Source organism: Kaistia algarum, assembly GCF_026343945.1.
Lineage (GTDB): Bacteria > Pseudomonadota > Alphaproteobacteria > Rhizobiales > Kaistiaceae > Kaistia > Kaistia algarum.
The window spans coordinates 111,767-169,062 of sequence record NZ_JAPKNJ010000004.1 but is presented as its reverse complement, the minus strand read 5'-3'; the positions used below and the strand labels follow the sequence as shown (position 1 = coordinate 169,062).

At 64.1% G+C, this 57,296-nt stretch carries 51 protein-coding genes and 1 pseudogene (2 of these 52 running past the window's edge); 26 read left to right on the top strand and 26 right to left on the bottom strand.

What is annotated here, in order from left to right; translation table 11 throughout:
- The 3 genes from OSH05_RS23090 to OSH05_RS23080 form a co-directional block, all read left to right on the top strand.
- On the top strand, positions 1–1,066 hold the 3' portion of the coding sequence (locus OSH05_RS23090; protein ID WP_165801735.1) for an aminotransferase class III-fold pyridoxal phosphate-dependent enzyme. 161 nt of this gene lie to the left of the window's left edge; only the last 1,066 of its 1,227 coding nucleotides appear in the window; the start codon falls outside the window, past its left edge; it ends in the stop codon at positions 1,064–1,066.
- Between the two features lie 304 nt (positions 1,067–1,370).
- Positions 1,371–3,884 (top strand): hypothetical protein, encoded by a 2,514-nt coding sequence (locus OSH05_RS23085; protein ID WP_133163170.1) that lies wholly within the window; start codon positions 1,371–1,373, stop codon positions 3,882–3,884.
- A complete protein-coding gene (locus OSH05_RS23080; protein WP_104221370.1) occupies positions 3,854–4,912 on the top strand; it encodes an NAD(P)/FAD-dependent oxidoreductase in 1,059 nt (352 codons plus the stop codon). The genes OSH05_RS23085 and OSH05_RS23080 overlap by 31 nt, the downstream gene beginning before the upstream one ends.
- Positions 4,913–4,929: 17 nt before the next feature.
- Here the strand turns inward: OSH05_RS23080 and OSH05_RS23075 are convergent, their stop codons facing one another.
- The 4 genes and pseudogenes from OSH05_RS23075 to OSH05_RS25240 all read right to left on the bottom strand — a co-directional run.
- Positions 4,930–6,501 carry a serine hydrolase gene (locus tag OSH05_RS23075; RefSeq protein WP_104221371.1) on the bottom strand — a complete coding sequence of 524 codons (1,572 nt, stop codon included), beginning with the start codon at positions 6,499–6,501 and terminating at the stop codon, positions 4,930–4,932.
- Positions 6,502–6,671: 170 nt separating this feature from the next.
- Positions 6,672–8,096, bottom strand: a complete 1,425-nt coding sequence (locus OSH05_RS23070) for an APC family permease (RefSeq protein ID WP_104221372.1) — start codon at positions 8,094–8,096, stop codon at positions 6,672–6,674.
- A 47-nt stretch (positions 8,097–8,143) separates the two neighbouring features.
- A complete protein-coding gene (locus tag OSH05_RS23065; RefSeq protein ID WP_266352999.1) occupies positions 8,144–9,910 on the bottom strand; it encodes an autotransporter family protein in 1,767 nt (588 codons plus the stop codon).
- A gap of 177 nt (positions 9,911–10,087) precedes the next feature.
- Positions 10,088–10,462 (bottom strand): annotated as a pseudogene (locus OSH05_RS25240) (hypothetical protein); the annotation flags it as partial.
- Positions 10,463–10,982: 520 nt separating this feature from the next.
- Here OSH05_RS25240 and OSH05_RS23060 point away from each other — a divergent pair.
- From OSH05_RS23060 to OSH05_RS23050, 3 genes are all read left to right on the top strand, one after another.
- Positions 10,983–12,605 carry a winged helix-turn-helix domain-containing protein gene (locus OSH05_RS23060; protein WP_104220036.1) on the top strand — a complete coding sequence of 541 codons (1,623 nt, stop codon included), beginning with the start codon at positions 10,983–10,985 and terminating at the stop codon, positions 12,603–12,605.
- Positions 12,606–13,246: 641 nt separating this feature from the next.
- Complete coding sequence (locus OSH05_RS23055) at positions 13,247–13,669, top strand: hypothetical protein (protein WP_104220037.1); 423 nt, start codon at positions 13,247–13,249, stop codon at positions 13,667–13,669.
- Between the two features lie 31 nt (positions 13,670–13,700).
- Positions 13,701–14,300, top strand: coding sequence for an OmpA family protein (locus tag OSH05_RS23050; protein WP_104220038.1), 600 nt, complete (start codon positions 13,701–13,703; stop codon positions 14,298–14,300).
- A 62-nt stretch (positions 14,301–14,362) separates the two neighbouring features.
- Here OSH05_RS23050 and OSH05_RS23045 read toward each other — a convergent pair whose 3' ends face one another.
- The 3 genes from OSH05_RS23045 to OSH05_RS23035 form a co-directional block, all read right to left on the bottom strand.
- The gene (locus tag OSH05_RS23045) at positions 14,363–16,879 is read right to left on the bottom strand and encodes a tetratricopeptide repeat protein (protein ID WP_266352998.1); all 2,517 of its coding nucleotides are present in this window, start codon (positions 16,877–16,879) and stop codon (positions 14,363–14,365) included.
- A gap of 75 nt (positions 16,880–16,954) precedes the next feature.
- Entirely contained in the window at positions 16,955–17,962 is a 1,008-nt protein-coding gene (locus tag OSH05_RS23040; RefSeq protein ID WP_104220039.1) for an HAD family hydrolase, read from the bottom strand.
- A 168-nt stretch (positions 17,963–18,130) separates the two neighbouring features.
- Positions 18,131–19,780: an arylsulfatase gene (locus OSH05_RS23035; RefSeq protein WP_104220040.1), complete on the bottom strand. Its 1,650-nt coding sequence runs from the start codon at positions 19,778–19,780 to the stop codon at positions 18,131–18,133.
- A gap of 457 nt (positions 19,781–20,237) precedes the next feature.
- On the opposite strand from OSH05_RS23035, the gene OSH05_RS23030 reads away from it, so the two are divergent.
- Complete coding sequence (locus OSH05_RS23030) at positions 20,238–21,530, top strand: alpha/beta hydrolase (protein ID WP_104220041.1); 1,293 nt, start codon at positions 20,238–20,240, stop codon at positions 21,528–21,530.
- A gap of 610 nt (positions 21,531–22,140) precedes the next feature.
- Here OSH05_RS23030 and OSH05_RS23025 read toward each other — a convergent pair.
- Positions 22,141–23,181 carry a LacI family DNA-binding transcriptional regulator gene (locus OSH05_RS23025; RefSeq protein ID WP_104220043.1) on the bottom strand — a complete coding sequence of 347 codons (1,041 nt, stop codon included), beginning with the start codon at positions 23,179–23,181 and terminating at the stop codon, positions 22,141–22,143.
- A gap of 268 nt (positions 23,182–23,449) precedes the next feature.
- On the opposite strand from OSH05_RS23025, the gene OSH05_RS23020 reads away from it, so the two are divergent.
- A complete protein-coding gene (locus OSH05_RS23020; RefSeq protein ID WP_165801636.1) occupies positions 23,450–24,475 on the top strand; it encodes an aldo/keto reductase in 1,026 nt (341 codons plus the stop codon).
- 75 nt (positions 24,476–24,550) lie between these two features.
- Here the strand turns inward: OSH05_RS23020 and OSH05_RS23015 are convergent, their stop codons facing one another.
- The 5 genes from OSH05_RS23015 to OSH05_RS22995 form a co-directional block, all read right to left on the bottom strand.
- Complete coding sequence (locus OSH05_RS23015) at positions 24,551–25,552, bottom strand: substrate-binding domain-containing protein (protein ID WP_165801637.1); 1,002 nt, start codon at positions 25,550–25,552, stop codon at positions 24,551–24,553.
- 34 nt (positions 25,553–25,586) lie between these two features.
- Positions 25,587–26,591 (bottom strand): ABC transporter permease, encoded by a 1,005-nt coding sequence (locus tag OSH05_RS23010; protein WP_104220046.1) that lies wholly within the window; start codon positions 26,589–26,591, stop codon positions 25,587–25,589.
- Positions 26,588–27,574, bottom strand: a complete 987-nt coding sequence (locus OSH05_RS23005; protein ID WP_104220047.1) for an ABC transporter permease — start codon at positions 27,572–27,574, stop codon at positions 26,588–26,590. Before OSH05_RS23005 ends, OSH05_RS23010 begins: the two co-directional genes overlap by 4 nt.
- On the bottom strand, positions 27,571–29,109 hold the full coding sequence (locus OSH05_RS23000; protein ID WP_104220048.1) for a sugar ABC transporter ATP-binding protein: 1,539 nt from the start codon (positions 29,107–29,109) through the stop codon (positions 27,571–27,573). The genes OSH05_RS23005 and OSH05_RS23000 overlap by 4 nt, the downstream gene beginning before the upstream one ends.
- Before the next feature lie 531 nt (positions 29,110–29,640).
- The gene (locus OSH05_RS22995) at positions 29,641–29,844 is read right to left on the bottom strand and encodes a stress-induced protein (RefSeq protein WP_104220049.1); all 204 of its coding nucleotides are present in this window, start codon (positions 29,842–29,844) and stop codon (positions 29,641–29,643) included.
- A 219-nt stretch (positions 29,845–30,063) separates the two neighbouring features.
- Here OSH05_RS22995 and ykgO point away from each other — a divergent pair, with 219 nt between their 5' ends.
- Both ykgO and OSH05_RS22985 read left to right on the top strand, forming a co-directional pair.
- Positions 30,064–30,189, top strand: coding sequence for a type B 50S ribosomal protein L36 (gene ykgO, locus OSH05_RS22990; protein ID WP_104220050.1), 126 nt, complete (start codon positions 30,064–30,066; stop codon positions 30,187–30,189).
- A gap of 58 nt (positions 30,190–30,247) precedes the next feature.
- Complete coding sequence (locus OSH05_RS22985; RefSeq protein ID WP_104220051.1) at positions 30,248–30,868, top strand: tetratricopeptide repeat protein; 621 nt, start codon at positions 30,248–30,250, stop codon at positions 30,866–30,868.
- A gap of 155 nt (positions 30,869–31,023) precedes the next feature.
- Here OSH05_RS22985 and pyk read toward each other — a convergent pair whose 3' ends face one another.
- Both pyk and OSH05_RS22975 read right to left on the bottom strand, forming a co-directional pair.
- On the bottom strand, positions 31,024–32,475 hold the full coding sequence (gene pyk / locus OSH05_RS22980; RefSeq protein WP_266352997.1) for a pyruvate kinase: 1,452 nt from the start codon (positions 32,473–32,475) through the stop codon (positions 31,024–31,026).
- Positions 32,472–33,170, bottom strand: coding sequence for a DUF1036 domain-containing protein (locus tag OSH05_RS22975; protein WP_323181487.1), 699 nt, complete (start codon positions 33,168–33,170; stop codon positions 32,472–32,474). Before OSH05_RS22975 ends, pyk begins: the two co-directional genes overlap by 4 nt.
- Before the next feature lie 64 nt (positions 33,171–33,234).
- Here OSH05_RS22975 and OSH05_RS22970 point away from each other — a divergent pair, with 64 nt between their 5' ends.
- The 3 genes from OSH05_RS22970 (at position 33,235) to OSH05_RS22960 (ending at position 34,782) form a co-directional block, all read left to right on the top strand.
- Positions 33,235–34,056 carry an N-formylglutamate amidohydrolase gene (locus tag OSH05_RS22970; RefSeq protein WP_104220053.1) on the top strand — a complete coding sequence of 274 codons (822 nt, stop codon included), beginning with the start codon at positions 33,235–33,237 and terminating at the stop codon, positions 34,054–34,056.
- Positions 34,057–34,131: 75 nt separating this feature from the next.
- On the top strand, positions 34,132–34,443 hold the full coding sequence (locus OSH05_RS22965) for a DUF1244 domain-containing protein (RefSeq protein WP_104220054.1): 312 nt from the start codon (positions 34,132–34,134) through the stop codon (positions 34,441–34,443).
- A gap of 87 nt (positions 34,444–34,530) precedes the next feature.
- Complete coding sequence (locus tag OSH05_RS22960) at positions 34,531–34,782, top strand: DUF2312 domain-containing protein (protein ID WP_104220055.1); 252 nt, start codon at positions 34,531–34,533, stop codon at positions 34,780–34,782.
- A 122-nt stretch (positions 34,783–34,904) separates the two neighbouring features.
- Here OSH05_RS22960 and OSH05_RS22955 read toward each other — a convergent pair whose 3' ends face one another.
- The 3 genes from OSH05_RS22955 to OSH05_RS22945 form a co-directional block, all read right to left on the bottom strand.
- Positions 34,905–36,479 (bottom strand): DUF882 domain-containing protein, encoded by a 1,575-nt coding sequence (locus OSH05_RS22955; protein WP_104220056.1) that lies wholly within the window; start codon positions 36,477–36,479, stop codon positions 34,905–34,907.
- Positions 36,480–36,738: 259 nt separating this feature from the next.
- On the bottom strand, positions 36,739–38,403 hold the full coding sequence (locus OSH05_RS22950; protein ID WP_165801638.1) for a L,D-transpeptidase family protein: 1,665 nt from the start codon (positions 38,401–38,403) through the stop codon (positions 36,739–36,741).
- Positions 38,404–38,524: 121 nt separating this feature from the next.
- Positions 38,525–40,030: a sigma-54-dependent transcriptional regulator gene (locus OSH05_RS22945; RefSeq protein WP_104220058.1), complete on the bottom strand. Its 1,506-nt coding sequence runs from the start codon at positions 40,028–40,030 to the stop codon at positions 38,525–38,527.
- Between the two features lie 222 nt (positions 40,031–40,252).
- On the opposite strand from OSH05_RS22945, the gene OSH05_RS22940 reads away from it, so the two are divergent.
- From OSH05_RS22940 to OSH05_RS22900, 9 genes are all read left to right on the top strand, one after another.
- Complete coding sequence (locus OSH05_RS22940; RefSeq protein ID WP_104220059.1) at positions 40,253–42,085, top strand: M3 family oligoendopeptidase; 1,833 nt, start codon at positions 40,253–40,255, stop codon at positions 42,083–42,085.
- Between the two features lie 74 nt (positions 42,086–42,159).
- A complete protein-coding gene (locus tag OSH05_RS22935; RefSeq protein ID WP_104220060.1) occupies positions 42,160–42,384 on the top strand; it encodes an AbrB/MazE/SpoVT family DNA-binding domain-containing protein in 225 nt (74 codons plus the stop codon).
- Positions 42,381–42,773, top strand: a complete 393-nt coding sequence (locus OSH05_RS22930) for a type II toxin-antitoxin system death-on-curing family toxin (RefSeq protein ID WP_104220061.1) — start codon at positions 42,381–42,383, stop codon at positions 42,771–42,773. The genes OSH05_RS22935 and OSH05_RS22930 overlap by 4 nt, the downstream gene beginning before the upstream one ends.
- Before the next feature lie 101 nt (positions 42,774–42,874).
- Positions 42,875–44,227, top strand: a complete 1,353-nt coding sequence (locus OSH05_RS22925; RefSeq protein WP_104220062.1) for an ABC1 kinase family protein — start codon at positions 42,875–42,877, stop codon at positions 44,225–44,227.
- A gap of 38 nt (positions 44,228–44,265) precedes the next feature.
- Entirely contained in the window at positions 44,266–44,589 is a 324-nt protein-coding gene (locus OSH05_RS22920; protein ID WP_104220063.1) for a YnfA family protein, read from the top strand.
- Positions 44,590–44,674: 85 nt separating this feature from the next.
- The gene (locus tag OSH05_RS22915; RefSeq protein WP_104220064.1) at positions 44,675–44,800 is read left to right on the top strand and encodes an aa3-type cytochrome c oxidase subunit IV; all 126 of its coding nucleotides are present in this window, start codon (positions 44,675–44,677) and stop codon (positions 44,798–44,800) included.
- A 91-nt stretch (positions 44,801–44,891) separates the two neighbouring features.
- A complete protein-coding gene (locus OSH05_RS22910) occupies positions 44,892–46,067 on the top strand; it encodes a Re/Si-specific NAD(P)(+) transhydrogenase subunit alpha (RefSeq protein ID WP_104220065.1) in 1,176 nt (391 codons plus the stop codon).
- Between the two features lie 2 nt (positions 46,068–46,069).
- The gene (locus OSH05_RS22905) at positions 46,070–46,561 is read left to right on the top strand and encodes a proton-translocating transhydrogenase family protein (RefSeq protein WP_104220066.1); all 492 of its coding nucleotides are present in this window, start codon (positions 46,070–46,072) and stop codon (positions 46,559–46,561) included.
- Between the two features lie 10 nt (positions 46,562–46,571).
- On the top strand, positions 46,572–47,978 hold the full coding sequence (locus tag OSH05_RS22900) for an NAD(P)(+) transhydrogenase (Re/Si-specific) subunit beta (RefSeq protein WP_104220067.1): 1,407 nt from the start codon (positions 46,572–46,574) through the stop codon (positions 47,976–47,978).
- An 84-nt stretch (positions 47,979–48,062) separates the two neighbouring features.
- On the opposite strand, the gene OSH05_RS22895 is transcribed toward OSH05_RS22900, so the two are convergent.
- The 4 genes from OSH05_RS22895 to rpsU all read right to left on the bottom strand — a co-directional run bounded on the left by OSH05_RS22895 (position 48,063) and on the right by rpsU (position 50,205).
- The gene (locus OSH05_RS22895; protein ID WP_104220068.1) at positions 48,063–48,497 is read right to left on the bottom strand and encodes a hypothetical protein; all 435 of its coding nucleotides are present in this window, start codon (positions 48,495–48,497) and stop codon (positions 48,063–48,065) included.
- A gap of 17 nt (positions 48,498–48,514) precedes the next feature.
- Complete coding sequence (locus tag OSH05_RS22890) at positions 48,515–48,817, bottom strand: hypothetical protein (protein WP_266352996.1); 303 nt, start codon at positions 48,815–48,817, stop codon at positions 48,515–48,517.
- Positions 48,818–48,969: 152 nt separating this feature from the next.
- Positions 48,970–49,824, bottom strand: coding sequence for a tetratricopeptide repeat protein (locus OSH05_RS22885; protein WP_104220070.1), 855 nt, complete (start codon positions 49,822–49,824; stop codon positions 48,970–48,972).
- Positions 49,825–49,974: 150 nt separating this feature from the next.
- Positions 49,975–50,205, bottom strand: coding sequence for a 30S ribosomal protein S21 (rpsU, locus tag OSH05_RS22880; protein ID WP_104220071.1), 231 nt, complete (start codon positions 50,203–50,205; stop codon positions 49,975–49,977).
- A 218-nt stretch (positions 50,206–50,423) separates the two neighbouring features.
- Between rpsU and OSH05_RS22875 the strand changes: the two genes are divergently transcribed.
- Positions 50,424–51,209, top strand: coding sequence for an SDR family NAD(P)-dependent oxidoreductase (locus tag OSH05_RS22875; protein WP_104220072.1), 786 nt, complete (start codon positions 50,424–50,426; stop codon positions 51,207–51,209).
- 46 nt (positions 51,210–51,255) lie between these two features.
- Here the strand turns inward: OSH05_RS22875 and OSH05_RS22870 are convergent, their stop codons facing one another.
- From OSH05_RS22870 to OSH05_RS22860, 3 genes are all read right to left on the bottom strand, one after another.
- A complete protein-coding gene (locus OSH05_RS22870; protein ID WP_104220073.1) occupies positions 51,256–51,978 on the bottom strand; it encodes a DUF1013 domain-containing protein in 723 nt (240 codons plus the stop codon).
- Positions 51,979–52,598: 620 nt separating this feature from the next.
- Positions 52,599–52,853 (bottom strand): DUF2171 domain-containing protein, encoded by a 255-nt coding sequence (locus OSH05_RS22865; protein WP_104220075.1) that lies wholly within the window; start codon positions 52,851–52,853, stop codon positions 52,599–52,601.
- A gap of 58 nt (positions 52,854–52,911) precedes the next feature.
- Complete coding sequence (locus tag OSH05_RS22860; protein WP_266352995.1) at positions 52,912–53,913, bottom strand: NAD(P)H-quinone oxidoreductase; 1,002 nt, start codon at positions 53,911–53,913, stop codon at positions 52,912–52,914.
- Between the two features lie 96 nt (positions 53,914–54,009).
- Here OSH05_RS22860 and OSH05_RS22855 point away from each other — a divergent pair, with 96 nt between their 5' ends.
- Positions 54,010–54,201 (top strand): DUF1192 domain-containing protein, encoded by a 192-nt coding sequence (locus tag OSH05_RS22855; RefSeq protein WP_104220076.1) that lies wholly within the window; start codon positions 54,010–54,012, stop codon positions 54,199–54,201.
- Positions 54,202–54,441: 240 nt separating this feature from the next.
- The gene (gene rcdA / locus OSH05_RS22850; RefSeq protein WP_104220179.1) at positions 54,442–54,966 is read left to right on the top strand and encodes a protease adaptor protein RcdA; all 525 of its coding nucleotides are present in this window, start codon (positions 54,442–54,444) and stop codon (positions 54,964–54,966) included.
- A 227-nt stretch (positions 54,967–55,193) separates the two neighbouring features.
- On the opposite strand, the gene rpmE is transcribed toward rcdA, so the two are convergent.
- Positions 55,194–55,418: a 50S ribosomal protein L31 gene (gene rpmE / locus OSH05_RS22845; protein WP_104220077.1), complete on the bottom strand. Its 225-nt coding sequence runs from the start codon at positions 55,416–55,418 to the stop codon at positions 55,194–55,196.
- Positions 55,419–55,655: 237 nt separating this feature from the next.
- Here rpmE and OSH05_RS22840 point away from each other — a divergent pair, with 237 nt between their 5' ends.
- Positions 55,656–57,296, top strand: the 5' portion of a protein-coding gene (locus OSH05_RS22840; RefSeq protein WP_104220180.1) for an ABC transporter transmembrane domain-containing protein. 147 nt of this gene lie beyond the right edge of the window; the window shows 1,641 of its 1,788 coding nt (coding positions 1–1,641); the start codon lies at positions 55,656–55,658; the stop codon falls past the right edge of the window.

Sequence of the window (57,296 nt, the reverse complement as noted above, 5' to 3'; positions counted from 1 at the left end):
TCGCGGCTATATCGATTATATCTGCGCCTGGGGGCCGATGATCCTCGGCTATGGCGACCCGGAGGTCGAAGCCGCGGCCGAAGCGCAGCGCCGTCTCGGCGACGGGATGAACGGTCCGAGCGCGCGGCTGGTCGAACTCGCCGAGCTCGTGGTCGACGTCGTGCCGCATGCCGATTGGGCGATGTTCTCCAAGAACGGAACCGACGCGACGACGGCCTGCCTCACCATCGCGCGGGCGGGGACCGGCCGGCGCAAGGTTATCCTGGCGCGCGGCGCCTATCATGGTGCGATCCCGTGGTGCTCGCCGTCCGTCGTCGGCGTGACCGAGGAAGACCGCGCCCATCTGATCTATTTCGATTACAACGACATAGCGAGCCTCGAAAACGCCGTCGATCAGGCCGGCGGCGATCTCGCCGCGATCCTCGTCTCGGCGTTCAAGCACGATCTCGGCAAGGAGCACGTGCTGCCGACGGTCGATTTCGCCCGCCGTGCGCGCGCCCTTGCCGACGCGACCGGCGCGGCGCTCATCGTCGATGATGTGCGGGCCGGCTTCCGGCTCGACCTCGGCGGCAGCTGGGAATGCGTCGGCGTGCGGCCGGATCTCGTGGCCTGGAGCAAGGCGATCGCCAATGGCTATGCGCTGGCGGCCGTGACCGGCAATGATCGCTTCCGCGAAGGCGCGACGAAGATCTTCACCACGGGCTCGTTCTGGACGGCGTCCGTCTCGATGGCGGCGGCGATCGCCACCATCTCCAAACTGCGCCGCATCGACGGCGTCGGCATCATGGCGCGGATGGGCCAGCGGCTCCGCGACGGGCTGGGCCGTCAGGCGGTGCGGCACGGTGTCGGCCTGCAGCAGAGCGGCCCGGTGCAGATGCCGCTCGTCCTGTTCGAGGGCGACGCCGACAGGCGTCTCGGCCATGTGTTCTGCCTCGCGCTGCTGGAGCGGGGGGTCTACATGCATCCGACCCACACCATGTTCCTCTCGGCCGCGCATACCGAGGCCGACATCGACGCGACCCTCGCCGCAACGGACGAAGCGCTCGGCGTTGTAGCGAAGATGTGAGGAAGTGGACTTGTATTGGAAAAGTGGCGAGCTCTTCTGAAGGAAAGAGCACCGTTTCATCGGCGAGCAGCAAGGCTCAGCAGCGGGGAGATGGCCTTTTGTGACTGAAAGCCGCTGATGGCCGACAGATGCCGCGTTTCAAACGCTTCCCCTTTATTCTGGAAGAGCAATTGCCTGTGCTGACGCCGAACGCTGGTCTTGATTGACGACTGGAGGATCAGCCAGTGCCGCCCGGCGGGGCAGACCCGTAGACTGAATCAGTCAGGAGTGAATATAGTCCTGCAGATGATGTGGGGGAGTTCACATGTCCTGGACCGTGACGCGCCGCGCGTTTCTGAGGAATACTGCGCTGGGAATGGGTGCGTTTGTCGCCTTTCCAAGCCAAGGCGCGTTCAGTGCGGAAGCTCCCTCCCTCGTCGACGGCGTGCGCTCGGTCTGTGCGAGGCTGGCTCCCCTGGGCTGGCGTCAACTCTTGCTCGACGTGACCGGCGGCGAACTCGATATCGAGGCTGGTTCGCTCGGAGCGGAACTCGGCAAGGGCTTGACCCGGATCGACCGAACCTATCCGGGCTTCGGCGATTTCGCGCTGGCGGGCTCGAAGGGCATCGAGGCGGGACGGCCTGAACGGAGCCTGCTCTATCATGCGCTGGCATCGCCGACCGTCGTGGCAGACCGCGGCGGCAACGAATTGCGCGGGTTCCCGACGCTCGCCGAAATCGAAGCTGTCGAGAACTACGTCTATGGCGTCGCGCCGCCGAGCCTCGACGATATCCGCAAACGGGCCGCTGGCCGGCCGCTGGGAATGGTCGTCTTCGCCCCGCAATATCAGAGCGCGCCGATGTCGGTTCATTCCAAGCACGCGGAGCTCTGCTTCTCGCGCACAGGCATCACGCGTCTGGGTACGCTGGAGCCGCTCTATGACGGGCGTGCGCGCAATTTCGTCCCGCTGGACGACGCACAGCCTTTCGAATTCCGTGTCATTCCGCGTCGTTTCGCAGCCTATCTCGCCATCCAGATGCAGGGAGCTTCGGAGGAATTCGGGCCCCAGGATCCGCTCCCGCAAGACAAGGATCTCCCCTTCTGGGTGCCGATCCACAAGCTGTTCAGCGGCCCCGAATGCCTTGCCGGCCTCGATCTTCGGGTCGATCTCAAGCGCGGCCTGCGCAATGACGGCCTCGCCCAGTTCCATCGCTTCCTTGATGTGAACGGGCTGAAGAACAATTGGCGCGGCGAGGATCTGGAGAATTTCCCGTTCCTCATCAAGGATGAGAGGATCGGTTCGCTTTCGGAGCGGCCGGAATTCGGCGAGGGCGTCCTGGAGCCCCTCCCGAACCCGTTGGCGACGCCGGCACAATATGACGGCCGGCTGCTGACATTTCCCGTCGATGGCCGCTACACGTCAAACCCCGACAATCTTCAGCTGGCCGCCATGCAGATCATGCCTGTCGGCACGCCCGATCCGCCGCCGGGCGAGCCGCGCTACATGCTGGATTCTTATCGGGACACCCAGCGGCCGGCGCCGGAATACATCAACATCCGCCATCGCGTCCTGTCGAATGGGCAGATCGACAATCTCAATTTGCGCCCCGATATGGACGCGGTCATCAAGGCCGGCGGGTATGAGGCGCTGCATTATTTCGACGGTGTCGGCGATGGCTGGGTCGAGGTGGACTGTCCGCAATTGAAGAGCGGCGTCGACTGGATCCTGCCGGCCTATTGCACCGTGGGCCTGCCCGACTTTTTCCCGAAGGTGACGCAGCGCGATCTGATGGTCTGGTGGCAGAGCGACGTTCCGGAACCGATCCGCGACGCGCTGTTCGCCATCCATCCGCTGGCCCTGTCGCAAACGCGCATCGCCGGCAACATAACGCTACCTGTCGGGTTCAGCCTCGAAGACACGACGATCACGGCGATTGTCACGCAGCCGATGGAAGCGGCCAGCGAAGTCCAGCGCCCGAACGGGCCATGGGAGGTCCAGAAGACCGGCCTGCCCGACGGTTCGCCCGGCCTCTTCGATCCCGGATGGGACACCAGCCAGGGGATCTACTACACGGACCCGAACCGACCGCTGCAGAAGTTCATGGCCGGCTATGGGCTCGGATCGCCCTTCATCGAGGATGCGAAGCTCTGCGCGGCGCTGGGTGCCTATTGGCCGGGCGTCGCTCCGGATTCGACCCGCACCTTTGCACCGGACAAGAAAATCGGCGGCGAATTCTACCCCTATCCAACGATCATTCCGCTGACCGATCAGGAGATCGGCAGCGCTTCGCTGGAGGATGGACGCTATCTGCCCTGGGACGGCGTTCGCGGGCCGAGACTGGTCGGATCGACCGAGAAGCCGGTCGTTGCCTATCCGAACGCCGATCGGGTCGACTATATCGACATGATTGGTACCATGACCGCGGCGCTCACCTCGCGCGTCGATACCCCGGAATATCAGGCGCGGATCCTGGCCATGGAGGGCGTCTACTGGGCGCTCGGCATCCATGACCCCGATTTTGCCCACTTCGGCAAGCCGGCAGCTACCTATAAGGTGCTGCAGGCTAAGGCAGCCTGGGCCGTCCTGTCATTCCAGGCGGTGAAGGCCGACGATGCCAGGCTGCAAGCCGCCGAGAAGGCGGCGGGGCAGCAACTCTCCGGCGAGCGCCGTTACGCGTTCCACGTCTATCGCTACGGCAAGGAGATGCCGGATCCGGACAACATCCAGATCGTGCTGATGGAAGTGCTGGAGCAGGCCCGTGCCTATGTCAGCGACAACGTCGTGCTCATCCAGCGAGAAAACGGTCCATGGATCGCCGACAAGTCGATGCCGACATAGTCGTCGTCGGCGGCGGCCCTGCGGGTTGCGCGGCAGCGATTGCCTGTGCCGCTCGCGGCCTGCGAGTCATCCTCTGCGAACGGGAGCCCGGCCAGCGAGACCGTCCCGGCGAGACCCTGCATCCGGGGATCGAGCCGTTGCTCGCGCAACTCGGCCTCGCGGAGCGTTTGAAGGACGTCGTCGGAGCTCGCCACAACGGCATCTGGATCGAGTGGGGCGGCCCGCGTCGTTTTGAGGCCTTCGGCGGGGATGAGAGCGGACCCTGGTACGGGCTTCAGGTTTGGCGCGCCGACTTCGACGCCCTGCTGCTCGATCGGGCGCGCGAAGTCGGCGTCGTCGTCTACGGGAATTGTGCGGCAACCGGCATTTTGAAGGATGATCGTGGCGTCGTCGGCATAACAACCGCCGCCGGTCCGATTTCGTCGCGCATCGTCATCGACGCAACGGGGCCGACCCGCTGGCTCGGCCGGGTGCTGGAAATTGCCGCGGCGGTGCGATCCCCGCAATTGATCGCGCGCTATGGCTATCGGGAAGGCTCGTGTCCGGCACGCGACGCGGCGCCGCTCCTGGTCGGCAATGCTTCCGGCTGGACCTGGTCGGCGCGCGTCAGGCCTAACACGTACCAGTGGACATCCATACGCTTCGGCGAGCGGGCGATCGGCGAGGTTCCGGACGAGTTGCGCGGGCTCGCGCCGCTGGGTCCCGAGCGGGGCGCCGACGTGACCTGGCGCCTGGCCGAACGGGCGGCCGGAGCGGGATGGTTCCTGGTGGGCGACGCGGCCGCGACGCTGGACCCCACATCGTCCCACGGCGTTTTGAAGGCGTTGCTCTCAGGCATGACGGCGGGGCACCTGATCGCCGCCAGCCTCTCCGGCAAGGCGCCCGCAAGCGAGACGGCATCGGCCTATCATCAGTGGGTCGCGGCGATGTTCGTCAAGGATGCCGAGCGACTGAGCGAATTCTACCGCCAGATCGGCGCGGATCTAGCCCTTCCAGCGATCGAGAACAGGCGCGACCGCGTTTCCTGAAGCGCCGCGTCCTATCGTCAGCGGCGGACGAACCGGCCGAAGCCATTCGGGTCGAGGTAGCCGATCTTCATTTCGCCGTTCGGTTCGAAGGCAACGGATGAAAGCGAGCCGTCCGGCTCGTTTTCGCTGGAGGGGCTCACAGCGAAGGTGTCACCATCCCAGTGAATTAGCGGGTATGCCTTGCCTGCGGGGCCGATCGAGAGTTCGAGATGATCGTCGACTTCCCGGATCGTTGCCTCGCCGAAATAGGGACTGTCGTAAACGCCGGCGTAGCTTGCCAGCTTCCCGGCGGCGGTGGGATGTTCGGGTGGCGATTTGCCGACGAGATCACCCGCGGGCGCTGACATGGCGTTGAATCGCGGGGTGTACAAGCCGAGCCAGTCCTGTGTGACGGCACCGAACTGGACAAGATCCATGAACGATGCGCCGACCGACTCCGCCACGCCGTTCGCCGCCGCATTGGTGAGAACCACGATGCCGACATGGGCCGACGGCAACATGGCATAGTAGGTTCCCGCGCCTAGGGCGAAACCGCCGGAATGGCTGATGAGGACCCGGCCTGAGGGCGTGATCCCGACGCCGAAGCCATAGCCGTAGAAGCTCGGCCGGGCGTCGACGGCATAGGAAGGCGAGGAGATCATCTCGGCGGTGATGGCCGGCAGCAAGGCACCCTCGGGGATGATCTGCTGGCCGTTGAACTCCCCGTCCTGAAGGATCATCGTCATCCAGCGGGCGAGGTCGTTCACCGAGGAGCTGACGCCGCCGGCCGGCGACTGCGCATCCGGTTGCCGTTGGTATTTCGGCTGATAGCCACCGCCGACTTTCACATGACCGAAGGCGCGATCCGGCCGCTTCTCGAAATCGGCAAAGCGGGAACTCGTCGAATTCATGCCGAGCGGTTCGTAGAGGACTGCCGTCGCGAGGTCCTCCCAAGTCTTGCCCGAGGCGGCGGCAACAGATTCGGCTGCGGCCGTCAGGCCGAAATTCGTGTACGCATAGGTATCGCGGAAGCCCTCGAGCGGCAGCAGACGCAGGCGCTCCAGCAGTTCGCGCCGATCGAAACCGATATCCTCCAGATTGTCGCCGGCATGGTCCGGAAGACCCGAGCGATGGCTGAAGAGATCGGCGATCGTGACATGCTGCGTCACCCACGGATCTTTTAGCGCGAACCATGGCAGATGGGCGACGACCGGCGTGTCCCAGGCGATGACCCCGGCACCGACCTGATGGGCCACTACGCTGCCGGAAAGCGATTTCGATAGCGAGGCGATCTGGAAGACCGTGTCGGCATCAACCGCAGCGGTCTCGCCGACCTTCCGGACGCCGAAACCCTTGGCGTAGACCGTTCGCCCGTCCTGGACGACGGCGATCGCCATGCCCGGAATGCCGCTCTGCTTCAGGATCGCCTGCGCGATCCCATCGAGGCCGGCGACAGCCTTGTCGATCTGTCCATCCGGTATCGCGACAGCCGAGACCTGCGGCGGCAGCGGCTCGGCAAGAACCGGGGCAGCAAGGAGGGCGACTAGAACGGCAATCCCGAGGTATGCGGCTTTCGTTCTGAAGGTGCAGGAGGCGTGTCGATCCGACATTATGGATTGGTCCTTCATCGCTACCCGGTCCTTCTCGATCCTTGTCACGCGAACCATCACTCCAGCCGACGTTGGAGGCAATTCGACACGATGCAAAGTGAATTCCGACTCATGGCGATGACGGGCCTACGAGCCGTGGCGCCTGGCTGGAGTGTCCATTCCACCACCGATCAGGGCAATCTCGCCAAGGCCGAGTTGCGATACGAATACCCGAAATACAGAAGCAGCGCCCCGATGACCCAGACGAGGAAGAGCAGATGGGTCAGCCTGGGCAGCTCGATGATCAGATAGAGGCAGAAGGCGACGCTGGCGACCGGCACGAGCGGAAACAGCGGTACCTTGAAGCCGCGCTCCAGATCCGGTCTCGTGCGCCGCAGGATCATGACGCCGAGCGACACCACTGCAAACGCCGTCAGCGTGCCCATGCTCGTCAGATTGACGAGCACATTCAGCGGCACAACGCCCGCCAGGATCGCGATGAATACCGCCACGATATAGGTGTTGTGCCTCGGCGATTTCGTCACCGGGTCCAGCCTGCCGAAGACCTTCGGCAGCAGCCCGTCCCGGCTCATGGCGATCAGGATGCGGGTCTGGCCATACATCGCCGCCAGCGTCACGCTGAAGATCGAGACGATGGCGCCGATCGAAAACAGCATGGATGGCCACGCCGCGCCGGTGACGTTCCGCAGGATCGTGGCCAGTCCCGCGTTCTGGCCAGCAAAGGCGGTCCAAGGCTGGGCGCCGACGGCTGCGATCGCGACAAACAGGTAGATCGCCGTGACCACCAGCAGCGAGATGATGATGGCGAGCGGCAAGGTTCGCGCCGGATCTTTTGCTTCGTCGCCGGCGGTGGAGACCGTATCCAGACCGATATAGGAGAAGAAGATCATCGAAGCGCCCGTGCCGATGCCGGCCCAGCCGAGCGGCATGAACGGTACTAGATTTTCGCTTCTGAACGCCGTCAGCGCGATGATGCCGAACAGCGCCAGCACGCCCAGTTTCACCACCACAAGGATGGCGTTGACCGTCGTCGATTCCTTGGCGCCGCGGATGAGCAGCATGGCGCAGATCGCAATCAACGCCACCGCCGGAAGGTTGACGACGCCCCCTTCGCCCGGCGGCTGGCTGATGGCGTCCGGCATTTTCCAGCCGGTGACATCGCCGAACAACTCGTTGAGATACTGACCCCAGCCGACGGCGATGGCCGAGGCCGACACGGCATATTCGAGCAGCAGGCACGAACCGACGATGAAGGCGCAGAACTCGCCAAGCGTCGCGTAGGCGTAGGAATAGGCCGAGCCCGAGACGGGCATGGTCGAGGCCAGCTCGGCATAGCACAGCGCGGTCAATCCCGCCGTTATGCCCGCGATGACGAAGGACAGCATCACGGCCGGCCCGGACACCGGCACAGCGGCCGTCAGGGCGACGAAGATGCCGCTGCCGACCGTCGCGCCGATACCCAGCATGACCAGCGGGAACAAGCCGATCGATCGGTGCAAGGTGCCATGCACGGCATTGGCGGCGGCGTGCTCGGCCATGGAGCGCACCGGCTTGCGACGAAACAATGATAATCCGAGCGTCGCAGCTGAAGCCATCAACCTCTCCCGATCAATGCCCGATTTTCAACATTCGTGCCTTGCGATCAGAACTGCAATGCGAAGTTGGCTTGTGCCGAATTCTCATAAGCGTCAGTGGCATATTGGCCAGAATAGGAGAGGCCGAGCGTGGCGCTCTTGCTAATCGCGAAGTCGAGGCCGAGTTCGGTGACGAGCGCATCGGTGGCGATCGGTACGCCGGCCAGCGAAACGGCTGCCGTGCCGGGCTGGAATGCGAGGTTCGCTTCCGGTGTGACATCCCCGAACGCATGCCGCCAGCCGAGCGTCCCGCGCACGGTCAGCCCCGCCGCCAGCGCGGTCGAGGCGCGCAATCCGAGCGTCGTATAGGTCGTGTCGAGTTCGGCCGTACCGGTCATCGCGGCGATGCCGGTCTCTCCGATATCGCCGTCGATATGCACATAGGCGAGATTGGCGAAGGGCTCGAACGCCGCAGCGCCATAGGCGATCTTGTAGGCGCCTTCGCCGAAGATCTGGGCCGTCGGCGCGGAATAGGATCCATCGGCGGCACCGGATAGGCCGACCACCGCGACCTGTCGCGACGTATCGACGTCGTTCCAGGAATAGCCGGCGCCACCGCGGAGCGCGAAGCCGGACTGGCCCTCCCAGCCGCCATAGAGCGCGACATGGTAGCTGTCGCTGGAGCCGGAGGCGGCGATGTCGGGCGAGGAGAACCAGCTCTGGCTGTAGCCGCCGGCAAGGCCGAAGCGCCAGGTGTCGTCAACCGTGACGTCGACGCCGGTGATCAGGCCGCCGATCGAATCGGAGACGTCGGCCGTATTGCCGTCGCCGTTCGCCGACCCCCAGCTGCCGAGCGCCCGGCCCCAGATCGCGTAGGCCGTACCTGTCGGCACCCTGGTTACGCCGGCCGCCGCCGGACTCGCCTCGCCTTCAATCGCCCCGCGCAGCCGGTCGATCACGGCATCGCGGAGGAAATGCGACTGCTCGGACAGGACGCCGAGGACGCTGGCATGGATCGAGGCATTGGCGAGGCTGGTGAAGGCCGCGCTGGCATCCGCCGCGCCGGAACCGACGACCTGCGCCCATTCCGGCGTCAGCGTGGCCGAATCGAGCGCATTCGCCACCGCGATCTCGTTCTGGGTCGTGGCGAGTTCAGCGAAGCGCTCGGCGCTGCGCGAAGTGGTCAGGTAGCCGTTGTAGCCGTCCTCGCTCAGCGTGAAATTGAGGAACGGGAAGTCTGCGACGGCCACCGTCGGCGACTGCACGGTCAGCCCGCCGCCCGTGGTCAGGATCGTATAGGTCGTGCCGGGCACCACGGGCGAATCCGCTGTGTTGTAGCGCTCGATCTCGAACTTCGAGCTCAAAATGGTCGCCTTGCCGCCAACCTCGATCCGGTCGCTCGAAGCGCCGTTCAGTTCGACCACATAGTCCGATCCGGACGCCATGTTGAAATTGTTCTTGATATGCAGCGTGCCGATGGAATTGCCCGGCTCGACCTTGCCATTGCCATTGACGGTCACGCTGCCGACATTGCCGTTGCCGGCCAGGACGCCCCACACATTGACGTTGGAGCCGGACAGCGAACCCTTCACGACCAGCGTGCCCTGCTCGCGGACATTGGTGGGGCCAGTGAATTTGCTGCTGTCGGCCGTCAGCACCGTGGCGCCGTTGATGAACTCGAGCGTGCCACGGCCGGTCAAAACAGGTGAAAATTCATATTTGCGGGTCTGGTCAGTATGATTGAAGTTGATCGCGGCATCGTTCAGAATTGGTACACTCGATTTTATGAAACCGGGCGCCTTGGCATCCGCCGGGTTGGTGGATCCTCCACCCACATACAATTTCCCGTCACTAGGCAATTCGAAACGGTAGCCGCCTGACAACGTGCCTCCATCGGAAACTATAGTGTTTCCATGATACAATCTAATATATTCACCTTTTAATTCTGAACCAGCCCCGGTTATAGTCAGTAGACTGCCTCCTGAATCCAAACTAACTCCTGAATTTACCTTGCCGCCGTCGGAGACAAGAAGCGTTCCGTTACTTTTATCCCAGCCCAAACTAACATTTGACGCACTCAATACGGCGCCTTTGCCGGTCACCGTAGCAGCTCCAAAAGTATTTTCTCCTCTACCCAAGTAAACATAATCTTCAAGACCGAGTGTTCCCCCGGAACTCACCGTCAACGAGCTGCCCGAAACAGTCAGCGTGCGGGCGTAAGCGCCCGGAGAGTCGACATTCGCCCCTTTGCTGTGAATGAAGACGTAATCCCCGCCCCCAGGCAAGACATGCTCGCCACCTGGCAGAAGCTTCCAGTTTGAGGGATCGGACCAACTGCCATCGCCGATCCATTGAATGTTCCCAGCGCGCGCAGCTGTGCTGGCCATCACCATCACGATCGCAGTCGCCGACAGGATCGCGGCACCCGTCAACAGGCTGCGGCGATGATGTCCCAACCATCCGTCCTGCCGTAAACGGGGCAGATTGATCGACGTGAAGTCGGCGCGATGCTGGAAGGGACGGTTTTTCGACTGCGCCATAATATTCCCCGCTTACTGTCAGGCTGGATGCACGGTTGAAGGACTGAACTGGCCGGACAAATGCCCAGCCGGCCATACTTGGTTAAGACGGCCTATAGCAGGCGATTGTTTGCCTGATATTTGAGAGCGACGATCCATCGGATGGCGATGCCGCTGACGAACGAGGCGACAGGCTGCGGCGATACGGATTCCTGATTCCGATAGGCTGGGCTGATTTGCGCGGCTCCGCGCCACACCAATTCGTCAGGCTGCCTTGCGGAGTCCGCGCTATTTTCTCGACCCGACGCCGAGCTTCGGACATTCTGGCGCCCTGTGTATTCGGGATGAGTGCTGCCGCGTCGTCCGGCGGCCTGAGAGGCGAGGTTGGATGAATCGTGAGATGCGGCAATCCGGCGGCTTGGTGTTCGGCGATGTCGTCCTCGACGAAACCTGCCTGTTCGCCCTTCGCAATGGGGAGCAGATCCGGTTCACGCGCAGCGAGCGCGCGCTGCTCCTCGCGCTGACGCGGAACCCGAACCGCCTGATGCAGCGCAGCCAGTTGCTGGACGCGATCGCGCTGACCCAGACGGATGCGTCCGACCGCAATGTCGATTTTCTGGTTAACCGCCTGCGGACCAAGCTCGGGGATAGCGCTCGGTCCCCCCGCTTCATCGCCACCCAATATGGCGAGGGCTATGTGTGGATCGCAGCGAACCAGCCGGCCAATGTCCCCGAGCCCGATCCGACCCCGGTAACTGGCCTTCTGGCGATCGTTGCTGTCGTCCCGCCGAAGGACGAACGTCTCGTCGAACGGGCAGACACCGTTGCCCAGCAGATGCGCGAACGGATCGCAGATGGGCTCGGCGCGGACGAGAGCGTGATTGTCCTGGGGCGTGACGACGGCGCGGCAACGCTGGCGACGCGCTATGTCCTGAAGGTGAGCTTCCAGGACAGCGGAGACCGGCTGGATTGCGCGGCCACGCTGCGGGAAGGGCCGTCACGTCGTATCATCCGCGCCTTCCGGCTGGAGTTCGGCGGCGCCACCACGGCCTCGCTGGAGCCCGAGGTTGAACGCGCCTCGATCGAGATCATCGAGGCATTGCAGCGCAGTCTGGCCAAGGCTTCGGAGGGGCTTGGTACGCCCGTCGATCAGCCGCTCGAAATCCGACTGCGCAAGGCATCGACCCTGCTATCGGCTTCCAATCCGCAGTGGTTGGAGAAGGGTCGGCAGTTGAGCGAGGCACGGGCGCAGGACCCGGCCAGCGCGGACATCGCCCTGCAATGGTGTCTTCATCTGTTCGCGCGCCTTGTCCTGACCAACCCCTTCACCGGCATCAGCCGTGAGGAGCGCGACGAGATCGAGAGCGAGATCGAGGCGACTGCACTGGATTGCCTGCCGCTGATCGAAACCAATCCGTTGCTCATGCTGGCCGCAGCCAAGCTGCTCTATTTCGTCGATCGCGGTCATCTCGACCTTGCCGAGGATCTGGCGGAACGGGCCTTTGCCCGCATGGCGGACTCGCCCGCCGCCTTGCCGATACTCGGGCAGTTGCGGCAAGCGCGGGGCGACTTTGCCGCCGCGCTGGCCTTTTTCGATCGCGGAATCGAGATGGCGGATCCTGATTCCGAGTTCCTGTTGCACATGCGCGTCCTGAAGTGCATCGCTCTGCTGGCGGCGGGCGACCGCGAGGCGCTGAAGGTCGCGGCGGCGGCCGTCCCTCTCGAAAGCCCACGCAGCCCGCCCGATTTGAGCTTGTTGATCGCCGTGCTGGTCGCACCGGCCGGCCAGGTGCTGCCGCAGGCGATCACCGACGTTCTGATGGCGGCCGGCCCGGAAGGCGCCGGCAACGCGCTCGCCTACACATACATGACCTCGGTGCGGCATCTCACCTCGCGGCAGGCACGTGCCAACATCATGCAGGCGATGATCGCTCACTTCACGGCGCTGTATGGCAGGGATGTGGTCGAACCGTTTGTACTGAAGGGAACGGGCGCGATCGCGTCGAACTGAGCCGTGTTTGGCGCACTCTTTCTGACCTGCACGAGACCGCCCTCAGCCCGATAGACGGGCCCTGCCTGTTCTTTGAGGATGGGAGGCAGCTTGTGGGTTCAAAGAGATTTTCCAAGGAATGGAGCGAAGAAGCCGTGCGGCAGATTGTGGAGCGGGGCTATGGCGCTCCTGATGTCGCCACACGCTTGGGCGCGTCGGCTATGCGCGAGTCCCCCCCCCCGCTGTTTTCCTCTCAAGCCAGTTGACCAGAGACTTGCCTCCGACATAGCGAAAAACACGCTGGGTGGCGTGCGATGTTTCCTTGCCGCCGAGGCGTTGAATCGCGATCCCGCACCCTACCGACGGCTGGAGCATCGCGAGCTGTTTCTTGAGCGGCGTTTTCGGCGGTGATTCGCCGCTAGGCGGGCGCGCATTGCCGGGCGGAGCGGGTGAATTGTCGCTGGCGACGTCCCGGCTTTGGCGTGCGATGGACTATTTCTCGATGCCAGTCGCCTTGGAGAGTTGACAGGATGCTGGCGAATGTAGCTGTTCTGCGGGCCGGATAGCTTCGGCCTGGCGGGCGTGTCGCGCTGTTCCGCCGGGCCAGACTATTGGCGACGCGGCCCTCCCGGGCCGGCTAGACAATCGGGGAAGGACATCACATGAGACTAGCGACCATCGGCCTTGCTGCTGCGATCTTCGCGGGGGCAGGCTTTGCCGGCGCCTCGGCGCAGACGATGAGCTATTCCGATGCCGGCGCGCTGCTGGCGGCGAGCTGTGGCAAGGATATCGTCAAGTATTGCCCCAAGGTCAATCTCGGCGGCGGGCAGCTGAAGGACTGCCTCGTGCAGTACGAGGCCAAGCTCAATCCGCAATGCGTCATCGACTACAAGACGGTCGTCGCCTCGCTCGCCAAACGCAACGCCGCCCAGCTCGCAGCGCCGAAGGCCTGCCGGAACGCGGCCGCGAATTATTGCCAGGGCACGGCGCCGGGCGACGCTCATTATCTTGATTGCCTGCTCGCCGCCTCGAAGGTCGTCGGCGCCGCTTGCAACCAGGCGCTCACCGATGCCGGTTGGCGCTGAGCCGTTGGCCCCTCAAGCTAGGACAATATTCATGATGAAGTCCCATATTGGCGCCATCGCCCTTGCCCTCGCTCTGGTCGGCTCGGCCGGCGCAGCCTCGGCTCAGACGACGCTCACCGAATCGCAGATCATCCAGTCGATGGCCAGCGCCGGCACCGCACCGGCTGGGAAGCCGCTGACAGCTGCGCTGATCAAGCAGGCTGTGCAGCAGCACATGATCGACAATCCCGGCATGCCGATTACCTGGAAGCCGCTGGAACTCATCTCCGGCCTGCCGCAGATCAATGTGCAGATCCAGTTCGCGCTGAATTCGGCGATCATCCGGCCCGAATCCTACGCGACGATCGGCTCCATGGCGGATGCGCTGCATCATCCGCTGCTGCTCGGCTCCAAGTTCGTCGTCACCGGCAATACGGACACGACCGGCAACCGCCAGGACAATCTCGCTCTGTCGCAGGCGCGCGCCGACGCCGTTCTCGAGGCACTGGTCACGACGTTCAACGTCGACCCGGCCCGCGTTGAAGCTGTCGGCCTCGGCCAGGAATCGCTGCAGGACACCAGCAAGCCTACCGACCCGATCAATCGCCGCGTGCAGCTGATCAATATCGGACCGTATCTGCCGGGCAAATAGCCGGTCGAAACAAGACTGACCCTTCCTTTGAAGCCGGCGCCAAAGCGCCGGCTTCTTGCGTTTCAGGGGGATGGCGCGGCTGAGGTTCCGAGCTCGCGCATCAAAGCCGCGACGCCGGGGTCGGTCGGCTCCAGGCTCTGCAAGGTCTGTGCATAGCGCCGCGCCGCTGCGATGTCGCCGCCGTCGCGCTCGAAGGTCGTGCTGGCGATCAACATGTCGCGATCATAGGGATGCTGCGCCAACCCGGCTTCAAGCGCGGCGATGGCCTGCGGACGCATGCCCGCACTCGACAGCGCTACGGCATAGACATAGGCGTTGCGCGGATCCTCAGCCCCGAGTTCGGCCGCCATCTGGAGTTCTGCCAGTGCCTCGCCGCCGCGGCCGGCGCGCACCAGCCAGAGGCCGAGCGCGCCATGCGGCGCTGCTTCCTTCGGGTTGCGGGCGATCGCAGCGCGCAAAACTGCCTCGCCGGCGGCATCGCGACCGCCGCCACGATAGAGATCGGCCAGTGCGATCGGCGCGGCGATGAAGGTCGGGTCGAGCCGGATCGCTGTTTGGAACTCACTCTCAGCCTCGCTGGCCCGTCCCATCGACGCATAGAGCTGACCGAGGTTCTGGTGCGCTTCCGGTCGGTCAGCATTGGAAAGCTGCGAGGCGACGTATTCGGCGATGGCGTTCCGAACTCGTTCCGCGTCTGTGCTGTTGAGCCGGCCCGCCGGCAAAGCGGCCAAGGGCGGCACGACGGCGAGGCGCACATCGCGCACCTGGTCATCCAGCATCGGCAGCAAATCGCCGATCGCGTCGGATGGCAGACGTGGATAGACTCCCGCCGCGGCGCGGCGCACCGTCGGGTCCGGGTCGGACAGCAACTGACGGAGCGTCGCCAGCGAAGCGGCGTCGGGAAGGGCGTCGAGCCGATCCAGCGCACTCGCCCTTGCGATGGCCGGTTGGCTCGTGTCGCGCGCGAGCGCCATCAGCTTGGCTCGTGCGCCGGGGGCGCCCTTGGTGCCGGCGTCGAGGATCTCCGCATAGTTCTGAAACGGCGTGTGCGGGGCGGGGAACCAGGATTTCACCGCCGCCGCGGCCCAGACCGCGTCCTTGTCGGTATGGCAATTACTGCAGGCATTCGGTGTGCCGAGGCTCGCCGAAAGGTCAGGACGCGGTATGCGCAGGCTGTGGTCGCGGCGCGGATCGACGACCATATAGGTCCGCTCAGGCATGTGGCAGTTGGCGCAGAGCGCGCCGGGTGTCTCGGCCGGATGATGCGTATGGGCGGCGACGTCGAATTTCGCGCCCTCGTGGCATTGGAGACAGACTCCATTGCCCGGCGCGCGCAAGGTCGCGCTATGCGGTTCGTGGCAATCGGAACAGGTCACGCCGGCATGGGCCATGCGGCTCTGCAGGAAGGAACCATATTCGAACACTTCGTCGCGGATCTGCCCATCGGGAAAATAGAGCCCGTCATCAAGCAGGGCGACATGATGAATGTCGCCGATCGTCGTCGACGGCGTCGGCTGGTTCCAGATCGGGCCGCCTCGCGAATGGCAGCGGGCGCAGACCTGAAGCTCCGTGCTAGTCGTGCGCGGCGCCGAACGGGTGCTGTTGCCGGTCGCCTCATTGAGCGTCCAACTCACGTCGCGCCTTTCGGTCAGCGCAATGGTAAGGCCGTTGTCCTTGTTGGCTGGGGCGCCTGACTTCGCCCAGGCGACGTGGTTCGACCCGGCGCCGTGGCAGGCTTCGCAGGAAACGTTCACCTCCGACCAACTCGTGGCGAAACTGTCGGTCTTCAAATCATAGTTGCGCTCGAGCCCGGTCGAATGGCAGTCGGCGCACATGAAGTTCCAGTTCTGCTGGACGCCGGTCCAGTGCAGCGTGTCGCCAGCCTTCAGCGTCTCATTTGGATAGAGATGGAACCAGCGCTGGCCGCCTGCCTCCTTCGGCCGCGTGTCCCAGGCGATCGGCAGCGCTTGCAGCCGACCCTTGCCGAAATCGACCAGATATTGCTGCAGGGGATCGATGGCGAAGGTGAATTTGACCGGATAATCGTGCGGCGCGCCATCGGGTCCGTCAGTCGAGACGAAGAAATTCTCGCCACGCTTGAAGAAGCGCGTGGTGACGCCATCCTTGGTGAAAGTCTGATCGGCGAAATTGCCGAGCACGGTCTTGGCTCTTGCGTGCTGCATGGCTAGAGCGTGATGCGAGCCCTTCCAGGCTGCCGCTTCGGTCGAATGGCAGGAAGCGCAGGTTTCGCCGCCGACGAAGCTTGCCGCGACCGGGGTCGTCGGCGCTGGCACCGCGACGGTGATCGCTGGCGGCGGAGCGGCCGTCGGCGCGTTGGTCAAAGCCGGCGGAGGCGTCGGGCTGATGGCCACCGGCGATATGGCGGCCGATTCCGGCGCGACCGGCGTGTGGCGCTGGACCTGATAGGCGCCATAAGCGACGAGGACGACGAGCCCGACGAAGGAAGCCAGGATGAAGGGCAACCAGCGCGCCCAGCCACGGTTAGGCGGCGGCTCAGCAGGCGGTTGCGGCGTCCGGGCACGGGCCGGCGTCGCGACCTTTTTCCTGCTCTTTGCCACCGCGTACTCCTCCAGCGCCCAAGAGCCCGAGTCTAGCCGTACCGACCCGGCAATCCAATCGCCCTCGCATTCCGCTTAGGGCCAGGGCGGGAAGATCACCTTCCAGTCGCGCTTCATGTCCATGACCGTCCAGCCGCGCTTTTCGGCTTCGTCAAGGGCCTTATCGAGCTTGCCGACGGGCGATTTGCGGTCATAGGCCCACTCCCGCTCCGCATCGGTGTGATGGACAAGGCCCATGAAGCTCGCGCCGTCGCGTCCCGCCGTATATTGCAGCATCTGCAGATCGCCATCGGAATTGCCGAAGGCGAAGATCGGCTGGCGGCCGATGAAGCGGTTGATGCCGACCGGCTTTCCGGGGCCGTCATCGACGAACTCGACTTTTGGCTCCTTGATCAGGACCGGCTTGCCGCTGGCGTCCAGCTCGAACTTGACGACGCCTGACGAGCCGACGACCTGCTGAGGCGGGATGCCATAGGCCTTCTCGGTGAAGACGCGCATGAACTCGATCCCCCCGCCCGAGACGATGAAGGTCGAGAAGCCGTTGGCGCGCAGGTAAGCGAGCAGTTCCACCATTGGCTGGTAGATCATCTCGTTGTAGGGCCGATTGAAGCGCTTCTCGCGGGCGGTCGCGAACCATTGCGCGACCGTCTTGTTGAACTCCGTCGTCGTCACACCGGAATGCGTCGCGGCAATGATCTCCAGGAGGCCGTGCTCGCCCAGAGCGGCGAGCGTCGCGCGGTCGTCCTCCAGCACGGCCTTGAAGGGCTGCTGGTCCTTCCATTCCGGATGATCGCCCGCCATCGCCTTGACGCGGTCCATGGCGAAAATGACCTGGAAATAGACGGGCTGCTCGGCCCATAGCGTGCCGTCATTGTCGAAAGTCGCGATCCGTTCGGCAGGTGCGACATAATCCGGCCCGCCTTCCTTAGTGACGCGGGCGACGAAATCGACGATCGCCGCCTTGGTCGTGCCCTCGTTCCAGGAGGGCAGGGGGTCTTCGGCGCCGAGGGCCGGGATTGCGAACAGCGCAATCAGGCCCGCGAGTACGAGCCTTCGCGTGGGCGACAAGATGGCTTGGAGCATGGCGTCTCTCCTGAAGGACAATGAAGACCAGGATCTGGTCAGAACGTCTTCCATCTCGACTTGCTTGCAACCGTGCCGGGCTGGGCCGTCCGAGATGGTCAGTGCCGCCGGCTGGGCCGGCGGCACTGTTCGTCTAGCATGTCAGGTTGATTGCACGCGTAGCTCAGATTAATTGCCGGTTGGCATCGGCATATCGAAGCCTTCCTTGGCCAGTTCGTCGCGGACCCACTGGAACTTCTGGTAGTTGGAGAGGGTGATCGGTCCAGTGTAGGTCAGGCTTTGCGCCTTGCGCGGCGGATACTGGACATAGGTCTTCATCAGCTTGTTGATGGCGTCGCCGATTGAGACCATCGCCCAGGTGTGCTCCGTATAGTTGTTCATGAAGATGTCGTAGCGCTCCTGCGGGTCGGCCCAGAGATCGAAGATCTGCGGGACGGTGGCCACGTATTTTTCGGGACCTTTCCAGCCGAGGTTCGAATCGACAGCGAGACCGCCGGTTTGCTGGCCGTTGTCGCCGCGCAGGTTGAAGAGCGCCTTCAAGTGTCCGACGCGAGCAGCGCCGGGGGAGAGCTCGTCCTCGGTGAAGTAGAACCACTCATTGCGCGGCGACGGGCCGGTGGCTTCCAGAACCGGCGTCATGTCGTAGCTGTCGAAGATGATCGGCTGATCCTCGCGATCCTTGGTCGGTAGGGGCACGCCAGCGGCGGAGGCGAAGGTCGCCATCAGGTCGAGGCCGCCGATGATTTCGTGATTCTTGGTGTCGGGCTTGATCTTGCCCGGCCAGACTGCGATCGCCGGCACGCGGTTGCCGCCTTCGCGGACCGTGCCCTTGGTGCCGCGGAACGGCGTGTACCCTGCGTCGGGATAGACGTCCTGCCAGGCGCCGTTGTCCGTCGTGTAGAAAACCAGCGTGTTCTGGTCGAGCCCGGTCTCGTGGAGCTTGTCCATGATCGCGCCGATGCGAGCATCCAGTTCAACGACCGAGTCGGCATACTTCGTTTTGGCCGGCGACTTCAACTGAAACTCAGGAGCGGGCATGTTCGGCTGGTGAACCTTCATGAAGTTCACGTTGATGAAGAACGGCGTTTCCGGTGTTTTTGCCGCTTCATCAAGGAAACCGAGCGCCGCCTTTTCGACGTAGGAATCGAAGAACGGGATGCCGACCACGCCTTCCTTGCCATCGATCGTCGGGGTATCGACGTATTGGCCGTTGATCTTGAAGTCCTCGGTCACCGGACCGCCGGCATTGCCCGACAGCGCGCCCTTGGTGACCTTGGCGAACATCTCGCGCAATGCCGGGTCCATGTCCGGGAACCACGTCGGATCGGCGTAGGTATAGGCATTGAGATGGTAGAGCCCGGCATAGCGCATCTCGTCATAGCCCTGCGCATTCGGCAGCGCATAGTCCGCTTCGCCGAGATGCCATTTGCCGGTGAAGTAGGTCTTGTAGCCGCCGAGCTTCAGCACCGAAGCCAGCGTCCATTCCGCATGCGGCAGGCCGCCGCCTTGCCCCTGGAAGGCAACGGTCGTCATGCCGCTGCGATTGGGTATGCGGCCGGTCTGGATCGCGGCGCGGCCGGGCGTGCAACTTGGCTGCGCATAGAACGAGAAGAACGTCATGCCGTCGGCCGCCATCTTGTCGATATTGGGCGTCGGCATCCCGCGGCCGGGCCCGCCGCCATAGGGACCGAGATCCCCGTAGCCGGTATCGTCCGAAACTATAAGAAGGATGTTTGGTTTCGACGACTGGGCATTCGCGAGGGTTGCCAGCAACGCCGCAACCGACGCCAACGCCGCTGTGAGCAGCAGTGATTTCATCTCTGTTCTCCCAGATATGCGGCCGTTCTAAATTTCCCTCATCAATAGAATAGTTGTCGTCTTCGTGCCGCCGCTTCCGGCCATCTGCGCAGGATTTCACGATGACTAATGAGAACGATAACATGATTTGCCAAGGCCTGCCCAGCCGGTCGGTTTTGATCCGCCTTCGGAAGCCCGATCGAACGTCGTGAAAGCTTGGACGCCGGTGCTACGGTAACGCCCGGTCGCCAGAGGGGCCGGCGTTCTTCGTTGCCGCCGGGGAAGCATAGGCGCAGCAACAGGCCGCCCGGCATGCCGGGCTATCCGCTGGCACGGCTTCGATGCTGTCGGCCGGAAAGCATAAACCTTCCGGCTTTCGCGGCTATTGTCTCGGCTTCCTTATCGTGCATTCTAGCGCCGGGAAGCCGGAAGTGCCGCCCGGTCCTGGACCGGTACGAACCCGGTGGGGGACTCCCTGATGACGGGTAGATTTCGATGCCTGGCACCGGCCTGGTCTGTTGCCGGCCTTCTTGTTTTGCTGGGCCTTTCCGCCTGTACGACCAATATCGCTTCCTACCCGGAACCGGGTGCGGCTTCGGTCGCCAGCGCGGCGCCGGTATCTGCCGGCCTGGTCGACGTCCTCTATGTCACGGACCGTGCAGAGGTGACGGCGCCGGATGGCTCGATCACCTATAGTTCCAAGCGCTCCAAGGTGATGAGCTTCGGCTCCGTGACGCTTGCCGAGGACGGCAAATCTGGGGCGCTCGGGAGGGGGGAACTCACGGTCGAGCGCGTCGCTCAGGCCGGGCAGTTCCCGCCGACACCCTATCAGATGGAGGCCGCGAAGGGCGGCATCCGGCGCGAGCCAGCCGTCGTCGCCGAGCATGTTGCGGCGGCGCGGGCGCTGCAGGCCGAGGTCGCGCGCAGTCTGACGAAGTCAAAGCGCAAGGAAATCGTCTTCTTCATCCATGGCTATGCCAACGGCTTCGACGACGCGGCCGAGACCACCGGCAATCTCTGCCGCTCGCTGCATGAGGAATTCGTCTGCGTGGCGTTGACTTGGCCAGCCGGCGGCTCCGGCGGCGCCTTCATGGGCTACAATATCGACCGTGAATCTGGCGAATTCGCCGTCGCCGACATGAAGAAGGCGATCCGCATCATCGCCACCACGCCCGGCGTCGAGAAGGTGCATGTCATCGCGCATAGCCGCGGCACCGATGTGATCGCCTCGGCGCTGCAGCAACTCGGCATCGAGGCCTATGTCGGCGGATCGTCCCTGTCGGAAAAGTACAAGATCCAGAACGTCGTGCTGTTCGCCGCCGATATCGATCTCGACGTCGCCAAGTCGAAGCTGTTCGGCCTCGGCTCCGATCCGGACCTGCCGATGGGCGCCCGGTCCAACCCCTCCGTCGTCATGCGGCAAGGCAACTACCATCTGACCGTCTATTCCTCGACCAAGGATCGCGCGCTCGGCATTTCGGGCCGCATCTTCGGCAGCCAGACGCGCCTCGGCCAGCTCAGCCTGCCGAAGCTCAGCGCCAATAAGCCGTTTGAGCAACTGAACGATACCCAACTCGCGAGCCTGATCGACTTCATCGAATATGACGGCAATGCCGGCTGGATCGGCCACAGCTATTTCCTGACCGACCCGGCGGTGAACGCCGATCTGGTGGCGCTGATCCGCGATGATCTGAAGACCGGCGACCCCGGTCGCCCTGTCATCGAAATCAGGCGGCCGTTCTGGCGGGTGGTGAACGGGCCGAAAGGCTAGAGGCGGGCGGGTGAGGCACCTCTCTGCCTCTTCCCCCTTGTGGGCCGGGCCGAGGAGGGGGTACCGGCGCCGGTGCGCAGGTCGAAAAGCCACGTCGGCCCTTCCCTCTCCCTCGCCTGCATCGCGGGAGAGGGCCGGGGCGAGGGCCTTGCTCTCGACGTTCCGCGCAACGGCCGACAGGACCCAGAGGAGCCCTCACCTAACTCTCTCGCGCCGGCCGGAGAGGGGACGACAGCGCCCGTTCCGAAGCCGATGAAGCAGTAAGCCGAAACCCCTCGTGCGAGAGTTGGAGAGCGGGGAATAGGATCTGGGTTAGGCAAGCGTGGCGCGTGGGCCAGTCCCAAGCCCTGCGGGTTCGTCCAATTGGAACGTTGATCAAAGCCTTGGGCGCATGGGCTCTCAATGGCCGAGCCGCTTACACGATTCTTGACGATTTCCGAGTGCCGCGTCGGGCAGGCGGCTCGCCTCGCGTTCTCGGAGAGTGGTCCAGTGGACATCCGCGCCCGTGGTCGCCCGTTCGATTTCGCCGTCGTCGGCATATTGGGCTTCGGGCGTGAGAAGGTGACGCGGCGCCGTCAAGGCAGGGTCCTTGGATGGAGCAGGGGAGGGATCAGCGGCGATGCGGCGCGGCCAGCGAGGCGCGCAGCACGATGGAAGAGGGCAGCATGATGCGGCGCGGCGGGCCTTCGAGGCCCCTGAGCCGCTCGATCAGCAGGCCCGCGGCCTGGCGCCCGACCTCGGCCATGTCGCGGTCGATCACGGTGATCGGCGGATAGACGAGTTCGCCGAGCAGCGCGTCATCGGCGCCGACGAAGGAGAGCTCGTCCGGAATGGAGAGGCCCATCATGCGCACCGCCCGCAGCGCGCCGGGGAATATGTCAGAGCCGGCGGCGAGGATTGCGGTCGGAGGGTTCGGGCCGGAGAGAAGATCATAGGTTTCGGCGGCGCCATATTCGGCGCTCTGCATGCCGGCTCGGATCAGCCACTCGTCGGCATCGATCCCCGCCTTGGCAAGGCCCCGCCGATAGCCGGTGACCCGGTCGCGCCCCGGCCGGATCTTCCGTGACGCCGCCACCAATCCGATCCGCCGGTGGCCGAGCGCCGCCAACTGGCCGATGATCGTTTCGATCGAATGGATATGCTCGCTATAGACGATATCGGCCTCGACCGGGATGTCGCGGTCGAGCACGACGATCGGCACGCCCATGCGGCCGATCTCGCGAATGGTGGCCGTGGCCGTCTCGTCGGACAAGGTGACGATCAGCCCGTCCATGCGGCGCTGGCGGGCAGCCTGCAGGAACTCGACCTCGCGCTCCGGCGAGCGGTTGGAGGAGAAGGCGAAGAGCATGTAGCCCTCCGGCGCCAGCACCGTCTCCGCCCCCTGGGCGACGCGGGCGAAGACCTGATTGGTCATATCGGGGATCAGGAAGCCGATCGTCTTGGTCTGGTTGGTGCGCATGGCGCGCGCGGCGGCATTGGGCTGGTAGCCGAGCTCGGCCATCGCCGCCAGCACGCGGGCCCGTGTCTCTGGCGCGACGCGCGGGCTTTCGCTGGCGACGCGCGAGACCGTGCCGATCGAAACGCCTGCGCTCGCCGCCACTTCATGGATGGTCGGCGGACGCTGACGTCCCGTAAGCGCTCGTCCTGCCATAACGTTTACATTCCGTCAGCCCGCATCCGGCGAACCTGCCGTTGGAGATCGTGAATTCTCAGTTTTCAGCTAGGCTGAAATTGCCAGCGCGTGTACGGAAAATCAAGGATGATTGGATATGACGTGAGGTCGCTTCAACTTGGATCGCCTCGCGGCGATCGTGTTGACGTTTACATATCGATGGAATTTGATGCGTCCGGGGAATGGATCGTCGCGCCTATCCGTGCTTCCGATCGTTCCGCGGAAATCCGCATGGAGGGAGGAAACTATGGACCCGTTCAAGAAGCGCCAGCTCGGGCGCTCCAGAATCGCGCTGCCGCAGATCGGCCTCGGCACGGCGCCGCTCGGCGAACTCTTCGCCAAGGTCAGCGACGCCGAGGCGGAGAGCGTGCTGACTTCCGCCTGGGATCAAGGCGTGCGCTTTTACGATACCGCGCCCTGGTATGGCCGCGGCCAGAGCGAACATCGGGTTGGGCGCTTCCTCTATCGCCAGCCGCGCGGCGAGGTGATCCTCTCGACCAAAATCGGCCGCATCCTGCGCTCTCCGGTTTCGAATCCCGACGGCTTCGACACAGGCTTCTGGGCCGGCGGCCTGCATTTCGACCATTATTTCGACTACAGCTATGATGGTGTGATGCGCTCCTTCGAGGACAGCCTGCAGCGGCTCGGCATGAACCGGGTCGACATGCTGGTCATCCATGATCTCGACTGGTGGCACCGCTTCTCCGAGCCGATGGTGCAGGCCGGTTTCACCCAACTCGCCAATGGCGGCTTCCGGGCGCTTTCGGATCTGCGCGCTTCGGGCCGGATCGGGGCGATCGGAGCCGGCATCAACGAGCTCGGCCTGATCCCGCGTTTCCTTGAAATGTTCGACCTCGACTACTTTCTTCTGGCGCTGCGTTATACTCTGGGCGAGCAGGACACACTGGAGACGGAGCTGCCGCTCTGCGAGAAGAAGGGCGTGGGCATCGTCATCGGCGGCGTCTATTCCTCGGGGCTCTATGCGACGGGGCCCGTGCCGGGGGCGAAGTACAATTATTTCGATCCGTCGCCGGAAGTACTTGAGAAGGCTGGTAAAATCCAGACCGTCTGCGAACGTCACGGTGTTCCGCTTGCGGCCGCGGCAATCCAGTTTCCGCTGTATCATCCGGCCGTCACGTCGGTCATTCCCGGCGCGATCCGTCCGGAACAGGTCACGACCAATCTGGACTACGTTCGCACCGAGATCCCGAACGATCTCTGGGCTGAGCTGAAACACGAAAAGCTCATCCGCTCCGACGCACCGACGCCATAGACCGCCGCGAAAGAAAAAGGAGGCGCCGATACGCTGGCGCCTCCGAATTTTCTGCATTCAGGAGAGGTTCGGCGTTTAGAAGTTGAAGTCGCCGATATTCTTCTTGTCGAAGGTGGTGAGATCCGCCTGCGTCTTGATCACGCTCTTCTCGCCGACCGTGACCTTGCCGAGGCCGGGAACCTCGAAGACCGTGCCGGGCTCGTTCTTGATCGTGCCGTTCTTGACGCCGACCGCGAAATGAGCGGCGAGGAGGCCCTCATTGTAGGGGCTCCAGAGCTGGAACGCCTGGACCGTGCCGTTCTCGATGAAGCGGCGCATCTGGTTCGGCGTGCCGAGGCCGACGACCTTGACCGTATCGGCCCTCTTCGCCGTCTCGACGACCTGGGCGGCGGCGGCAACGCCGACGGTGGTCGGCGAGATGATGCCCTTCAGGTTCGGGTAGTTCGCCAGAAGAGCCTCGGCCTCGGTGGTCGATTTCTGCGGATCGTCGTCGCCATAGGCGATGGTGACCAGCTTCATCTTGGCGTATTTCGGATCCTTCTCGAGCGTGTCCTTCATCGCCGCGATCCAGACATTCTGGTCGGGCGCGTCGGTCGTGGCCGAAAGAATGGCGATGTCGCCCTCATAGCCGATCTGCGAGCCGAGCAGCTCTACCTGGGAGGGGCCGGTCTTCGTGAAGTCGACCGGCAGGATCGCCGCGTCGCGATGGTCCTCGCTGCCGGGCATGTCGGAATTGACCGAAAGGATGATCGTGCCCTTGGAGCGGGCACGGTCGAAGACCTGGTTGAGCGCGTCGGGGCTGTTCGGCGAGATCGCGACGACATTGACGCCGCGTTGCAGCTGGGCCGTCAGGAACGGAATCTGCGAGGTTGCCTCGGCAGTCGCTGGCGCTACGGTCGTGAACTCGCAGCCGAGCGTCTTGCAGCCGTCCTCGAAGCCCTTGATGATCGAGTCGAAATACGGATTTCCCGTATTCTTCGGGATGTAGACGATCGAGACCGGGTCGGCGGCGAAGGCCGGTCCGGTAAAGAGGCTCGCGCCGAGTGCGGCGACGAGCATCCACTTGTTCTTCAGCATATTGGTTTCCTCCCTTTGCTGACGATAGGCCCCGCTAGCGCTGGCTGCGGGCATAGATCCAGTTGGTGGCGATGATCGAGACGATGAGCAGCAGGCCCATGACCGTGAGCTGCGCATTGATGGCGATGTTGGCGACGGTCATGCCGGTGGCGATGATGACGAGCAGCCAGGCGGCGAGGAACGTGCCCAGGATCGAGCCGCGGCCGCCGAAGATATAGGTGCCGCCGAGCATGACAATGAGCACCATGGTCAGTTCGCCGCCGGTGGCGAGGTCGTAGCGGACCGATCCGAGCCGCGATGTCGTCATCAGGCCGGCAATGGAACTCGTAAGGCCGGAGGCGAGGAAGAGGCCCATCTTGATGCGGCGAACGCGGATGCCGGCATGGATCGCGGCCGTCTCGCTGGTGCCGATCTGATAGATCTGCCGGCCATAGATCGTGATGCTGAGGAAGAGGCCGAGAAGGATCGAGACGGCGATGAAGATGAGTACCGGCACCGGGAAGATGCCCACCATCCGGTAGTCGATGCCGACGAACCAGGCCGGAAACGAGCCGATCGACTTGTCGCCTGCGAGCACTTGGGCAAGGCCGCGATAGAGGATCAGCGTGCCGATCGTGACGATGATCGAGGGTAGGCGCAGCACGGTAACGAAGAAGCCGTTGAAGGCGCCGAGCGCCAGGCCCGATAGAAGGCTGACGGCCATGGCGACCGGTACCGGCGCTCCCGCCTTGTAGGCGGTGCCGAACAGGCAGGCGGTGAGGGCCATCATGGCAGCCGGCGACAGGTCGATCTCGCCGGAAATGATGACGAGCGTCAGTACCAAGGCGACGATGGCGAACTCGACATAGTAGGTCGAGCTTTCGAGAATGAAGCCGGCATCGGCGAAGAAAGGCGAGAGATGCGAGGCGACGATCGCCGAAACGATCAGGAGCAGGAAGGTCACCGTTTCCGGCCGGATCAGCCATATCTTCCAGCGCGGCTTCGCGATGGCTGCTTCGCGTCCAGCCTCATTGGGAACGGTCTTCTCGGTCGTGCTCATGCCGCTCCCCGCGCCAGAAGTCCGCGCAGGCCGCCCTGCCTTACGGTGCGGTCGATGACGAGGGCGATCAGGATGATGCCGCCATAGATGGCGTTCTGCCAGAAGCCGGAGACGCCGAGGATCGGCAGGGCCACCTGCACCGCGCCGAGGAAAAGAACGCCCAGCACGGTGCCGGCCACCGACCCGACACCGCCATTGATCGAGACGCCGCCGATGACAACGGCCGCGATCACCGTGAATTCGAATCCGACACCGGTAATGCCCGGATTCACATAGCCGAAGCGCGCCGCATAGATGATGCCGGCAAGTCCCGCCAGCGCGCCGGAGAGAGTGAAGACAAGGATCGTCACCGGCATGACGCGAATGCCGCGCAAGGGCGCCGCAACCGGGTTGGAGCCGATGGCGTAGATCTGCCGGCCGAGCTGCGTGAAAGTCAGGAACAGCCATGTCGCCAATGCGACGCCGAAGGCGATGATCACGATCCACGGCATCCCGATTGGCGACGTCTGTGCCATGCGGATGATCGGCTCGGGAATGTCGTTCGGGTCGATCTGCTTCGACCCGGAGAGGATGAAGAGCAGGCCGCGATAGAGGCTGAGCGTCCCGAGTGTCACGATGATCGAGGGTAAGCGGAAGAGCGTCACCACGAGGCCGTTGACGAAGCCGAGGCCGGCGCCGCAGAGGATCGCCACGGCAAAGCCGATGAAGAGCGGCAGGTCCGGCCGGTCGCGGAAGACCATGCCCGCTGCGATCGCCGAGAAGCCGAGGATCGAGCCGATCGACAGGTCGACGTGGCGCGCCACCAGCACCATCATCTGGCCCATGGCGGCGACCATGATCAGCGGTACGGCGAGGAGGACGATGCGAACCGTGTCCATGGTAAGAAAGCGCGGCTGGATCAGGCCGACAACCGTCACGAACAGCACCAGCATCACGAGGATGCCGGCCTCGCGGGCGCGGAAGAGGCGAGCGACGACGCTCATGCCGCGACTCCGCCTGCTTGGCCATGGCGGCCGGAACGCGGCACGGCCGCCTGCATGATCGCCTCCTGGGTCGCCTGGCTCCGCGGGATCTCGGCGGTGAGCCGTCCCTCGCACATGACGAGGATGCGGTCCGAGAGCGCCAACAGTTCAGGCAACTCGGACGAGATGAGCAGGATGGCACGGCCGTCGGCGGCGAGATCGCCGATCATGTCGTAGAACTCCGCCTTGACGCCGATGTCGATGCCGCGCGTCGGCTCGTCGAGAATGAGGATTTCGGGATCGGCGAGCAGCCAGCGCGCGAGGATCGCCTTTTGCTGGTTGCCGCCGGAGAGCTCACCGATCGGCTGACGCAGCGAGGCGAGACGAATGCGCAGTTTCGCGACCTGCTCGCGGCCGATGCGCTTTTCGGTCTCGGGGCGGATCAGTCCATGCGGCGCGATCTTGGTCGGCACGGCGGCGGTGATGTTCGATTCGACCGAGAGTGAGCGGAAGATGCCGGCGACGGCGCGGTCTTCCGGCACGAAGGCGATGCGGTGGCCGATGGCGTTGGTCGGCTCGCGGATTTCAGCGAGACGTCCATCGACGGAGATCGTACCCGAAGTTGCCGGCGCGACGCCGAATATGGCGCGGGCGACATCGGTGCGGCCGGCGCCGACGAGCCCGCCGAGCCCAACGATCTCGCCCTTGCGCACATCGAACGAGATGTCCTGGAAGCGGCCGGCCAGGGTCAAGTTGCGAACGGAAAGCGCCACCTCGCCGACATGGCTGGTGCCGCGATGCAGGAATTCGCCCAGCGGCCGGCCGATCATGCGGCGGATGATGTCGGCGTCGGTGAGGCTCGCCGTCGGCGCCGTCTCGATCTTCTCGCCGTCGCGGAAGATGGTGACGCGGTCGCAGATCGCGCGCACCTCCTCGAGCCGGTGCGAGATGAAGATGATCGTCCGACCTTCCTTGCGCAGGCGGTCGACGATCTTGAACAGCGTATCAACCTCCTTCGGCGTGAGCGCCGCCGTCGGCTCATCCATGATGATGAGGCGGCTGTCCGAGGCAAGCGCGCGCGCGATCTCGACCATCTGCTGGTCGGCGATGGAGAGGCCACGCATCGGTAGTGTGACATCGATCGAGACACCGAGAAGCGCCATCAGCCGGCGGCCGTTCTCGGCAAGCTCGGACCAGCGCACGCGCTTCAACGGCGAGCCGCCGGCCTGGCCGATCACCAGATTCTCGGCGACCGAGAGATCCGGGAAGGAGATCGGCTCCTGATGGATGAGCGTGATGCCGAGGCGCTGCGCGTCGATCGGGCTGCTGATCTCGACCGGCGCGCCGCCGAGGTTGATCGTGCCGCGGCTCGGGCGGTGCACACCGGCCAGGATCTTGGCGAAGGTCGATTTGCCGGCGCCATTCTCGCCGAGCAGCGCGTGCACCTCCCCGACGCCGAGGTCGAGATCGACATGGCGCAGGACCTCGACGCCCGCGAAGGACTTCGAGATGTCACGGGCAGAAAGAAGGAGAGCTGTCGCTTCAGCACTGCTCATGCGGGGCGTCCCGGTCGGTCAAGGCCATAGGACCGGTTGAGCACGGCATCGTCATCGAACCAGCCCAGCCCGGCCGGGCCCCCCAAATGCAGGTCAGCGTCGGTCATCGGCACGGCGGGCATGGTTTACGCAGCCCCCGCCGCCGAAACGGATCGATCGGACGTCCTCACGTCATTCCTCCCGTCAGCGCCTTCCTCTTCCGGTTGCTCCCGGACGGCACTGATCCCGTGTAAACGTCAACACGGCTCGTTCGTGAGGTCAAGGGGCCAATGCGCGGCGTAGGCCGTTGCGGGCGTTCGCGGCGTCCTTCAGGCAGCGTTCAAGCCGTTATAAACGCGTATAAATCGAGAAATGTCGTTAGGTGGCACGGTATTGGTAGGTCGGCGGTAATCAATGCCGGACCATAGCGGATTTATGAAAACGTTCGTCCGCGATGATACAATCCAGCGCAGGTCGCCACATTCTGAAAGCACCAAATAAAAAGGGCCCGCCCCCAATGGGAGCGGACCCGTCTTCGATGCGATCTGAGACTCAGCGCTGGCCGGTCTTCGATCCCGTATCCTTGGTGTGCGAGTCCTTGGCATGCGAGCCCTGCTGGCGCTTGTCGTCGCCCGCATGTTGCTCTTGCTGGCGGCCGCCGGAATGATCGCCGCTCTTCTTGCCCATATCCGAAGGACGCTTGGGATCGTTCGTCGCATTGCCCGATCCGCCGCGCTGCTCGTTCTGATTGGCCATGATATTGGCTCCTCTGTTTCCTCCCAGCACGCATTCAATCCTTCGCCGTCGCTATGGTTCCGGAATCGGTCTCAGATGGATATCCACCGCGCGAACATGCGAAACTCGTCATCCGGTTGACATCGGCGGAGGCGCTGCCTATGGTCCGGCCGAATTTTCGAACGGGCGCCTTGGGCGCTCGTTTCGTTCCCGGAACAGTTTCACGCGAGCAAACGCGCCATGAAGATCAAGAACTCGCTGAAGTCCCTGCTCGGCCGCCATCGTGCCAACCGGCTCGTGCGTCGCAAGGGCCGTGTCTATATCATCAACAAGACGAACCCGCGGTACAAAGCCCGCCAGGGCTGAGTTCGTCGGTCTTTCGTTTGGCTTTGACGCAACCTGCATGAGGGCTTAGCCTGTCTTCATGCGGGTTTTTGTCGTTATCCTCTTCGCTGCATCGATCCTTTTGCCGCCGTCTGCGGCGCTTTCCGCCGGCGAGGACATGCCGTCGCCGCTGGCCGGGTCCGGAAAGAGCCGGTCCGATTCGCCCTCGCCGCTTGCCGGGAAGTCGCTGGACCAGCTTTTTGTGACGCTTGCCGATCGCGGCGACGAGGCGGCCGGCCAGGCCGCCGAAGCCGAGATCCAGCGCCGCTGGCTGGAATCGGGCAGCGATACCGTCGATCTCCTCATGCAATGGTCGGCGGAATCACTCGCTGCCAAGGATTTTGGCGGCGCGCTCGATTTTCTGGATGCCGTGACGGTGTTGAAGCCCGACTATGCTGAAGGCTGGAACCGCCGCGCGACGATCTTTTATCTGCAGGATGATTACGGCAAGGCAATCGCCGACCTCGAAAAGGTGCTGGCGCTGCAACCGCGCCATTTCGGCGCTCTGGCGGGGCTTGGCCTGATCCTGCGCGATATCGACCGCAAGGCGGAGGCGCTTGCCGTTCTGGAGAAGGCGCTGGCGATCGATCCCTATATCGATCCCGACGTGAAGGACACGATCGACGAGCTCAAGCCGAAGGTCGAGGGACAGGAGATCTGAGCGTCGCGCCGGAAGCCGGCGCGACGTCCTTCAAACCGTCGCTAGAGCCTTTCAGCGCTTCGTTGAAGCGCTGAAAGGCTCTATTTCCTTGTTTGATCGCGTTTCCTTCCCGCGAACCGGTACCCACTTCGCTCGAAAACGCTCTGGCTCGCTTGTCAGCCCTCGACGATACCGGTCAGGCCCTCGTTGCCCGTGCCGACAAAGGCGATGCGCAGCATGTTGGTCGCGCCTGGGGTGCGCAGGGGCACGCCAGCCGTGATGATGATGCGATCGCCTGGCTGGGCGAATTCCTCGCGCGCGGCGATGTAGCAGGCGCGGTTGACCATGTCGTCGAGGTTATAGGCATCCTCGGAAACGACGCAGTGCAGGCCCCAGACGATGGAGAGGCGGCAGGCAGTCGACTCGATCGGCGACAACGCGATGATCGGCGTGCGGGGCCGCTCGCGCGCGGCGCGAAGTCCCGTGGAGCCCGAGGCCGTGTAGCAGCAGATGGCGGCGAGATTCAGCGTCTCGGCAATCTGCCGCGCTGCGGCCGAGATCGCATCGGCGCCGGTCGCTTCCGGCTCGGTGCGTTGCGCATGCATGATGTTGCGGTGATTGACGTCGCGCTCAACCTCGGTGGCGATGCGGTCCATCGTCTCGACGGCCTCGATCGGAAAGGCGCCAGCCGCCGATTCAGCCGACAGCATGACGGCGTCGGCTCCCTCATACACGGCCGTGGCGACGTCCGAGACTTCGGCTCTGGTCGGAACCGGCGCCGTGATCATGGATTCCAGCATCTGGGTAGCGACGACCACCGGCTTGCCGGCCCGCCGGCAGGCGCGGGTGATTTGCTTCTGGATACCGGGAACCTGCTCCAGCGGCATCTCGACGCCGAGATCACCGCGGGCCACCATGAGCGCGTCGGATATCTCGATGATCTCCGCCAGGCGCTGCACGGCCTGCGGCTTCTCGATCTTCGACATGATGCCGGCGCGCCCGGCCGCGATCTTGCGCACTTCGGCGACGTCGTCCGGGCGCTGCACGAAGGAAAGCGCGATCCAGTCGACCTTGGCCTCCAGGGCCGCGTCGAGATCGGCACGATCCTTCTCGGTGAGCGCGCCGGTGCGGATGGTCGAATCCGGCACGGAGACGCCCTTGCGGTCGGAGAGCTTGGTGCCGATCTCGACCGTGGTCAGCGCCGACTTGCCATCGGTGGAAACGACGCGCAGGCGCACCTTGCCATCGTCGATCAGCAGGCGATGCCCCGGCTCGAGCGCTTCGAGAATTTCAGGATGCGGCAGGAAGACCCGGCCGGTGGTGCCCGGCGTCGGATCGGAATCGAGCGTGAAGGTCTGGCCGACCGTGATCTCGACGGCCTTTTCGGCGAAGGTGCCGAGGCGGAGCTTCGGCCCCTGAAGATCGGCCAGGATGCCGATCGGGCGACCGACCTCCTTGCTGACCTCGCGAATGATCGACACCAATTCGCGCAATTTTTCATGCGCGGTATGGCTCATATTGATGCGGAAGACGTCCGCGCCCGCCTTAAACAGCGCCGCGATCGTTGCCTTGTCCGAGGAGGCCGGCCCAAGGGTCGCGAGAATCTTGACTTTTCGCGACCGTCTCATTGGGTGTTCGCTCCCTGCTGGCTCGGTTCGTTGAGCTGGATCGTCCAGGTTGTCTGTTCGCCCGTGTCGACTTCGAAGAAGCCGGAGCGGTTAAAGCCGCGAGCCACGCAATCCTCCGTGCCCTGAATAGTGAACATCTTGTCTTTCGTGCACATCACGTACTTGCCGCTCCATTCGCCGCCATGGTCGTAATCGACGGCATAGATGTAATAGTATCGCGATACGAGCGTGCCACTCACAAGCGTTTCGCAGCTGTTGACGGGGATGTTCCACCATCCCTCTGTTGTCCAGATCTTCTTGTCCTTATAGCCGATCGAGACGCCGACACGGTTCGGCGTCCGGTTGCAGAGACGAAGATCGGCAAAGGCCGATCCCGAACCGAAGAATACAATCACCGCAAAGACAACCGACAGCGCGAGGGCCAGGGAAGGCCCGGTTCGTAGCTTGGTCGGTCGCATTGAGACGATCGTCAATCGGTTGAGGCAGACGAGTGCTTTATGGGCTTTGGCATTTCCGCCTGTCAACGTCCGATCCGATGGGATTTGAGGTCGTGCCTTCGGCATGGGGCTGACGGGTGAGGCGGGGGGAGGGGTGGTGCTTCGCATAATGGTGATGTTCGCAAGAAAGGAGGCGGGATCATGGCTTCGCCTCTGCTTCGACCCGGCATGACGGGTTGTGACGACGTTTCCTGTCATTCGTGAATTTGGGCGTGGCAGGAATTTCATGGCGGACGGGGAAAGGTCCCATTATCTTGGGGGCATGCACGATCCTTCATCCGCCAAGGCTGGTGTTCACGACGCCTATGAAGTGCTTCCCGGAGACGAAGCCGGTGGCCTCATCCTGCTCTGCGACCATGCCACCAACCGGCTTCCCGCAGCCTATGGCTCGCTCGGTCTGCCGCCCGACGAGCTTGAGCGGCACATCGCCTATGATATCGGCGCGGCGGCGCTGACGCGAGGTCTTGCCGAGCGCTTCGGCGTCCCGGCTGTCCTGTCGCGGTTCTCGAGGCTGCTCATCGATCCCAATCGCGGCCAGGATGATCCGACGCTGGTCATGCGGCTTTCAGACGGTGCTGTGATCCCCGGCAATGCGCGGATCAACGCTGCCGAGCGTCGACGGCGGATCGAAGAATTTTACCAGCCCTATGACGAGGCGATCGGGCATTTGGTCGATCGGTCGCTGGCGAGCGGGCACGTTCCGGCGATCCTGTCGATCCACAGCTTCACGCCCATCTGGCGGGGCACGCCGCGGCCCTGGCATGCGGGGATCCTGTGGGATCAGGATCCGCGGCTGGCGCGCGCGCTCATTGAAGGGCTGGCCTCCCAAGGCGATCTCGTCGTGGGAGACAACGAGCCCTATCATGGCGCCCTGAAGGGCGACACGCTCTACCGTCATGCGACGGAGAGAGGGCTCTCTCATGCGCTGCTGGAAGTGCGACAGGATCTCATCGCCGACCTCGCCGGCGTGCGCGAATGGGTCGACCGCATCGCCGCCGTACTGGCGCCGCTCGATCTCGGCTCGTCGCCGCACGGCATCGATTTCTTCGGCTCGTCGACCGGGCCCGTCGCGCGACGGGGCTAGCAGAGCTCTCGAACAGAATTGGAGCGGGTTCGTCTAGAGAGCACGCAACCCGCCGGACGGAAACGGAACGGACACATGACGATCCCGGATGACGAGAGCCTGCGCACCGAACTTGAGGCGGCTGCCTTCCGCCGGTTGCTGGGGCATCTGGCCGAGCGATCCGATGTGCAGAACATCGATCTCATGAATCTCGCCGGCTTCTGCCGAAACTGTCTCGCGAACTGGTATCGCGATGCGGCGGAAGCGAAGGGCATCGATATCGGCAAGGACGAAGCGCGCGAACTCATCTACGGCATGCCCTATGCCGAATGGCAGCGGCGCCATCAGACGGCGGCTTCGCCCGAGGCTCTGGCCGCCTTTGCGGCCTCCCCACCCCGGCACGGATAATATCGGCCGCTTCGGCGCTTGACCGTCCGTCCGGAAACGGGCAATCACCCACCCCTGCCTTTTAAAGCTTTGAGGAGTCCACGCGACATGTCCAACGACGACGTTCAGGGGATCGCCGCCAGCCAGCTTAAATCCATCGTCGAGCGCATCGAGCGGCTCGAGGAAGAGAAGAAGGCGATCGCCGACGACATCAAGGACGTCTATGGCGAGGCCAAGGGCAACGGCTTCGATACCAAGGTCCTGCGGACGATCATTCGCCTGCGCAAGCAGGATGCATCGGAACGCGAGGAGCAGGACGCCATCCTCGATCTCTACAAGGCGGCGCTCGGCATGGTCTGACGCCAAAGCGCGTCGTTCTGGCCAGATGCCCGTATAGAAAAAGCCAGGGCCGCTGTGATGGATGTCACAGCGGCCCTGGCTTTTCTACGATAGTCCTATGCTTGGCAGCGTAAGGACGAAGATCAGTTCGACGCGACCTTCATATTGCCGTTCGGTGTCGCGGCGCTCGCGGAACGATCGGGGCGGAACTTGGTGTTGTAGGCGACGCGGCCGAAATAGGAGCGTGTCGGCTCGTCGGCTGCGGCAAAGAACTCTGGGAGCGCGAAGGGCTGCGGCATGACGAGTTCGGCACCGTCCGCCTGGCGTATCGAACCCGAGCGCATGACGAGCTGAAGCGTCGCCATGCTGTAGCCGACCGGCACGAGGCGAGCCTGCGCGACGCCGTTCGTCCGTGTGACCGAGCCACGCAGGCCGGCGGCGCGACCGGCGACGAGTGCGCCGCTCGACGCGTCGATATGCGGCGTCGATGTATCGACCGGCGCATAGGCCATGAGCGGTCCGCCATCAGCATTGCGGCTGCCAACGGCATCGGCGATCGCATCCGCGGCTGTCTTCGGTGCCGCAGGTCCGGCGAAAGCAACAAGATCACGCTTCGCCGTGTCGCCCGAGGCGCTCGCCATCGCGACCAGCGGACGCGCGATCGGCGAGGACCGCGGGATCGGCGGCAGAACAGCTTCGGCGACGACAGTCTCCGCGGATACGGCATCGGCCGTGTCGTCGGCGCCACGCTGGATCGGCGAGGGGCGCGGCAGCGGAATATCGGCCTCGGCGACAACGGTCTCGGGCTCCGGCGTGGCTTCAGCCGGCTTCGGGGCCGACTTCGCCACCGGCGCATCCGTATCGGCAGCGATGGCCGCCGCGTCGGCGGCCTTCACATCCGGCACGCCATCGAGGCTGTCTTCAGCCTCATCAGAGCCGCCGCCGACCAGCTTGCTGAGCCACGACTTGCCTTTCGCCGGAGAGGCGCTGGCCATCATGATCTCGCCGCCGCCGGACTTGCGGGCCTTGTACTCAGCCAGAGCCTGCTCATAACCGGGCAGGGGCCGCCCATCGGACGGAACATGGAGCGTCTTGCCGTCCGGGAACACGCGAACGAGCTGCTCGCGGGTCATCTTCGGCCAGTGACGAACGGAACCGGTGTCCATATGGACGAAGGGCGAGCCGGACGTCGGATAGAAGCCGACGCCGCCCACCTGCATGCGCAAACCGATGGCGCGCAATTTGGCAAGCGGTACGTCGGGAATGAAGAAATCCATCGCCTTGCCGAGCATGTGCTGGCTGTGCTGGGCAACGCCGCGAGAGCGCGAGCGGAGCATGGCGTTGGTGGCCGGCGAGCGGAAACCGCAAACGACGTGGATCGGCTGGCGCGATCCGCTCTGCCTGTAAACCTCCCAGATGAGGTCGAACAGGCGGGGATCCATGTTGGTAGACTGATCCTTGCGCCAGTCGCGCAGCAAATGATTCAGCTGCTTCAGCGCGGCGGGATCGTAGCGGCCATTGCGCTTGAAGACGATGGTCGCCTGCTCGTTGGTATGGACGTACAGGAGAGTCAGTGCCCGGTCGCCGGCGGCGGCGTTCGCTTCGGGCGAGATGGAGGAAATGAAGACCGAGCCGGCGAAGAGAGCCGAGGCCAACGCCACCTTCAGGCCAACGCCTTGGCGGCTGAACCAGCCGCGACCGCGCTGTTTTGAATTCATGTGACTAGTCAACTTGCTTCTGCGTCCTTGCCCTGGAATGGGCTCCCCCGTGACAAGCAGTTTGCGCCAATAGAGTTAACCAGCATTTACCGTGATCGACAAACCTGACGAACCGGTGTGACACACTCTCGACGCAAATCGACCCGTTGAACGAAGCTTCCGAACCAATCGTGGCATTTAAGCGGCAGAAGCAAAAAACCGCGCCTGTCGCCAGACGCGGTGTCGCATGTTCTGGGGCCGTTGTCGACCGGACACAGTCTCAGAGGTGGAGCGCGCGCTCCACGCGGGCGTTGTATCCATAGATATCCGGAAGCGTTTTCAGTTCGCCGGAATCATCAACCACCGCGGTGAAATAGACGAGGTGGATGGGGATATGCTTGGGCAGATTGACCCAGCTTTCCCGGCCGCCGACCATCTTCCGGAGCCGCTGCGGCGTCCAGCCGCCCTGATAGGCGAGCAGCACATCGGCGAATTCCATCGGGTTCTGGACGCGCACGCAGCCGTGGCTGAAGGCACGAACGTCCTTTTGGAACAAGCTCTTGGATGGTGTGTCGTGCAGATAGACCGAATGCTCGTTCGGGAAAAGGAACTTGATCGAGCCCAGCGCATTGTCGTCGCCCGGCGGCTGCCGGATCTGGATATTGCGGGCGCTGGCGGTGCTCCAGTCGATCATGCCCGGATCGACGGGGCGCATCTTGCCGCCGACATTGGCCAGAACCTGATAGCCCTTCCGCGACAAATAGCTCGGGTCGCGACGGACGTTGGGGAGCATTTCCTTCATGGTGATCGACGCCGGCACATTCCAGCTCGGATTGACGACGATCGACTCCATCTCGTCGGAGAAAATCGGCGTCTGATTCGTCACCTTGCCCGTCACGACGCGCGTTTCGTGGACGATTTTCCCGTCATCGACGATGCGAACCATGAATTCGGGAATGTTGACTTCCACATGGAAGGTGCCGAGGTCGCGCGGCAGCCAGCGCCACCGCTCCATATTGGCGATGATCTCGGCGGTGTTGTCCTTGCCCTCATTGTTGAGGAAGGCGAGCGTGCCGCTGCCGACCGCGCCGTCGGCCTTGAGGCCTTTTCCGGCCTGGAAGCCGCGAACGGCCTCGGCGAGCGCCTCGTCATAGGTATTCGGATCGGTTGCCGGAGCGGCGAGGCCGAAGCGGGCGCGAAGCTGGGGCACGCGCGGATCCGAAACGCCCACCTTCAGAAGCTTGCCTTCGGCAACCGGCTCCGGAGCCGGGCCGGGATTGAGCTTGCGTTGCTCGGCAAGCGCCAGCTTGAGGCGCCGATAGCCTTCATGCGGCGGGTTCAACGCCTCGACGGCAGCTCCCGCGTCGGCGGCGGTTGAGACCGTCGTCAACACGCCGACGGAATCGGGGAGCAGCGGCTTGATAGTCACGAGCTTGCCGAGCGAGGCGGGGTCGATGCGGCCGGCATAGGCGTCGCGCGCATAGTGAAGCAGCGCCTCGCTGAGCATCAATTCGACGGCGGCGCTGAGGTTCGGGCCGGCCGGGACGCTCTCGCCGATGCTGGCGAGCGGAAGGCTATAGGCAGCCGGATCGAGGCCATCGGATGCGGCGCCGGCAATGGTCGTCATGATGCTCTTCGCGGCCGGCGAAAGACGGCCGCCAACCATCCAGACCGGCTCGTAATTGCGCTCGGCATAGAATTCGGCCATCGCGGCGCGATCGCGTTTTTCCAGGAAGGTTTCCTTCCCTGGCACGATATCCAGCATCGATTTCAGCGTCTGGGCTGTCGGATCGCTGGCGACGTCGGCCATGCCGAGACTGGCGGCGCTGCCGGCGCGTTCGCGGAAGGTCTTTCCTTCCGGCAGATAGGCGAAAGCCGAACCGGTCATCAGCGCCATCAGCGCCACACCAGCCAGGCCGAACTGCCAGATTCTGTTCGTCATCATCTTCGCCTTCGTCTGCCGTGCCGATATGACGCGCAAGATCGCCAATCGTTCCTTCGTCCAGCTTCCCCACAAGGGGCATTTCCAATCAACATGAAATCGAGGCCGCTGGCTGCGACCTCGATCACTCCATCGCGAGCGCCTCATCATCCTGCTCCTCGGCAATGCCGAGTTCCTTGATCCGGCGGTAGAGGGTCGAGCGCCCGATCCGCAGTTTCCGGGCCACAGTTGCCATGCGGCCACGGTAATGGCGCAGCGCCAGGCGGATGAGATCGGCCTCGACCTCCTCCAAGGACCTGACATCGCCGGATGGCGTCAGGGCGGGGATGGCGGCGGGAGATGGGCTGGCGATCGCGAGCGGCGTCGATTCGGCGACGATGCGCGATTCGAATGCGATCGGCGCGATCGCGGGTGCCGGCGGCAGCGCCTCCAGGGGGGCGGCGTCGATCTGCGCGGCTATCTGCGGGAATTCCTCGCCCGTCAGCAGCGGCCCGTCGGCGAGCACCACGGCGCGGAAGACGGCGTTCTCCAACTGGCGGATATTGCCCGGCCAGGGATGGCGCATGAGCAGCGACAAGGCGTCCGGCGTCACGCCTTTCAGAGCCGTCTTGCGCTCTTCGGCGGCAAAGCGCGCCGTGAAATGGCGCACCAACTCCGGAATCTCCTCGCGCCGTTCGCGGAGCGGCGGCACGCGGATCGGGAACACGTTGATGCGGTAATAGAGGTCCTCGCGGAAACGGCCTTCCTTGACCAGCGCGATCAGGTCGCGGTTCGTAGCCGAGATCAGGCGGATGTCGACGCGCACCGGCCGCTTGCCGCCGACGGGATCGACCTCGCCCTCCTGCAGCGCCCGCAGCAGCTTTACCTGAGCGTCCAGCGGCAGTTCGCCGATCTCGTCGAGGAACAGCGTGCCGCCATGCGCCTCCTGGAACTTGCCGATGCGCTTCTCGGTCGCGCCGGTGAACGAGCCCTTCTCGTGACCGAAAAGGATCGATTCGACGAGATTGTCGGGGATCGCGCCGCAATTCACAGTGACGAACGGCCGACTGCGCCGCTCGCCGGTTCCCTGGATGGCTCTCGCGATCAGTTCCTTGCCGACCCCGCTTTCGCCCTCGATCAGGATCGGGATGGACGAACTTGCCCCCCGTTCGCCGAGCCGGATGACCCGGTCCATGGCTGGGCTCGCTGCGATGATGTCCCGAAAGCCGAGCGTTCCGGCGACGCTGCGCTTGGCACGCGCCAGCTCCCCTTCAAGCGCCGAGAGCTTCAGCGCATTGGCGATCGAAACCTGGACACGCTCCGGCGACATCGGCTTCACCAGGAAGTCCGAGGCGCCGGCTCGCATCGCCCCGACGACGGTGTCGATGCCGCTATGGGCGGTCTGGACAATCACCGGGAGCGATCGGCCGATTTCCGGCAATTTCTCCAGGACGCCCATCCCGTCGAGCTCGGGCATGACGAGGTCGAGGATCATCAACGCGAAGCGATCGCCGTCTGGAGCCGAAAGCTGTTCGATCGCCTCCCGCCCGTTCTTCGCGATCACGACCTCATGGCCGAGCGCCGCGACCGCCGATTGCAGCAGCCGCCGCTGAACGGGGTCGTCGTCGACGATGAGGATCGGGCTGGACATAGGGCAGGGCGCTCCATCGGATCGGACGAATGACTGGGCTTGGCGAAGGGGGCGGGAGTCGAGCGATGGAAGCGCGGTATGTCCCGTTTCGGAGCATAGTCGGCCAGCTTCGTTAAGGCTGCCTTACCCTGTCGGCAATTCCGCACATCTTGTCGAAGGTTGATCGAAGGTGGGTGCGGCGCCTATCTAGGGGTGCCTTCTCCTCGCAAGCGGATCCTTCCGATGCCCTTTTCCGACGTCGCCAGCCTCGCCTCTCCTGCCGAACCCGCGCATGCATCGGCCGCGCTCGGCGAACTCCCCGAGTGGAACCTTGCCGATCTCTATCCGGGCATGCAGTCGCCGGAACTCCAGTTGGCGCTCCTCAAGGCCGCTGATGATGCCGTCGCGTTCGAAGCCAAATGGAAGGGGACGCTCGATACGCTCGCCCGCGAAGGCGGCTTGGTGCTGCCGATCCGGGAATGCGAGGCGCTGGAAGAATTGCTGGGGCGGCTCGTCTCCTATGCCGGCCTCGTCTATTCCGGCGACACAACCGATCCGGTCGGCGCCAAGTTCTATGGCGACGTGCAGCAGAAGATCACCGATGCCGGCACCCATCTCCTGTTCTTCACGCTGGAATTGAACCGGATCGACGACACCGTTCTCGACGCGGCAATGGCGGCCGACCCGGAACTCGCTCATTACCGTCCCTGGATCGAGGATGTTCGCAAGGAGAAGCCCTACCAGCTCGAGGATCGCGTCGAGCAACTGTTCCACGAAAAGTCCGTCACCGGACGCGGGGCCTGGAACCGCCTGTTCGACGAGACGATGGCTTCGCTGCGCTTCGATGTCGCGGGCGAAGAGCTGACGCTCGAACCGACGCTGAACCTTATGCAGGATCCGGACGAAGCGAAGCGCAAGGCGGCGTCCGAGGCGCTTGCCGTCACTTTTTCGGCCAATATCCGCCTTTTCACCCTGGTGACGAACACCCTCGCCAAGGACAAGGAGATCTCCGACCGCTGGCGCGGCTTCCAGGATGTCGCCGCCTCACGGCATCTGGCCAACCGCGTCGAGCCGGAAGTCGTCGACGCACTGGTCGCCGCGGTGCGAGCCGCCTATCCGCGGCTGTCGCACCGCTACTACGCCTTGAAGGCAAAGTGGTTCGGCAAGGACAAGCTCGATCATTGGGACCGCAACGCGCCACTGCCGAAGGTGCCGAGCCGGACGATCCCCTGGGACGAGGCGCGTGACACCGTGCTCTCGGCCTATGGCCGCTTCTCGCCCGAGATGGCGGCGATCGCCGCTCGCTTTTTCGCCGAGGGCTGGATCGATGCGCCGGTGCGCCCGGGCAAATCGCCGGGCGCCTTTGCCCATCCGACGGTTCCCTCGGTTCACCCTTATGTGCTGCTCAATTACCAGGGCAAGACGCGGGACGTGATGACGCTCGCCCATGAGCTTGGCCATGGCGTGCACCAGGTGCTAGCCGCCCCCCAGGGGGCGCTGATGGCGCCGACGCCTTTGACGCTCGCCGAAACTGCCAGCGTCTTCGGCGAAATGTTGACCTTCCGCGCCCTGCTGGACGCCACCACCGACGCGGTCCAGCGCAAGGCCATGCTCGCCTCCAAGGTCGAGGACATGATCAACACGGTCGTGCGCCAGATCGCCTTCTATTCGTTCGAGCGCAAGGTCCATACAGAGCGGCGCGAGGGCGAACTGACCGCTGACCGGTTGAATGCGATCTGGATGGAAGTGCAGCGCGAAAGCCTTGGCGAGGCGGTGCGGCTCGGCCCCGGCTACGAGACCTTCTGGACCTATATCCCGCACTTCATCCATTCGCCGTTCTATGTCTATGCCTACGCCTTCGGCGACTGCCTGGTGAACTCGCTCTACGCCGTCTATCGCGACGCCGAGACCGGCTTTCAGGAGAAGTATTTCGCGCTGCTGAAGGCCGGCGGCACCAAGCACCATTCGGAACTGCTCGCTCCCTTCGGCCTCGACGCGACCGATCCCGGCTTCTGGCAGAAGGGGCTTTCGGTACTGGAGGGCTTCATCGGGGAGCTGGAGGCGATGGAGGGGTAGAGGCATTCTCGGCCGGTGTTGATTGCCGATCGTCGATCCTTATGTTATACATTCCGTACAACGGAGTGCATGCCATGAAGCTCGAAATCAAGAAGATCGGCAATTCGACCGGATTGATCCTGCCGAAGGAACTGCTCGCCAAGCTCGATCTGAAGCAGGGCGAATGGCTCAACGTGACCGAGAACGCGGATGGCTCCATCCGCCTCTCGACCTATGATCCCGATTTCGACAAGGCGATGCAGATCGCCGAGCGGGCTATGAAGACTTATCGCAACGCTCTCGCCGAACTTGCCAAATGACGGATTCGGCGCGCTCGGAGCCTCAATGGCTGACGGTCGAAATGGTCAGTTCCATCCATGAGAGGCAACTCCGGACCTTCGGAGGCCCTTCGGGGATTCGAGATCCCGGAGCGCTCGAATCGGCCCTCGGGCGGCCACTCAATCGTTGGGCATACGAGAGTGCCGACCTTGCCCAGCTTGCCGCCGCCTATGCCTTCGGGATTGCGCGGAACCATCCGTTTATCGATGGCAACAAGCGAACGGCGCTTGTTGCCATCGTGACGTTTCTCGGTCTCAACGACATCGACTTCCTGGTCCCGGAAGCCGAGGCGGTTGCCGCCGTTCTAGGCCTCGCTGCAGGCGAGATTTCCGAGGACAGCCTTGCCCGCTGGGTACGCGACCGAATCTGACGCAAGGCGCTCTGACGCAGCCTCCCTGAGCCGCTTCGGCTTGCGGACGGGCCTTGGTCGCCCATCTTAAGTCCAGCTTCCCTCTATCGCGGTTTCCTGCCTTGTCCGATTCCGAACGTAACCGCCTCTCCGGCCGCTTGTCCCGCTACGCCCGCGTGGGCGTCAATGTCGGCGGGGTTGCCGCCAAGGTTGCGAGCGCGCGCCTCTTCGGCACCGGGCTCGACAAGGGCAAGAATGCCTCGGAGCTAGCGGCGGCTTTGGGCGGTCTGAAGGGGCCGCTGATGAAGGTCGGGCAGATCCTCTCGACCGTGCCGGATCTCGTGCCCCCGGAATATGCCGCCGAACTGTCGCAATTGCAGTCAAACGCGCCGCCCATGGGTTGGCCCTTCGTCAAGCGGCGCATGCAGGCCGAGCTGGGGCCGCAATGGGAAAAGCGCTTCGCGAGCTTCGAGCACCAGCCCGCCGCCGCGGCCTCGCTCGGCCAAGTGCACCGCGCGGTCGCCAAGGATGGCCGCGCTCTGGCGGTGAAGCTGCAATATCCGGACATGCAGTCGGCCGTTGAAGCCGACCTGACGCAGCTAAAGATGCTGTTTTCGCTGTTTCGCCGCATGGATCCTTCGATCGACACATCGGAGATCTACAAGGAGATCGGCGACCGCATCCGCGAGGAACTCGACTATGGCCGCGAGGCGCGCCATGCGTTGCTCTACAAGATCATGCTCGATGGCGAGTGCCTGGTCCGCGTGCCCGAAGTCGATCCGCATCTCTCGACCCTGCGCTTGCTGACGCTCGGCTGGCTGGAGGGGCGCCCGCTGCTCGAGTTCCGCGACCGGCCGCTGGAGGAGCGCAACCGCATCGCCACCGCCATGTTCCGCGCCTGGTGGTCGCCCTTTGCGAAATTCGGCGTCATCCATGGCGATCCGCATCTGGGCAACTACACCGTCTTCGAAGAGGGCGGGGTCGCGAGCGGCATCAACTTGCTCGATTATGGCTGCATCCGTATCTTCCCGGCGAAGTTCGTCGCGGGCGTCGTCGATCTCTTCCATGGCCTGCGCGAGGACGACCGCGACCGTGTCGTCGCGGCCTATGAGAGCTGGGGATTTGTCGGCCTGTCCAACGAATTGATCGAGGCGCTCAACATCTGGGCGCGCTTCATCTACGCCCCGCTCATGGACGACCGCGTCCGGACCATCGCCGACGGCACGGCTCCTGCCGAATATGGCCGCCGCGAGGCCTTCCGCGTGCATCAGGTGCTGAAGGAGAAGGGCCCGGTGACGGTGCCGCGCGAATTCGTCTTCATGGACCGCGCCGCCATCGGCCTCGGTTCGGTGTTCCTGCATCTTCGCGCGGAAATGAACTTCCACAGGGAGTTCATGGGGATGATCGAGGGGTTTGACGAGACGATGCTGGGAATGCGGCAGAAGGCGGCGCTGGGCGGGGTGGGGCTCGGTTAGGCTCTTCCGCTGCTTCGCATCCGATGCGAAGTTCGTACATGACCTTCCTCCTCTACCCCCTCGCAGCCCTCTTTGAGATCGCCGGCTGCTTCGCTTTCTGGGCCGTGCTGAAATTCGGCAAGTCGCCGATCTGGCTGGCGCCGGGCATCGTCTCGCTGGCTTTCTTCGCCTTCCTGCTGACGCTGAGTTCGGCGGAGAGCGCCGGGCGCACCTTCGCGGTCTATGGCGGGGTCTATATAGCCGCGAGCCTTGCCTGGATTTTCGCCGTGGAGGGGCTGCGTCCTGACCGGTGGGACCTGATCGGCGCGGTGATCTCGCTTGTCGGTGCCGCCGTTATTTTGTGGGGGCCGCGAACTATCTAACCGCGGCGCTGTGCCCGATTGCCGGCTTGGTTCGTTCTGTTATATAGCCCATCCGCATGCCGCCTTTACGCGAGGACGAGGGACGATGGCCGAAAGCGCGATGGACTACGCCGAACACGATCGCACCTATCACTTCTTTATCGGCCTGACCAAATACGGCACGGCCGCCGTCGTGATCATCCTGATCCTCATGGCATTCTTCCTGCTCTGATATGCCGGCCGCCCTGGCGGCCTCATCCTCGCGCCTCGTCTGAATAGAGGGATATCGATCCCGTGAGCGCGCGCACCCTCGAGGAAACGCCATGAAGATTGGTGTACCTGCGGAAATTGACGCGGTAGAGAGCCGCGTCGCCGCCACGCCCGAAACCGTCAAGAAGTTCATCGCGCTCGGGGCCTATGTCGCTGTTCAGGCGGGTGCCGGGCTCGCCTCGCGCATTCCCGACGCGGAATATGCGGCCGCCGGCGCGACGATCGCTCCGGACGCCGCCGCGGCGCTTGCCGATGCGGACATCGTGCTGAAGGTGCGCCGACCGGCGCCTTCCGAGCTTCCCGCGTACAAGGCTGGTGCGCTCGTCGTCGCGACGATGGATCCCTACGGCCACGAGGACGACGTCCGCGCCATGGCCGGAGCCGGCGTCACGGCGATTGCCATGGAGTTCATGCCGCGCATCACCCGCGCACAGGTCATGGACGTCCTCTCCAGCCAGGCGAACCTCGCCGGCTACCAGGCGGTGATCGATGCCGCGTCGGAATATGACCGCGCGCTGCCGATGATGATGACGGCGGCTGGCACGGTTCCGGCGGCGCGCGTCTTCGTCATGGGCGCCGGCGTTGCTGGCCTGCAGGCGATCGCGACTGCCCGCCGCCTCGGTGCGGTCGTCACTGCGACCGACGTTCGCCCTGCGGCGAAAGAGCAGGTGGAGAGTCTCGGAGCGAAGTTCGTCGCCGTCGAGGACGAGGAATTCAAGCAGGCCGAGACGGCGGCCGGTTATGCCAAGCCGATGTCGGCCGAATATCAGGCCAAGCAGGCGGCGCTCGTCGCCGAACACGTCAAGAAGCAGGATATCGTCATCACGACGGCGCTGATCCCCGGACGCGCCGCGCCGAAGCTGATCTCGGCTGCGATGGTCGCCTCGATGAAGCCCGGCTCGGTGCTGGTCGATCTGGCGGTTGAGCGCGGCGGCAATGTCGAAGGCTCGAAGGCTGGAGAAGTGGCGATCGTCGACGGCAAGAAGATCGTCGGCCATCTGAACGTAGCCGGACGCATCGCCGCGACCGCTTCGCAGCTCTATTCCAAGAACCTCTATTCGTTCCTTGAGACGCTGATCGACAAGAACACCAAGGCGCTGGCCGTGAAGTGGGACGACGAACTCGTCAAGGCGACGGTTCTGACGCGGGACGGCAAGGTCGTGCATCCGGCTTTTGCGCCCAAGGAAGAGCCGAAGGAAATCCTCGTCGCCGCTGAAGGGGCAAACTGACCATGGCCAATCTGACGCCCGATCAGGCAGCGAGCGCCGCGCAGGCGGCCGCCGATGCCGCGACCGCCGCGGCCAACGCCGCCCAGGAAGCCGCGACTGCCGCGCATATGTACGCTGCTCAAGCCGGTGGTGGCGGCATGGGCGATGTCGCTGGAGCCGTGGCTCATGCCGTCAGCGGTGGTGCGATCGACCCGTTCGTCTTCCGTCTATCGATCTTCGTGCTGGCGATTTTCGTCGGCTACTACGTCGTCTGGCAGGTGACGCCGGCGCTGCATACGCCGCTGATGAGCGTGACCAATGCCATCTCCTCGGTGATCGTCGTCGGCGCGCTGCTTGCGGTTGGCGTCGAGGCGGCCGATGCGGCCTCGGCTTCGGGTCATGCCTGGGCGCAAGGCTTCGGCTTCGTCGGCCTGATACTGGCGAGCGTCAACATCTTCGGCGGCTTCCTCGTCACCTCTCGCATGCTCGCCATGTACAAGAAGAAGACGAAGTGAGGATGCGCCGATGACAATCGCGAACATTACGGCGCTGCTCTACCTCGTTTCGGGCGTCCTGTTCATCATGGCGCTGCGCGGGCTGTCGAGCCCGGCGACCTCGCGCCAGGGCAACATCTACGGCATGGTCGGCATGGGTATCGCCATCCTGACCACGCTGGTGCTCGCCGCGCCATCGAGCCCGCTCGCCTGGGGGCTGATCATCGTCGGCATCGCCATCGGCGGCGGCATCGGCGCGATCACCGCGCGCCGCATCGCCATGACGCAGATGCCGCAGCTCGTCGCGGCGTTCCACTCGCTGGTCGGTCTCTCCGCTGTGATGGTGGCCGCTGCCGCGCTCTATGCGCCGTCCGCCTTCGGCATTGGCGAGATCGGCTCGATCCACGGCCAGGCGCTGGTCGAGATGAGCCTCGGCGTCGCCATCGGCGCGATCACCTTCACCGGCTCGGTCATCGCCTTCGCCAAGCTCAACGGCAACATGTCGGGCAAGCCGATCCTGCTGCCCGCGCGTCATGTCATCAATGCCGGTCTCGCTCTGCTGATCGTGGCGCTGATCGTGGCGCTGACGATGACCGAGAGCCATGCGGTGTTCTGGCTGATCGTGATCGCCAGCCTCGTCTTCGGCGGCCTGTTGATCATCCCGATCGGTGGCGCCGACATGCCGGTCGTCGTCTCGATGCTGAACTCCTATTCGGGCTGGGCGGCGGCGGGCATCGGCTTCACGCTCGGCAATACGGCGCTGATCGTGACCGGCGCGCTGGTGGGTTCGTCCGGCGCGATCCTCTCCTACATCATGTGCAAGGGGATGAACCGCTCCTTCATCTCCGTGATCCTCGGCGGCTTCGGCGGCGAGACCGGCGGTCCGGCAACGGGCGGCGCGGTCGAGCAGCGCCCGGTCAAGCAGGGTTCGGCCGAGGATGCGGCCTTCATCATGAAGAACGCGTCCAAGGTCATCATCGTGCCGGGTTACGGCATGGCGGTGGCGCAGGCGCAGCATGCGCTGCGCGAAATGGCCGACAAGCTCAAGGCCGAGGGCGTCGAGGTCAAATACGCCATCCACCCGGTGGCGGGCCGTATGCCGGGGCACATGAACGTGCTGCTTGCCGAGGCGAACGTGCCCTATGACGAAGTCTTCGAACTTGAGGACATCAATTCGGAGTTCGCGCAGGCCGACGTCGCCTTCGTCATCGGCGCCAATGACGTGACCAACCCGGCCGCAAAGACCGACCCGAAGTCGCCGATCTTCGGCATGCCGATCCTCGATGTCGAGAAGGCGGGAACGGTCCTCTTCATCAAGCGCGGCATGGGCTCGGGCTATGCCGGCGTCGAGAACGAACTGTTCTTCCGCGACAACACGATGATGCTCTTCGCCGACGCGAAGAAAATGGTCGAGAACATCGTCAAGTCGCTGGGCTGATCCGCCATCGGAAACGCAGAATCAAAAGGGCGGCCCATGGGGCCGCCCCTTTTTCTTGCCGCGCCGCCACAATCCGATGTGGCGTTATTTCCAGACCAGGGTCTTGGTCATGGCCGGATCGGCCTTGGCCGCGCGGGCTATGTCGCATTTGGCGGCGGTGTCGTCGGAGAAGATCGCGAGCGCGCCGCCGACCATGACGCCGTAGACGACCAGAAGATGCTTGTCGAAATAGGCCTTCTGCGGATCCGTCATCTTGTCGGCCCCGATCGGCGTCAGGGTCGCGAAAGCGGCTTCGAACTTGGCCGGATCGAGATCGACGCCGTCACAGGCCGCCGCTGCGGCAACCTGATAGGCGATGAGTTGCAGCGAATCGGCCTGCTCTGCGGTGAGCGCGCCTTCGAGCATTTCTTCCGCGTGCTCGCGGACGAAGCTGCCTTCCAGTTCATCCGCGCGAGCTGCGGCGGTGGCGGCGAAAAGCGATGCGGCGAGGCCGATCGCGAGTGCGAGTTTGTGCTTCACGGTTTCATGCCCTCGCTTCAGAAAACGCGGCTGGACCAGCTCGGCAGGTAGTTGCCGGCGTCGTTGTAGCAAGCGCGCTGCTGCGGATAGCAGACGACCCCGCCCGCCGGGCTGAACGGCGCCATATAGCGCGGGGGAGGCGGCGGCGGAGGAGGCGGGGGAACATATTGATCCTGATAGCGATAATCGCTGGATGCCGCCGACATCGCTGCGGCGCCGAGGGCAAATCCCGCAACGCCGCCGATGATGGCTGCTGCGTTCTGTCCGTTCTTCGCGTATGCGAGCTCAGGAGCCGCCATGCCCGTCACGGCGGCGACCAAGAGCATCGATCCGGCTATCAAATGCCGCATCCCCTCACTCCGATGCTGGTTAAGACCGGGCGAGACTAGGGTGCCGGCCGGCGCATAGCAAGCCACGCGCGCATCCGTTCGGACGACATCGAATAAGGATTTTATACGAGAATCTCGTTCGCCTACTTCGCCGTCCGCCGCATGCCGTCGCGCGCCGGGGCGTAGTTGGGGTTGAGCGCCGAGGCATGGGCAAACGCCGCGAAGGCCTTGTCGCGTTCGCCCAGCTTTTCCAGCGCCAGGCCCTGGTCGGTCCAGCCTTCGTAGGATCCCTTGTCGCGCTTGACCACGATGTTGAAATCGTCGAGCGCCGCCTTGTAGTCGCCGGTCACGAGATAGGAGAGGCCGCGCGAAAGATAGGGCTCGGTCGAGGCCGGCGCGTTCGCCATCGCGGCGGTAAAGTCCTGGATAGCGTCTTCCTGGCGATTCTGGCTCTGATAGATGAGGCCGCGATTCTGGTAGGCCTTGGGATCGGTGGGCTCGAGTTCGATCGCCTTGGTGAAGTCGGCGACGGCGAGATCGACCTGATTCTGCGAACGATAGAGATTGCCGCGCCCGACATAGGCCTCGGCATAGTTCGGGTTGATCTGGATCGCCATATTGTAGTCGGCGAGCGCCTGTCCGTCCTGCTTCAGCCGCCGCTCGACCAGTGCCCGGTTCGAATAGGCCTGGTAGAAGCCCGGATTGAGCTTGATCGCCTGGGTGAAGTCGGCGAGCGCTTCCTCATATCGGCCGGAGCGTCCGAAGGCGGTGCCGCGAACATTGTAGCTCGAAGCGTCGCCGGAATTCTGCGCCACCACGGCCGAAAGAGAATTGATATTCGCCGCCGAGCCGGTGGCCGGATCGATGTCGCCTTCGGCGTCATTAATCCCGGTGGACTGGCAGCCGGCGAGAAGCAGAAGGCCGGCGGTGGCGGCAAGCCAGCGTCCGGAGATCATTGCATGGCGTGCGTCGGGGCCAGGATGTGCCGCGGGCTTCATCGAAGGGCTCCTCGAACGCGCCCACGACCGCAAGGGCAGGGGGCACAAGACAACAAAGGGCAACGAACCCGGCAGACGCCGCTTCGTCACCCCCATATTCCAACAACAGACAGGCGAAAGCATGGCGCCGGGCCTGGGCCCGGCAGCAACTCAGTGCTTGGCCTTCGGCGCAGCGACGATGCCGAGCTCACGCTGGGCCTTCTTGCGAGCCAGCTTGCGGGCGCGGCGGACAGCCTCCGCCTTCTCACGGGCGCGCTTGACCGACGGCTTCTCGTAGAAGTCGTGCAGCTTCATTTCACGGAAGATGCCTTCGCGCTGCATCTTCTTCTTGAGGACCTTCAGGGCCTGATCGACGTTGTTGTCGCGAACGAGTATCTGCACGCGGTTGCGTCCTGTTTCTTGCAAATCCAGTTGGGTTCCGAGCGTACCGACGCGGCAGCAGGCGCACCCGCAGCTCGGCCGATCCAATTCCGGCCGCTCTCATAGCAGATGTATCAAAGGACTGTCAAAGCAGCGTGGTCGCCCAACCCGGGCTTTTTCTGTGTTTTCGGCCCGAATAGGGGTAAGCATCGACTATTGTGAAGAGGAGCGGAAGCGAATTGAAACTGACCAACAAGGTCGCCGTCGTCACCGGAGCTGCCAAGGGCATAGGCTATGCGATCGCCGAGCGCTTCCTTGAGGAGGGCGCACGGGTCGTCATCGCCGATATCGACGAGGATCGGGGCTCCGAAGCCGTTCAGGCGCTGGGCGAACTGGGGGCTTGCCGCTTCGTGCGCGTTGATGTCGGCAATCGCGACGAAGTCGACAATCTGACGGCGGCGAGCCTCGCCTTTGGTGGCTCGATCGACATCCTCGTGAACAATGCTGGCATCGTCGCCGGGGCCGATTTCCTTGATGTCACGGAAGAAGACTTCGACCGTGTGCTGCGCGTCAATCTGAAGGGGTTTTTCCTCTGCGGCCAGGCGGCGGCGCGGCAGATGGTCAAGCAGATCGGCGAAGGTGGAACACCCGGCGCGATCGTCAACATGTCTTCGGTCAATGCTGTGTTCGGCCTGCCGAACCAGGTGCCCTATACGGTCTCCAAGGGAGGCATCAACCAGCTGACCAAATCCATGGCGGTGTCACTCGCGACGTATGGAATCCGCGTCAATGCGATCGGACCGGGCTCGATCGCCACGGATATCCTGGCGAGCGTCAACCATGATCCCGATGCGCGGCGGCGACTTCTGTCGCGCACGCCGCTCGGACGTATCGGCGAGCCGTCCGAGATCGCGGCAATCGCGGCCTTCCTGGCTTCGGACGATGCCAGCTACATTACCGGCCAGACCATCTATGCCGATGGTGGCCGGATGCCTCTGAACTATACGGTGCCGGTGAAGGAGTAGGGCGCTGCGCGCCGGCGTAGTGCCGGCGCCGGCGTTGACAGGGGGCTCAGAGACCGTCGTCTTCGTCGTCGACCGGGCCCTTGAGGGATTTGAGCTTGGCAAAGACGGCGTCGGCGTCGAGTTCTTCCTCCTTCGGCTCTTCTGTCCGGTAGGAACGAAGCGCCGCCGAGGCGAGCGCATCGGATGCCGTTGTCTCCTCCGCGCGCAGCAGCGTATCGCCTTCGGCGCCCGGCTCGCGCGGCGGCAGGCTCTTGGCCGCCTTGTCGACCTCGAAGTCGAGATCGATCTGCGAGCAAAGGCCGAGCGTCACCGGGTCCATCGGCGCCAGATTGGTCGAATTCCAGTGGCTGCGGCCACGGATGGAATCAATCGTCGGCTTGGTGGTGCCAACAAGGCGCATGATCGCAGCATCCTTGAGTTCAGGATGGTTGCGAAGGAGCCAGAGGATAGCGTTCGGGCGATCCTGCCGGCGCGACACGGGCGTATAGCGCGGCCCTTTGCGCTTCTGGACAGGAATGCGGACCTTGGTCTCGGCGACCTTCAGCCGATAGGACGGGTCGCGCTGGGCCTTGTCGATTTCCTCGCGGGTCAGCTGACCGGTCAGCACCGGGTCGAGACCCTTGATGGTCTGCGCCGCTTCGCCATCGGCGATCGCCTTCACCTCAAGCGGATGCAGCCGGCAAAACTCGGCGATCTGATCGAAGCCGAGCGATGTGTTCTCGACGAGCCAGACGGCAGTGGCCTTGGGCATCAGCGGGGTGGTGGACATAAATCTCTCCTGAGCGCTCGCCGGACCTGCATCCGACGTAGCCAGTCGATCGTCATTTGACGGGGATGGACGGCTATATAGGCTGACGGACGCGGCAAATCAAACGTTGCTTTGCGCGGAACCGGCTGTGCTCCATGCCTTGTGAAAGACCGGCCGTGACCATCGCCACGGCCGGTCCGTCGGCTAAGCGTTATCGGCTTTACGGGTTCGCCGGAGCCGGGGCAGCGGGAGCAGCCGGTGCGGGAGCCGCCGGCTCAGCCGGTGCCGGTGCCGGGGTTGCCGGTTCAGCCGGAGCGGGTGCCGGAGTTGCAGGCGCGGGAGCCGGCGCTGCGGGAGCCGGGGCTGGCTGTTCCGTCGTCGCCGGCGGAGGCGGCGCTACGGTCTTGCTCGAACTCCACCAGAACCATGCGATCACCACTACGATGATCGCGACTATGATCCAGATCCAGGTATTTTGGCGTTGCATCATTTCCTCCAATGCCTCGCAACTTGCATCCTCAGTCTAATTCATTTTTCCGGGCCCAAGAAGAAAAACCACGTCTCGACCGACATCCCGCCGCAAAGGACTGTGCGGAAATTCCTGGATAGAGCACCGGCTTCGACCGACATCTTGCCTCGTCTTAAGTCGAATTTGATCGATATTTGTGGTGCTTAGTCTCGATCGCCTGCATTTTGGAACCGCCCTGCCGTAGGCGGACGCTACCGTCAACGGCCTGAACCCAGTCGAGCGGAATGTAGTGATGCAGACCATGGGGCGAATCAGTACGCATAAGCTTGATCTCACGATCACCTTCGACTCGTGCCACCGTGCCCAGATGATTGCCGCGTGCGTCGACGACCGCCATCTTCTCGCGGATCTTGTCGATCTCTACCATGAGTGAACTCCTTCTCTGCTCGCTCAATGCCGGCAGGGTCGGTTGGTTCAGCAGAGTTTCACCGCACCTTGAGCATGATCTTGCCGATGTGACCCTGTTCCTCCATGCGCCGATGCGCTTTCCACGCCTCGATAAGCGGAAAGACGGCGTCGATGCGGGGGCGGATCTCGCCGGAGGCGAGGCGTGGCCAGACATGCTGCTCCAGCGCCTTGGCGATCCCAGCCTTGAAGGCAATGGGCCGCGGGCGGAGTGTCGAGCCGGTCAGCGTCAGGCGCTTCAGCATCAGGCTCCGGAAGTCGATCGTCGCGGTCGAACCGCGCTGGAAGGCGATCTGCACAATTCGCCCGTCCGGGGCGGCGGCCTTCAGGTTTCGCTCGATATAGTCTCCCCCGACCATATCGAGAATGACGTCGGCCCCGTGGTCGCCGGTCGCCTCGCGGACAGCCTCGACGAAATCCTCTTGATGATAGTCGATGGCGCGGACGGCACCGAGATCGAGGCAGGCGGCGCATTTTTCAGCGGATCCGGCCGTCACGATCGCCTTGGCGCCGAAGGCGCGGCCGAGCTGGATGGCCGTCGTACCGATGCCGGACGAGCCGCCATGGACCAGGAGATATTCGCCGGCCTTGAGGCCGCCGCGCTCGAACACATTGTGCCAGACCGTGAAGAAAGTCTCCGGCAATGCGGCTGCCTCGACCAGCGACAGGCCTGTCGGCACCGGAAGAGCGTTCGTTTCGTGCACGGCCACATATTCGGCATAGCCGCCGCCGGGGACGAGCGCCGTGACCATATCGCCGGGTCGGTAGCGGGCAGCGCTGCCGCCGGTCTGTACCACACGGCCTGAAACCTCGAGGCCGGGCAGATCGGAAGCGCCTTTCGGCGGCGGGTAGAGGCCCTGGCGTTGCATGACATCCGGCCGGTTGACGCCGGCCGCGGCCACTTCGATCAGGATCTCGCCATCCTGTAACAGGGGGAGGGGACGTCGCTCGGGTTTCAACATTTCCGGTGGCCCGGGCTGCGAAATCGCGATGACCGTCATCTCCTGCGGCAGTTCCGACATGGGCCATACTCCTTCGATGTCATCCGCTGCGATGGAAGTCGCGCCCATGTCTGCTAGATTTTCGTCAGACAGACCAGTCACGGAAAGGAGACCCGAATGGCTCTCTTCGAAGACCCGCCGGTTCAAAGGCCCAAGCCTCATACGCTTGGCGAGGATCTCTCTGCCCTTTCGCTGGAGGAGATCGAGCTTCGCATCGCGTTGCTCGAAGCCGAAATCATCCGGTTGCGCGAGGCGCATCACTCGAAGTCCGCGTCGCGCGTCGCAGCTTCGGCCTTCTTCAAAAGCTGAGGGAACGCGATTCGTCGCCTGTCGGCGTGCGGCGCGATGACGTCCATTAACCCTAACAAAAGATTATCGAGGCAAATCATAACAAGATCGGCCCCGTGGTGGCCCGGCCTCTTCAGGGCGATCGTTGGTTGAACTATAAGGTCCATCGTTGGCGCTTTCCTGTTTGGGGTGCGCCGAATCAGGGCGCGCGGCTGGCGTTCGCCGCTGAGGCGAACAGCGAGGGTGCGGGAGATGGCGTCGATGTCGAGCGAAGCGTCGAACGAGGAGGCCGGATCGCCGATCGTGTTCGGGCAGCGCTTCGCTCATTCCGAAACGTTCAAGGCACTGTTCCGCGAGGGCATGGCCCTCGTCGAGGAGACGGCTGCCTATCTGGACGGCGACGGGCGCACCGAATCGCGGGATCTATCGCGCGGCGGTTCGCTTTCTTATGCGACCGAATCGATGCGCCTCACCACGCGCCTTATGCAGATCGCATCCTGGCTGTTGCTGCAGCGCGCCGTCAATGACGGCGAGATGACGACGGAGCAGGCGCTCCAGGAGAAGTCCAAGGTCCGCCTGCGCGGTTTCGGCACGCAGACACAGGGCGCTGGCTGGGACGATCTGCCGTTGAAGCTGCGCAGCCTCATTGAGCGCTCGATTCGGCTTCAGGAGCGCGTTGTGCACCTGGATGACGCCCTGTACGGTCTCGCTCCCTTCGACGACGAGGTCGAAAATCAGGTCAATCGCCAGTTCGGCCGGCTTGCCAGGGCCTTTGGCGGCACCTGAGCCTGTTTCGGCCCTGGTGGCCCGTGCTCTGCCATTTCTGATCAAACGGATGTAGGTCCGTCTGCCGCGCGTTGCTCGCGCCGCACATGTTCGCGCCGCTTTCCTGGTGAGCGCCGTATCCGCGTGACCCTGCTGGGTGAACCTGCTGGATCGATCTCCGTCTGCACAAAAGCAAAAACCCCGGTGCGAGACCGGGGTTTCTTGTCTGTCGAAAGGGCAGGGGCGAATTAGCCGCCGATGAAACCCTTGAACTTGTTGTTGAAGCGCGACACGCGGCCACCACGGTCGAGCAGCGTCTGGCTGCCGCCGGTCCAGGCCGGATGGGTCGACGGATCGATATCGAGATTGAGGGTCGCGCCCTCGGAGCCATAGGTCGAACGGGTCGTGTACTCGGTGCCGTTCGTCAGCACGACCTTGATCGTGTGGTAGTCGGGATGGATGTTCTGCTTCATCGTTCGGTCCTCGGTGGCTCGGTCTTTCGGACCGTCAGGCCGTACCCTCACCGAGGGTTATCCTGTCGCCGGATCAATGGGTAATCGCAGCGCGCCGCGACCGGCCGCTCGTCGGGGCGACGATATAGCCCACCCCTCGGTTTGGCACAAGACCCCACGCCCGCCTTGAAAAGCGGAGCCCTGGCGTGCAACTACGCCGGAATGCTCTATGACGGGCGCGGAATGGAGTGCCCGACGATGACGGATCGCAGTGTGGAGCAGGACAAGCCGCAGCGCCGCAAGTCGCTGCGCCCACTCGCGATGTTGCTCCCCTATCTGCTGCGCTACAAGGCGCAGCTTGCCGGCGCGGGCGTCGCCCTCATTGCCGCCGCCTTGGCGACCCTCACCGTGCCGCTAGCGATCCGCCGCATGATCGACCACGGCTTCAACGCCGACGATGCCGGTGCCATCAACACCTATTTCATCGGCCTGATCGGCGTCGTCGCCGTGCTGGCGGCCGCATCGAGCCTCCGTTTTTACTTCGTGACTTGGCTCGGCGAGCGCGTCGTGGCGGATCTGCGCGCCGACGTCTTCCGCCATTTGACGGCCCTCGGCATCGACTATTTCGACCGCAACCGCTCGGGCGAGATCACTTCGCGGCTGACTGCCGACACGACGCAGATCAAGGCGGTGGCGGGCGCCAACGTTTCGATCGCGCTTCGCAACGTCGTCATGTTCCTCGGTGCCGTGGCGATGATGGTGGTGACCAGTCCCCATCTTTCCGCCCTGGTTCTGCTGGCCCTGCCGATCATCGTGCTGCCACTGGTGGGCTTCGGCCGCAAGGTGCGCAGCCGCTCGCGCTGGGCCCAGGATCGCCTCGCCGACGCTTCCGCCTATGCCAGCGAGGCCATCGGCGCCATGCGCGCGGTCCAGGCCTTCACCGCCGAAGCATCGGTCGCGAGCCGGTTCGCGCGCTCGGTGGATGAGGCGTTCGAGGCGGCGCGGAAGTCGACGGCGGCGCGCGCGGCGCTTACGGCCTTCGGCATCTTCCTCGTCTTCGCCAGCATGGTCGCCGTACTCTGGTGGGGCGCTCAGGACGTGCTGTCGGGCCGGATGAGCGCCGGCACGCTGGGGCAGTTCCTGTTCTACGCCGTCATCGGCGCTGGAGCGCTGGGCGAGCTCAGCCAGGTATGGGGCGATATCGCCAATGCGACCGGTGCCGCGGAGCGGCTTTCGGAGATTCTGGCGGAGCGGCCCTCCGTGACGGCGCCGTCGACGCCGCTGGCGCTCGGGGCGTCTCCACGGGGGCGTATCGAGCTCACTGGCGTCTCGTTCTCCTATCCCGAGAGCGGGCGCGAGGCTGCCATCCGTGACGTCCGCTTCTCGGTGGCTCCCGGCGAGCGGATCGCCGTGGTCGGGCCTTCTGGCGCGGGGAAGAGCACGCTCTTCAACCTGATCCTGCGCTTCTACGATCCGCAGTCGGGCAATATCCTGTTCGACGGCATCGACATCCGCCAGCTCGACCCGATCGAACTGCGGCGTTCGATCGCGGTCGTGCCACAGGACACGATCATCTTCGCCGCCACCGCCGCCCAGAACATCGCCTTCGGGCGGGCGGATGCGAGCCGCGACGAGATCCGCGCCGCGGCCGTGGCGGCCCATGCCGACGAATTCCTTTCCGCCTTGCCGGATGGCTATGATGCGGAACTCGGCGAGCGCGGCGTCACGCTTTCCGGCGGCCAGCGCCAGCGCCTGGCAATTGCGCGCGCGATCCTGAAAGATGCCCCTGTGCTGCTGCTCGACGAGGCCACGAGCGCGCTGGATGCGGAGAGCGAGGTTGCCGTGCAGACGGCGCTCGATGGGCTGATGGCCGGTCGCACGACGATCGTGATCGCCCAT

Coding starts and splice junctions, on each gene's coding strand:
- OSH05_RS23085 (WP_133163170.1), top strand. CDS start 1,371: ATGTCCTGGACCGTGACGCGCCGCGCGTTTCTGAGGAATACTGCGCTG.
- OSH05_RS23080 (WP_104221370.1), top strand. CDS start 3,854: ATGGATCGCCGACAAGTCGATGCCGACATAGTCGTCGTCGGCGGCGGC.
- OSH05_RS23075 (WP_104221371.1), bottom strand. CDS start 6,501: ATGTCGGATCGACACGCCTCCTGCACCTTCAGAACGAAAGCCGCATAC.
- OSH05_RS23070 (WP_104221372.1), bottom strand. CDS start 8,096: ATGGCTTCAGCTGCGACGCTCGGATTATCATTGTTTCGTCGCAAGCCG.
- OSH05_RS23060 (WP_104220036.1), top strand. CDS start 10,983: ATGAATCGTGAGATGCGGCAATCCGGCGGCTTGGTGTTCGGCGATGTC.
- OSH05_RS23055 (WP_104220037.1), top strand. CDS start 13,247: ATGAGACTAGCGACCATCGGCCTTGCTGCTGCGATCTTCGCGGGGGCA.
- OSH05_RS23050 (WP_104220038.1), top strand. CDS start 13,701: ATGATGAAGTCCCATATTGGCGCCATCGCCCTTGCCCTCGCTCTGGTC.
- OSH05_RS23040 (WP_104220039.1), bottom strand. CDS start 17,962: ATGCTCCAAGCCATCTTGTCGCCCACGCGAAGGCTCGTACTCGCGGGC.
- OSH05_RS23035 (WP_104220040.1), bottom strand. CDS start 19,780: ATGAAATCACTGCTGCTCACAGCGGCGTTGGCGTCGGTTGCGGCGTTG.
- OSH05_RS23030 (WP_104220041.1), top strand. CDS start 20,238: ATGACGGGTAGATTTCGATGCCTGGCACCGGCCTGGTCTGTTGCCGGC.
- OSH05_RS23025 (WP_104220043.1), bottom strand. CDS start 23,181: ATGGCAGGACGAGCGCTTACGGGACGTCAGCGTCCGCCGACCATCCAT.
- OSH05_RS23020 (WP_165801636.1), top strand. CDS start 23,450: ATGGACCCGTTCAAGAAGCGCCAGCTCGGGCGCTCCAGAATCGCGCTG.
- OSH05_RS23015 (WP_165801637.1), bottom strand. CDS start 25,552: ATGCTGAAGAACAAGTGGATGCTCGTCGCCGCACTCGGCGCGAGCCTC.
- OSH05_RS23010 (WP_104220046.1), bottom strand. CDS start 26,591: ATGAGCACGACCGAGAAGACCGTTCCCAATGAGGCTGGACGCGAAGCA.
- OSH05_RS23005 (WP_104220047.1), bottom strand. CDS start 27,574: ATGAGCGTCGTCGCTCGCCTCTTCCGCGCCCGCGAGGCCGGCATCCTC.
- OSH05_RS23000 (WP_104220048.1), bottom strand. CDS start 29,109: ATGAGCAGTGCTGAAGCGACAGCTCTCCTTCTTTCTGCCCGTGACATC.
- OSH05_RS22995 (WP_104220049.1), bottom strand. CDS start 29,844: ATGGCCAATCAGAACGAGCAGCGCGGCGGATCGGGCAATGCGACGAAC.
- ykgO (WP_104220050.1), top strand. CDS start 30,064: ATGAAGATCAAGAACTCGCTGAAGTCCCTGCTCGGCCGCCATCGTGCC.
- OSH05_RS22985 (WP_104220051.1), top strand. CDS start 30,248: ATGCGGGTTTTTGTCGTTATCCTCTTCGCTGCATCGATCCTTTTGCCG.
- pyk (WP_266352997.1), bottom strand. CDS start 32,475: ATGAGACGGTCGCGAAAAGTCAAGATTCTCGCGACCCTTGGGCCGGCC.
- OSH05_RS22975 (WP_323181487.1), bottom strand. CDS start 33,170: ATGACAGGAAACGTCGTCACAACCCGTCATGCCGGGTCGAAGCAGAGG.
- OSH05_RS22970 (WP_104220053.1), top strand. CDS start 33,235: ATGCACGATCCTTCATCCGCCAAGGCTGGTGTTCACGACGCCTATGAA.
- OSH05_RS22965 (WP_104220054.1), top strand. CDS start 34,132: ATGACGATCCCGGATGACGAGAGCCTGCGCACCGAACTTGAGGCGGCT.
- OSH05_RS22960 (WP_104220055.1), top strand. CDS start 34,531: ATGTCCAACGACGACGTTCAGGGGATCGCCGCCAGCCAGCTTAAATCC.
- OSH05_RS22955 (WP_104220056.1), bottom strand. CDS start 36,479: ATGAATTCAAAACAGCGCGGTCGCGGCTGGTTCAGCCGCCAAGGCGTT.
- OSH05_RS22950 (WP_165801638.1), bottom strand. CDS start 38,403: ATGATGACGAACAGAATCTGGCAGTTCGGCCTGGCTGGTGTGGCGCTG.
- OSH05_RS22945 (WP_104220058.1), bottom strand. CDS start 40,030: ATGTCCAGCCCGATCCTCATCGTCGACGACGACCCCGTTCAGCGGCGG.
- OSH05_RS22940 (WP_104220059.1), top strand. CDS start 40,253: ATGCCCTTTTCCGACGTCGCCAGCCTCGCCTCTCCTGCCGAACCCGCG.
- OSH05_RS22935 (WP_104220060.1), top strand. CDS start 42,160: ATGAAGCTCGAAATCAAGAAGATCGGCAATTCGACCGGATTGATCCTG.
- OSH05_RS22930 (WP_104220061.1), top strand. CDS start 42,381: ATGACGGATTCGGCGCGCTCGGAGCCTCAATGGCTGACGGTCGAAATG.
- OSH05_RS22920 (WP_104220063.1), top strand. CDS start 44,266: ATGACCTTCCTCCTCTACCCCCTCGCAGCCCTCTTTGAGATCGCCGGC.
- OSH05_RS22915 (WP_104220064.1), top strand. CDS start 44,675: ATGGCCGAAAGCGCGATGGACTACGCCGAACACGATCGCACCTATCAC.
- OSH05_RS22910 (WP_104220065.1), top strand. CDS start 44,892: ATGAAGATTGGTGTACCTGCGGAAATTGACGCGGTAGAGAGCCGCGTC.
- OSH05_RS22905 (WP_104220066.1), top strand. CDS start 46,070: ATGGCCAATCTGACGCCCGATCAGGCAGCGAGCGCCGCGCAGGCGGCC.
- OSH05_RS22900 (WP_104220067.1), top strand. CDS start 46,572: ATGACAATCGCGAACATTACGGCGCTGCTCTACCTCGTTTCGGGCGTC.
- OSH05_RS22885 (WP_104220070.1), bottom strand. CDS start 49,824: ATGAAGCCCGCGGCACATCCTGGCCCCGACGCACGCCATGCAATGATC.
- OSH05_RS22870 (WP_104220073.1), bottom strand. CDS start 51,978: ATGTCCACCACCCCGCTGATGCCCAAGGCCACTGCCGTCTGGCTCGTC.
- OSH05_RS22865 (WP_104220075.1), bottom strand. CDS start 52,853: ATGGTAGAGATCGACAAGATCCGCGAGAAGATGGCGGTCGTCGACGCA.
- OSH05_RS22860 (WP_266352995.1), bottom strand. CDS start 53,913: ATGTCGGAACTGCCGCAGGAGATGACGGTCATCGCGATTTCGCAGCCC.
- OSH05_RS22855 (WP_104220076.1), top strand. CDS start 54,010: ATGGCTCTCTTCGAAGACCCGCCGGTTCAAAGGCCCAAGCCTCATACG.
- rcdA (WP_104220179.1), top strand. CDS start 54,442: ATGTCGAGCGAAGCGTCGAACGAGGAGGCCGGATCGCCGATCGTGTTC.
- rpmE (WP_104220077.1), bottom strand. CDS start 55,418: ATGAAGCAGAACATCCATCCCGACTACCACACGATCAAGGTCGTGCTG.